At 72.6% G+C, this 56241-nt stretch carries 53 protein-coding genes and 1 riboswitch (2 of these 54 running past the window's edge); of the genes, 20 read left to right on the forward strand and 33 right to left on the reverse strand.

Annotated features, from left to right (window positions below; genetic code table 11):
* From murD to rsmH, 7 genes are all read right to left on the reverse strand, one after another.
* Window positions 1-657: the start of a UDP-N-acetylmuramoyl-L-alanine--D-glutamate ligase gene (murD, locus tag ACFVQG_RS16580; RefSeq protein WP_383382641.1), read on the reverse strand. Its footprint begins 762 nt before the window's first position; the window shows 657 of its 1419 coding nt (coding positions 1-657); its start codon is at window positions 655-657; its stop codon lies off the left edge, out of view.
* Entirely contained in the window at window positions 639-1709 is a 1071-nt protein-coding gene (gene mraY / locus ACFVQG_RS16585; RefSeq protein WP_383383827.1) for a phospho-N-acetylmuramoyl-pentapeptide-transferase, read from the reverse strand. Before mraY ends, murD begins: the two co-directional genes overlap by 19 nt.
* Window positions 1709-3124, reverse strand: a complete 1416-nt coding sequence (gene murF / locus ACFVQG_RS16590) for a UDP-N-acetylmuramoyl-tripeptide--D-alanyl-D-alanine ligase (RefSeq protein WP_383382647.1) — start codon at window positions 3122-3124, stop codon at window positions 1709-1711. The genes mraY and murF overlap by 1 nt, the downstream gene beginning before the upstream one ends.
* 4 nt (window positions 3125-3128) lie before the next feature.
* Window positions 3129-4649, reverse strand: a complete 1521-nt coding sequence (locus tag ACFVQG_RS16595) for a UDP-N-acetylmuramoyl-L-alanyl-D-glutamate--2,6-diaminopimelate ligase (protein ID WP_383382650.1) — start codon at window positions 4647-4649, stop codon at window positions 3129-3131.
* Window positions 4650-4809: 160 nt separating this feature from the next.
* On the reverse strand, window positions 4810-6765 hold the full coding sequence (locus ACFVQG_RS16600; protein ID WP_383382653.1) for a peptidoglycan D,D-transpeptidase FtsI family protein: 1956 nt from the start codon (window positions 6763-6765) through the stop codon (window positions 4810-4812).
* A gap of 5 nt (window positions 6766-6770) precedes the next feature.
* Window positions 6771-7373, reverse strand: coding sequence for a hypothetical protein (locus ACFVQG_RS16605; RefSeq protein WP_383382655.1), 603 nt, complete (start codon window positions 7371-7373; stop codon window positions 6771-6773).
* A 21-nt stretch (window positions 7374-7394) separates the two neighbouring features.
* Window positions 7395-8351 (reverse strand): 16S rRNA (cytosine(1402)-N(4))-methyltransferase RsmH, encoded by a 957-nt coding sequence (rsmH, locus tag ACFVQG_RS16610; protein WP_383382658.1) that lies wholly within the window; start codon window positions 8349-8351, stop codon window positions 7395-7397.
* 406 nt (window positions 8352-8757) lie between these two features.
* Between rsmH and ACFVQG_RS16615 the strand changes: the two genes are divergently transcribed.
* The 4 genes from ACFVQG_RS16615 to ACFVQG_RS16630 all read left to right on the forward strand — a co-directional run bounded on the left by ACFVQG_RS16615 (window position 8758) and on the right by ACFVQG_RS16630 (window position 14522).
* A complete protein-coding gene (locus ACFVQG_RS16615; RefSeq protein ID WP_383382661.1) occupies window positions 8758-9369 on the forward strand; it encodes a beta-class carbonic anhydrase in 612 nt (203 codons plus the stop codon).
* A 265-nt stretch (window positions 9370-9634) separates the two neighbouring features.
* Window positions 9635-10666, forward strand: a complete 1032-nt coding sequence (locus ACFVQG_RS16620; protein WP_383382666.1) for an AAA family ATPase — start codon at window positions 9635-9637, stop codon at window positions 10664-10666.
* Window positions 10666-12042 carry a DUF58 domain-containing protein gene (locus tag ACFVQG_RS16625; RefSeq protein WP_383382669.1) on the forward strand — a complete coding sequence of 459 codons (1377 nt, stop codon included), beginning with the start codon at window positions 10666-10668 and terminating at the stop codon, window positions 12040-12042. The genes ACFVQG_RS16620 and ACFVQG_RS16625 overlap by 1 nt, the downstream gene beginning before the upstream one ends.
* Window positions 12039-14522, forward strand: a complete 2484-nt coding sequence (locus tag ACFVQG_RS16630; RefSeq protein WP_383382672.1) for a DUF3488 and DUF4129 domain-containing transglutaminase family protein — start codon at window positions 12039-12041, stop codon at window positions 14520-14522. Before ACFVQG_RS16625 ends, ACFVQG_RS16630 begins: the two co-directional genes overlap by 4 nt.
* Window positions 14523-14708: 186 nt before the next feature.
* On the opposite strand, the gene ACFVQG_RS16635 is transcribed toward ACFVQG_RS16630, so the two are convergent.
* The 3 genes from ACFVQG_RS16635 to ACFVQG_RS16645 form a co-directional block, all read right to left on the reverse strand.
* On the reverse strand, window positions 14709-15113 hold the full coding sequence (locus ACFVQG_RS16635; protein ID WP_383382675.1) for a DUF3040 domain-containing protein: 405 nt from the start codon (window positions 15111-15113) through the stop codon (window positions 14709-14711).
* A 277-nt stretch (window positions 15114-15390) separates the two neighbouring features.
* Window positions 15391-16161, reverse strand: a complete 771-nt coding sequence (locus ACFVQG_RS16640) for a methyltransferase (RefSeq protein ID WP_383382676.1) — start codon at window positions 16159-16161, stop codon at window positions 15391-15393.
* 193 nt (window positions 16162-16354) lie between these two features.
* Window positions 16355-16921 carry an SAV_6107 family HEPN domain-containing protein gene (locus ACFVQG_RS16645; protein ID WP_383382679.1) on the reverse strand — a complete coding sequence of 189 codons (567 nt, stop codon included), beginning with the start codon at window positions 16919-16921 and terminating at the stop codon, window positions 16355-16357.
* Between the two features lie 170 nt (window positions 16922-17091).
* On the opposite strand from ACFVQG_RS16645, the gene ACFVQG_RS16650 reads away from it, so the two are divergent.
* The 4 genes from ACFVQG_RS16650 (at window position 17092) to ACFVQG_RS16665 (ending at window position 22634) form a co-directional block, all read left to right on the forward strand.
* A complete protein-coding gene (locus tag ACFVQG_RS16650) occupies window positions 17092-17973 on the forward strand; it encodes an ATP-binding cassette domain-containing protein (RefSeq protein WP_383382682.1) in 882 nt (293 codons plus the stop codon).
* Window positions 17945-20029 carry a YhgE/Pip family protein gene (locus tag ACFVQG_RS16655; RefSeq protein WP_383382685.1) on the forward strand — a complete coding sequence of 695 codons (2085 nt, stop codon included), beginning with the start codon at window positions 17945-17947 and terminating at the stop codon, window positions 20027-20029. Before ACFVQG_RS16650 ends, ACFVQG_RS16655 begins: the two co-directional genes overlap by 29 nt.
* A 59-nt stretch (window positions 20030-20088) precedes the next feature.
* Window positions 20089-20718: a TetR/AcrR family transcriptional regulator gene (locus tag ACFVQG_RS16660; protein ID WP_383382688.1), complete on the forward strand. Its 630-nt coding sequence runs from the start codon at window positions 20089-20091 to the stop codon at window positions 20716-20718.
* 413 nt (window positions 20719-21131) lie between these two features.
* The gene (locus tag ACFVQG_RS16665) at window positions 21132-22634 is read left to right on the forward strand and encodes a phytoene desaturase family protein (protein WP_383382691.1); all 1503 of its coding nucleotides are present in this window, start codon (window positions 21132-21134) and stop codon (window positions 22632-22634) included.
* A gap of 31 nt (window positions 22635-22665) precedes the next feature.
* On the opposite strand, the gene ACFVQG_RS16670 is transcribed toward ACFVQG_RS16665, so the two are convergent.
* The 6 genes from ACFVQG_RS16670 to ACFVQG_RS16695 all read right to left on the reverse strand — a co-directional run bounded on the left by ACFVQG_RS16670 (window position 22666) and on the right by ACFVQG_RS16695 (window position 27913).
* Window positions 22666-23616, reverse strand: coding sequence for a hypothetical protein (locus ACFVQG_RS16670; RefSeq protein ID WP_383382694.1), 951 nt, complete (start codon window positions 23614-23616; stop codon window positions 22666-22668).
* Window positions 23617-23672: 56 nt separating this feature from the next.
* Window positions 23673-24596 (reverse strand): methylenetetrahydrofolate reductase [NAD(P)H], encoded by a 924-nt coding sequence (gene metF / locus ACFVQG_RS16675; protein WP_383382697.1) that lies wholly within the window; start codon window positions 24594-24596, stop codon window positions 23673-23675.
* Between the two features lie 111 nt (window positions 24597-24707).
* Window positions 24708-25358 carry a thiamine phosphate synthase gene (thiE, locus tag ACFVQG_RS16680; RefSeq protein ID WP_383382700.1) on the reverse strand — a complete coding sequence of 217 codons (651 nt, stop codon included), beginning with the start codon at window positions 25356-25358 and terminating at the stop codon, window positions 24708-24710.
* A gap of 73 nt (window positions 25359-25431) precedes the next feature.
* On the reverse strand, window positions 25432-25797 hold the full coding sequence (locus ACFVQG_RS16685) for an Rv2175c family DNA-binding protein (RefSeq protein ID WP_210918985.1): 366 nt from the start codon (window positions 25795-25797) through the stop codon (window positions 25432-25434).
* 503 nt (window positions 25798-26300) lie between these two features.
* The gene (locus ACFVQG_RS16690; protein ID WP_383382703.1) at window positions 26301-27530 is read right to left on the reverse strand and encodes an NAD(P)/FAD-dependent oxidoreductase; all 1230 of its coding nucleotides are present in this window, start codon (window positions 27528-27530) and stop codon (window positions 26301-26303) included.
* 32 nt (window positions 27531-27562) lie between these two features.
* Window positions 27563-27913 carry a hypothetical protein gene (locus ACFVQG_RS16695; protein WP_383382706.1) on the reverse strand — a complete coding sequence of 117 codons (351 nt, stop codon included), beginning with the start codon at window positions 27911-27913 and terminating at the stop codon, window positions 27563-27565.
* Between the two features lie 54 nt (window positions 27914-27967).
* Window positions 27968-28079: riboswitch (TPP riboswitch) on the forward strand.
* On the opposite strand from ACFVQG_RS16695, the gene thiO reads away from it, so the two are divergent.
* The 5 genes from thiO (at window position 28077) to ACFVQG_RS16720 (ending at window position 33257) form a co-directional block, all read left to right on the forward strand.
* The gene (thiO, locus tag ACFVQG_RS16700; protein ID WP_383382709.1) at window positions 28077-29240 is read left to right on the forward strand and encodes a glycine oxidase ThiO; all 1164 of its coding nucleotides are present in this window, start codon (window positions 28077-28079) and stop codon (window positions 29238-29240) included. It overlaps the preceding riboswitch by 3 nt.
* A complete protein-coding gene (thiS, locus tag ACFVQG_RS16705) occupies window positions 29237-29437 on the forward strand; it encodes a sulfur carrier protein ThiS (protein ID WP_383382711.1) in 201 nt (66 codons plus the stop codon). Before thiO ends, thiS begins: the two co-directional genes overlap by 4 nt.
* 2 nt (window positions 29438-29439) lie before the next feature.
* Window positions 29440-30234, forward strand: coding sequence for a thiazole synthase (locus ACFVQG_RS16710; protein ID WP_383382714.1), 795 nt, complete (start codon window positions 29440-29442; stop codon window positions 30232-30234).
* Window positions 30235-30435: 201 nt separating this feature from the next.
* Entirely contained in the window at window positions 30436-32373 is a 1938-nt protein-coding gene (gene pknB / locus ACFVQG_RS16715) for a Stk1 family PASTA domain-containing Ser/Thr kinase (RefSeq protein WP_383382717.1), read from the forward strand.
* A 17-nt stretch (window positions 32374-32390) separates the two neighbouring features.
* Complete coding sequence (locus tag ACFVQG_RS16720) at window positions 32391-33257, forward strand: deoxyribonuclease IV (RefSeq protein WP_383382721.1); 867 nt, start codon at window positions 32391-32393, stop codon at window positions 33255-33257.
* Between the two features lie 3 nt (window positions 33258-33260).
* Here ACFVQG_RS16720 and ACFVQG_RS16725 read toward each other — a convergent pair whose 3' ends face one another.
* Window positions 33261-33893 carry a sulfite oxidase-like oxidoreductase gene (locus tag ACFVQG_RS16725; protein ID WP_383382724.1) on the reverse strand — a complete coding sequence of 211 codons (633 nt, stop codon included), beginning with the start codon at window positions 33891-33893 and terminating at the stop codon, window positions 33261-33263.
* 179 nt (window positions 33894-34072) lie between these two features.
* On the opposite strand from ACFVQG_RS16725, the gene bfr reads away from it, so the two are divergent.
* Window positions 34073-34591, forward strand: a complete 519-nt coding sequence (gene bfr / locus ACFVQG_RS16730) for a bacterioferritin (RefSeq protein WP_383382727.1) — start codon at window positions 34073-34075, stop codon at window positions 34589-34591.
* A 20-nt stretch (window positions 34592-34611) separates the two neighbouring features.
* Here bfr and ACFVQG_RS16735 read toward each other — a convergent pair whose 3' ends face one another.
* Complete coding sequence (locus ACFVQG_RS16735) at window positions 34612-34866, reverse strand: bacterioferritin-associated ferredoxin (protein WP_383382732.1); 255 nt, start codon at window positions 34864-34866, stop codon at window positions 34612-34614.
* Window positions 34867-35021: 155 nt separating this feature from the next.
* Entirely contained in the window at window positions 35022-36374 is a 1353-nt protein-coding gene (locus tag ACFVQG_RS16740; RefSeq protein ID WP_376733147.1) for a class II 3-deoxy-7-phosphoheptulonate synthase, read from the reverse strand.
* Between the two features lie 96 nt (window positions 36375-36470).
* Between ACFVQG_RS16740 and ACFVQG_RS16745 the strand changes: the two genes are divergently transcribed.
* Together ACFVQG_RS16745 and ACFVQG_RS16750 are read left to right on the forward strand one after the other, a co-directional pair.
* Entirely contained in the window at window positions 36471-36527 is a 57-nt protein-coding gene (locus ACFVQG_RS16745; protein WP_383383830.1) for a trp operon leader peptide, read from the forward strand.
* Between the two features lie 100 nt (window positions 36528-36627).
* Window positions 36628-38508, forward strand: a complete 1881-nt coding sequence (locus ACFVQG_RS16750; protein WP_383382735.1) for an anthranilate synthase family protein — start codon at window positions 36628-36630, stop codon at window positions 38506-38508.
* On the opposite strand, the gene ACFVQG_RS16755 is transcribed toward ACFVQG_RS16750, so the two are convergent.
* The 5 genes from ACFVQG_RS16755 to ACFVQG_RS16775 all read right to left on the reverse strand — a co-directional run bounded on the left by ACFVQG_RS16755 (window position 38460) and on the right by ACFVQG_RS16775 (window position 43366).
* Window positions 38460-39455: a 2-hydroxyacid dehydrogenase gene (locus ACFVQG_RS16755; protein WP_383382738.1), complete on the reverse strand. Its 996-nt coding sequence runs from the start codon at window positions 39453-39455 to the stop codon at window positions 38460-38462. The two genes, ACFVQG_RS16750 and ACFVQG_RS16755, sit on opposite strands and share 49 nt — an antisense overlap.
* Before the next feature lie 56 nt (window positions 39456-39511).
* On the reverse strand, window positions 39512-40546 hold the full coding sequence (locus ACFVQG_RS16760; protein WP_383382739.1) for a 6-phosphofructokinase: 1035 nt from the start codon (window positions 40544-40546) through the stop codon (window positions 39512-39514).
* An 81-nt stretch (window positions 40547-40627) separates the two neighbouring features.
* Entirely contained in the window at window positions 40628-41305 is a 678-nt protein-coding gene (locus tag ACFVQG_RS16765; protein WP_383382742.1) for a response regulator, read from the reverse strand.
* On the reverse strand, window positions 41302-42510 hold the full coding sequence (gene macS / locus ACFVQG_RS16770) for a MacS family sensor histidine kinase (protein WP_383382745.1): 1209 nt from the start codon (window positions 42508-42510) through the stop codon (window positions 41302-41304). The genes ACFVQG_RS16765 and macS overlap by 4 nt, the downstream gene beginning before the upstream one ends.
* A gap of 76 nt (window positions 42511-42586) precedes the next feature.
* A complete protein-coding gene (locus ACFVQG_RS16775) occupies window positions 42587-43366 on the reverse strand; it encodes a lysophospholipid acyltransferase family protein (RefSeq protein WP_383382748.1) in 780 nt (259 codons plus the stop codon).
* Window positions 43367-43525: 159 nt separating this feature from the next.
* On the opposite strand from ACFVQG_RS16775, the gene ACFVQG_RS16780 reads away from it, so the two are divergent.
* A complete protein-coding gene (locus tag ACFVQG_RS16780) occupies window positions 43526-44305 on the forward strand; it encodes an alpha/beta hydrolase (protein WP_383383833.1) in 780 nt (259 codons plus the stop codon).
* Entirely contained in the window at window positions 44298-44900 is a 603-nt protein-coding gene (locus tag ACFVQG_RS16785) for a hypothetical protein (protein ID WP_383382751.1), read from the forward strand. The genes ACFVQG_RS16780 and ACFVQG_RS16785 overlap by 8 nt, the downstream gene beginning before the upstream one ends.
* A 41-nt stretch (window positions 44901-44941) precedes the next feature.
* Here the strand turns inward: ACFVQG_RS16785 and ACFVQG_RS16790 are convergent, their stop codons facing one another.
* The 6 genes from ACFVQG_RS16790 to ACFVQG_RS16815 form a co-directional block, all read right to left on the reverse strand.
* On the reverse strand, window positions 44942-45721 hold the full coding sequence (locus ACFVQG_RS16790; protein ID WP_383382754.1) for an endonuclease/exonuclease/phosphatase family protein: 780 nt from the start codon (window positions 45719-45721) through the stop codon (window positions 44942-44944).
* A 114-nt stretch (window positions 45722-45835) separates the two neighbouring features.
* Window positions 45836-46789, reverse strand: coding sequence for an ROK family glucokinase (locus ACFVQG_RS16795; RefSeq protein WP_383382757.1), 954 nt, complete (start codon window positions 46787-46789; stop codon window positions 45836-45838).
* A gap of 55 nt (window positions 46790-46844) precedes the next feature.
* Window positions 46845-47369, reverse strand: coding sequence for a DUF5304 domain-containing protein (locus ACFVQG_RS16800; RefSeq protein WP_383382760.1), 525 nt, complete (start codon window positions 47367-47369; stop codon window positions 46845-46847).
* Between the two features lie 57 nt (window positions 47370-47426).
* Window positions 47427-48605 (reverse strand): ArsA family ATPase, encoded by a 1179-nt coding sequence (locus ACFVQG_RS16805; protein WP_383382763.1) that lies wholly within the window; start codon window positions 48603-48605, stop codon window positions 47427-47429.
* Between the two features lie 109 nt (window positions 48606-48714).
* On the reverse strand, window positions 48715-49155 hold the full coding sequence (locus ACFVQG_RS16810; RefSeq protein WP_383382767.1) for an SRPBCC family protein: 441 nt from the start codon (window positions 49153-49155) through the stop codon (window positions 48715-48717).
* 80 nt (window positions 49156-49235) lie between these two features.
* Window positions 49236-50033, reverse strand: coding sequence for a metallophosphoesterase (locus tag ACFVQG_RS16815; protein ID WP_383382770.1), 798 nt, complete (start codon window positions 50031-50033; stop codon window positions 49236-49238).
* Window positions 50034-50329: 296 nt separating this feature from the next.
* On the opposite strand from ACFVQG_RS16815, the gene ACFVQG_RS16820 reads away from it, so the two are divergent.
* The gene (locus ACFVQG_RS16820) at window positions 50330-52126 is read left to right on the forward strand and encodes an AMP-dependent synthetase/ligase (protein WP_383382773.1); all 1797 of its coding nucleotides are present in this window, start codon (window positions 50330-50332) and stop codon (window positions 52124-52126) included.
* 15 nt (window positions 52127-52141) lie between these two features.
* On the opposite strand, the gene ACFVQG_RS16825 is transcribed toward ACFVQG_RS16820, so the two are convergent.
* Entirely contained in the window at window positions 52142-53284 is a 1143-nt protein-coding gene (locus ACFVQG_RS16825) for a glycosyltransferase family 4 protein (RefSeq protein ID WP_383382776.1), read from the reverse strand.
* Between the two features lie 69 nt (window positions 53285-53353).
* Between ACFVQG_RS16825 and ACFVQG_RS16830 the strand changes: the two genes are divergently transcribed.
* The gene (locus tag ACFVQG_RS16830; RefSeq protein ID WP_383382779.1) at window positions 53354-54598 is read left to right on the forward strand and encodes a glycosyltransferase 87 family protein; all 1245 of its coding nucleotides are present in this window, start codon (window positions 53354-53356) and stop codon (window positions 54596-54598) included.
* On the opposite strand, the gene ACFVQG_RS16835 is transcribed toward ACFVQG_RS16830, so the two are convergent.
* Both ACFVQG_RS16835 and ACFVQG_RS16840 read right to left on the reverse strand, forming a co-directional pair.
* Window positions 54555-55754, reverse strand: a complete 1200-nt coding sequence (locus tag ACFVQG_RS16835; protein ID WP_383382782.1) for a hypothetical protein — start codon at window positions 55752-55754, stop codon at window positions 54555-54557. The genes ACFVQG_RS16830 and ACFVQG_RS16835 overlap by 44 nt on opposite strands.
* A 39-nt stretch (window positions 55755-55793) precedes the next feature.
* On the reverse strand, window positions 55794-56241 hold the end of the coding sequence (locus ACFVQG_RS16840) for an NlpC/P60 family protein (RefSeq protein ID WP_383382785.1). 566 nt of this gene lie beyond the right edge of the window; 448 of the gene's 1014 nt are visible here — the last part of the coding sequence; its start codon lies off the right edge, out of view — the gene reads right to left on this strand; it ends in the stop codon at window positions 55794-55796.

Genomic DNA, 56241 nt, shown 5'->3' on the forward strand with positions numbered 1-56241 from the left:
GCGATTGCCCTCGTAGACACGGCCCTTGTCGCGCGCGTACGCCTCCATCGAGCCGTGCCAGTCGAGGTGGTCGGGGGCGAGGTTGAGGACGGCGGCGGAGTGGGCGCGCGGGGAGGGCGCCCAGTGGAGCTGGTAGCTGGACAGCTCCACGGCCAGGACGTCGTACTCCTCGTCGCCGAGGACGACGTCGAGGAGGGAGACGCCGATGTTGCCGACGGCGGCGGTGCGCAGGCCCGCCGCCCGCAGGATCGACGCCAGCATCTGGACGGTGGTGGTCTTGCCGTTGGTGCCGGTGACCGCCAGCCAGGGGGCCGCGTCCGGGCCGCGCAGCCGCCAGGCCAGCTCCACGTCGCCCCAGACCGGGACGCCCGCCTTCGCCGCCGCCGTGAAGAGGGGCTTGTCGGGCTTCCAGCCGGGGGCGGTGACGATCAGTTCGGTGCCGTCCGGCAGGGTGGCGCCGTCGCCGAGGCGGACGGTGATGCCGAGCGCCTCCAGTTCGGCGGCCTGGGCCCGGGCCCGTTCGTCGGCGCCGTCGTTGACGACCGTCACGAGCGCGCCGCGGGCGTGCAGCACCTTGGCCGCCGGGACGCCGGAGACGCCCAGTCCGGCGACGGTGACGCGCTTGCCCTGCCAGTTGGTCACTTGTCCGCTGCCCATCCCGCGTAGAAGAGGCCCAGTCCGACGATCACACAGATGCCCTGGATGATCCAGAAGCGGACCACCACCAGGACTTCGGACCAGCCCTTGAGTTCGAAGTGGTGCTGGAGTGGCGCCATCCGGAAGACCCGCTTACCGGTCATCCGGAACGAGCCGACCTGGATGACCACCGACATGGTGATCAGCACGAAGAGGCCGCCGAGGATGGCCAGCAGCAGCTCCGTACGGGAGCAGATGGCCAGGCCCGCGAGGACGCCGCCGAGGGCGAGCGAACCGGTGTCGCCCATGAAGATCTTGGCCGGTGAGGTGTTCCACCACAGGAAGCCCAGACAGGCACCCATCAGCGCGGAGGAGACCACCGCCAGGTCGAGCGGGTCGCGCACCTCGTAGCAGGCGCCGGGGTTGGTCAGCGTCAGGGCGTTGGCGCAGGACTCCTGGAACTGCCAGACACCGATGAAGGTGTAGGCGCCGAAGACGAGGACGGAGGCGCCGGTGGCCAGGCCGTCCAGGCCGTCGGTGAGGTTCACGCCGTTCGACATCGCCAGGATCATGAACAGGGCCCAGATCACGAACAGCACCGGGCCGATCGTCCAGCCGAAGTCCGTGATGAACGACAGCTTGGTGGAGGCCGGGGTGTTGCCGCGGTTGTCGGCGAACTGGAGCGAGAGCACCGCGAAGGCGATGCCGACGATCAGCTGGCCCGCCATCTTCGCCTTGGCCCGCAGACCCAGCGAACGCCGCTTGACGATCTTGATGTAGTCGTCCAGGAAGCCGACCAGGCCCATGCCCGCCATCAGACCGAGGACCAGCAGACCGGAGAAGGTCGGCGAGTAGCCGGTGATCAGCTTGCTCAGGAAGTACGCCGCGATCGTCGCGAAGATGAAGGCGATACCGCCCATGGTCGGCGTACCGCGCTTGCTGTGGTGCTCGCGCGGGCCGTCGTCGCGGATGTACTGGCCGTAGCCCTTGCGGGCCAGCAGCTTGATCAGCAGCGGGGTGCCGATCAGCGTCAGGAACAGACCAATGACTCCCGCGAACAGGATCTGCTTCATCATCGGGCGGCAACCTCACCCTCGGCACCGGTCTCGAGCAGCGCCTGGGCAACGCCTTCGAGACCGACCGAACGGGACGCCTTCACGAGCACGACGTCCCCCGGGCGCAACTCGCTGCGCAACAGGTCGACCGCCGCCTGTGCGTCGGACACGTGCACCGACTCCTCACCCCACGAACCCTCGTTATATGCGCCCAGTTGCAGCCAGGCGGCTTCCCTGCCCCCGACCGCGACGAGCTTGCTGACGTTGAGCCGGACGGCGAGCCGTCCGACCGCGTCGTGCTCGGCGAGCGCCTCGTCCCCCAGCTCGGCCATCTTGCCGAGCACCGCCCACGTACGGCGCCCCTTGCCCATGGCCGCGAGCGCGCGCAGGGCGGCTCGCATGGACTCGGGGTTCGCGTTGTAGGCGTCGTTGACGACCGTCACGCCGTCCGGGCGCTCGGTGACCTCCATCCGCCAGCGGGAGAGGGAGCCCGCCTCGGAGAGCGCGGTGGCGATCTCTTCCGCGGACATGCCCAGCTCATGGGCGACGGCGGCCGCGGCGAGCGCGTTCGACACGTGGTGCTCACCGTACAGGCGCATGGTCACGTCACTGCACCCGGAGGGTGTGTGAAGGCTGAAGGAAGGCTGTCCGGTGTCCGTGAGTCGTACGTTCTCGGCTCGTACGTCCGCTTCGTCGGCCTCGCCGAAGAGGACCACCTTCGCCTTCGTACGGGCGGCCATGGCGCGTACGAGGGGATCGTCGGCGTTGAGGATCGCGGTGCCGCCGTCATCCGCCGCGGGCAGCGCCTCCACGAGTTCGCCCTTGGCCTCGGCGATCTGCTCCCGGCCGCCGAACTCGCCGATGTGCGCGGTGCCGACGTTCAGCACCAGGCCGATCCGCGGGGGCGTGAGGCCGGTGAGGTAGCGGATGTGGCCGATGCCGCGGGCGCCCATCTCCAGCACGAGGAAGCGGGTCTCCTCGGTGGCGCTGAGCGCGGTCAGCGGCAGCCCGATCTCGTTGTTGAACGACCCCGGTGTGAACACCGTCGGCGCCTTGCGCCGCAGCACCTGGGCGATCAGGTCCTTGGTGCTGGTCTTGCCCGCGGAGCCGGTGAGGCCGATGAGGGTCGCGCCGAGTCTTCGGACGACCTCCCGCGCGAGCGCGCCGAGGGCGGTCTGGACGTCGTCCACGACGATCGCGGGCACGCCGACGGGACGTGTCCCAAGGACCGCCACCGCCCCCGCGTCCACCACCTGCCGTGCGAAGTCGTGGCCGTCGACGCGTTCACCGGCGAAGGCGGCGAAGAGGCTGCCGGGCTCCACCTCGCGGGAGTCCCGGACGACCGGTCCGGTCACCCGGACCGACGGATCCGGTATGTCGTGCGTCTGCCCGCCGACGACTGCTGCGATCTCGGCGAGGGAGAGGGCGATCACAAGTTCATCCCTGGGTCTGCTGGATTGCTTCCCGAAGCACCTGGCGGTCGTCGAACGGACGCACCACCCCGGCGATGTCCTGGCCCTGCTCATGACCCTTGCCGGCGACCAGCACGGTGTCCCCGGGCCGTGCGCGGGCGACCGCCGCGGCGATCGCGGCGGCCCGGTCCTCGAACAGGAGCACCTCGCCGCGCTCGTGCACGGGCACGCCCGCCGCGCCCTGGAGCATGGTGGCGAGAATCGCGAGCGGGTCCTCGGAACGGGGGTTGTCGGAGGTCAGTACGGCCGTGTCGGCGAGCCGGGCCACGGCGGCCCCCATCGGGGCCCGCTTGGTCGTGTCGCGGTCGCCGCCGCAGCCGAGCACCACGTGCACCCGGCCCTCGGTCACCTTGCGCAAAGCGCGCAGCACCGATTCGACGGCGTCGGTCTTGTGGGCGTAGTCGACGACCGCGAGGTACGGCTGTCCGGCGTCCACGCGCTCCAGCCGTCCCGGCACGCCCGGCACCGCGGCGATGCCGTCGGCGGCGCCCTGCGGATCGATCCCGGCCGCGGCGAGGGCGACCAGGGCGGCGAGGGAGTTGGCCACGTTGAACGGGCCCGGCAGCGGCGACTTCGCGCGCACGCGCTGGCCGCCGGGGCCGACCGCGGTGAACGTCGAGTCCAGCGGGCCGACGTGCACGTCCTCGGCACGCCAGTCGGCGTCCGGGTGGCCCTCGGCGGAGAAGGTGACGACCGGGACGGTGGCCTCCTTGGCGAGCCTGCGGCCGTACTCGTCGTCGACGTTGACCACGCCGAGTCTGCTGCGTTTCGGCGTGAACAGCTGTGCCTTGGCCCGGAAGTAGTCCTCCATGTCGGAGTGGAACTCCATGTGCTCCGGGCTGAGGTTGGTGAACACGCCGATGTCGAAGACGCAGCCGTCGACCCGGCCGAGCACCAGGGCGTGGCTGGACACCTCCATCGCGACCGCCTCGACACCGCGTTCGCGCATGACGGCGAACAGGGCCTGGAGGTCGGTGGCTTCGGGGGTGGTGCGCTCGGACTTGATGCGCTCCTCGCCGATGCGCATCTCGACGGTGCCGATGAGTCCGGTGCTGTGCGCCGTGCGCAGGCCGCCCTCCATGAGGTAGGCCGTGGTGGTCTTGCCCGAGGTGCCGGTGATGCCGATCTGGAGCAGGTCGTTCCCGGGGTGGCCGTAGAGGGTGGCGGCCAGTTCGCCCATCCGCGCGCGCGGGTCGTCGACGACCAGCACCGGCAGTCCCGTGGCGGCGGCGCGTTCGGCGCCCGACGGGTCGGTGAGCACGGCGGCGGCGCCGAGGCCCGCGGCCTGGGTGACGAAGTCGGCGCCGTGCGCACGGGCGCCGGGCAGGGCGGCGTACAGGTCACCGGGGCGGACGGCGCGGGAGTCGTGGGTGATGCCGGTGACCCCTGGGCCGTTCGGTGGGGCGGTGACACCCAGCTGTCCGGCGAGTTCCGCGAGGGGTGTGGCGGAGACCGTGGCCGGTCGCGGCGGGCCCGGATAGGTCACGGGACCGCCCTTCTGGGTGGTTTGGGACTGATCAGCGTGTGGCACGGCGGTGAGCGTACCGGGCGCACCCGCCTGGGAGCTAAAAAGGGGGCGGGGCGTGCCCTGGTTCCCGGGATCGGGGGTGATCGTGGTCACGGGTGGTTCCTGGTGGCTCGGACGATCATGGCTGGAAAGTGACGGGCAGCTTCGCGGGCGGGGCCCCGGTGGGCGGGACCTGGAGGGACTTCAGGGCGAACTCCATGACCTGCTTGTAGATGGGCCCGCAGATCTGTCCGCCGAAGTAGCTGCCCTCGGTGGCGTTCTGGATGGCGCAGTAGACGGTGACCCGGGGGTTGTCCGCGGGCGCGAACCCGGCGAAGGACGAGGTGTAACCGCGGTAGTTGCCGGTGGCCGGATCCACGCGGTTGGCCGTGCCGGTCTTGCCCGCGACGCGGTAGCCCGGGATGCGTGCCTTGGTGCCGGTGCCCTCCTCGTCGTCCACGACCGACTCCAGCATCCTGGCGAGCGTCTTCGCCGTCTCCTCGCTGACGACCCGGTTCTTCTCCGGTTCCGGGGCGGGCGTGAAGCGTCCGTCGGGGCCCTTGGTGCCGCGCACGAGTGAGGGTTCGACGCGGACGCCGCCGTTGGCGATGGTGGAGTAGACGGAGGCCGCCTGCATCGCGTTGATGGACACGCCCTGGCCGAACGGGATCGTGTACTGCTGCGAGGTGGACCACTGGTCCGGCGGCGCGAGGATGCCCTTGGTCTCGCCGGGGAAGTCCAGGCCGGTGTAGCTGCCGAGGCCGAACTCGCGCAGGTAGGAGTAGAGGACCCTGTTGGCCTCGGCCTGGGTCTTGCCGAGCTGGCCGACGGCCAGGATGGTGCCGATGTTGCTGGACTTGGCCAGCACCCCGTTCAGCGTCAGGTACCAGGTCGGATGGTCGATGTCGTCCCGGAACAGCCGGTCGCCGCGGTGCAGGCGGTTGGGTACGACGACATGCGTGCCGGGCGTGGCGGCCTTCTCCTCCAGCACCGCGGCCATCGACATGAGCTTGGCGGTGGAGCCGGGCTCGTAGGCGTCCTGGAGGGCCGCGTTGCCCATCGCGGTGGCGTCGGCCTGGGAGAGGTCGTTGGGGTCGAAGCCGGGCGAGTTGGCCATGGCGAGGATCTCGCCGGTGCGGGTGTCCTGGACGATGACGTAGCCACGGTCCGCCTTGGACTTCTTCACCTGCTCGGCGATGGCGTTCTGCGCGGCCCACTGGATGTCGCGGTCGATGGTCAGCTCGACGTCGGAGCCGGGTACGGCGGGCGTCTCCCGGGAGCCCACGGTGGGCACCTGGTGGCCGCCGGACTGGGCGTAGCGGATCTCGCCGGGCTTCCCGGCCAGCACCTTGTTCAGCTGCTGCTCGATGCCGCCGCCGCCCTTGCCCTCGGCGTTGACCCAGCCCAGTATCCCGGCGGCGAGTTCGCCGTTGGGGTACACGCGCTTGCTGCTGGGGTCGGAGAACACGCCCGCGAGGACGTTGACGGTGGAGTCGTCGTACTCGGCCTTCTTGGTGAGCGCGGTCTTCAGGTCCTTGATCTGCTTCCAGACCTCGGGGGTCTGACGGCGGGCGAGCAGGACGTAGCGGGTGTTCTTCGTGCGCAGCTTCTCGGCGAGCGCGGCCTGGTCCTGGCCGAGGATCGGCGCGAGGAGGGCCGCCGCCTGCTCGGGACCGTCGCCGATCTTCAGCTGTTCGCGCGTGAACATCGTCGGGTCGGCCGTGATGTCCTCGGCGTCGTCGCTGGTGGCCAGGGCGACCCCGGTGCGGTCGGTGATCTGGCCGCGCTCGGCGGCCAGGGTGTGGACGACGTACCGGTTCCGCTCGGCCTTGGCCGCGTAGGCGCTGGCGTCGACGGCCTGGACCTGGAGCAGCCGCACGGTGAACACCAGGAGTACGAGGGTCAGCCCGAAGCCGACCATGCGCAGCCGGGGCCGGGGGCTGCCGAGCCGCAGCGGGCGCGGGGCGGCGGGGCCGCGGGGCGGGGCGGGGCGCCGGGCTGGCCGGGCGCCGGGTCCGGGGCGCTGACGGCCACCGGGACGAACGGGCCGGGCGGGTCCGGGCACCCGGCGACGCGGCGGTTCCCTGTCGGACACTTCCGTCACCTGCCGGGGGTTGTGGTGGGGAGGGGGAGGGGCGTGCTCGTGTCGGTGGGCGCGGGTGCGGCCGGGGGGCCCGCCGGGATCTCCGGGGTGCTCGTGGTCTGCGGGGTGCTCGTGGTCTGCGGGGTGCTCGTCGGCTCCGGGACGGCGGTGGGGCCCGTGGGCATCGCCTCCGGTGCCAGGACCAGCGGGGTGTAGCGGGAGGTCGCGCGGGCCGGGGCCGGGACGCCCTCGACGGTGCCGTCGGGGTTGAGGAACGCGGGGTCGCCGCCGGGCACCATGCCCAGTTCGCGGGCCCGGCGCTGGAGGGCGGCGGGGGCGGCGTAGGCGTCGATGTCGCGGCGCAGCGACTGCTCCTCGTCGGTGAGTTCCTTCGTCTCCTTCTGGAGGTCGTCCAGTCTGAACGATCCCTCGCTGAGCGCGGAGTTCAGCACCAGTAGTCCGATCAGCCCGCCTCCGAGGAGCAGGACGACGAGGAGGACGAACGGCGTCTTCGCCGCCTGTGTCCCGCCCCGGCCGCGGCCGGACCCGTGCCCCGGTCCGGTCGGAAAGAGCCGGGCGAGCCGGGCGGCCCTCCCCTTCAGTTCGGGTTTCCTACCCACGCGCCCTCCCCCGTGTCCGGCTCACTCGACGTCCTCCCTGATGCGCTGGGCCGCGCGCAGTCGTGCCGGGGCCGCCCGGCGGTTGGCGGCGACCTCTTCCTCGGTGGGAAGTTCGGCACCGCGCGTGAGCAGCTTGAGCCGGGGCTGGTAGCGCTCGGGGACGACGGGCAGGCCGGGGGGCGCGGTGGTGGCGGCCCCGGCCGCGAAGACCTGCTTGACCAGCCGGTCCTCCAGGGAGTGGTACGACAGCACGGCGATCCGGCCGCCCACGTCGAGGGCCTTCACGGCGGCCGGGACGGCCCGTTCGAGCACGGACAGTTCGCCGTTGACCTCGATCCGCAGGGCCTGGAAGGTGCGCTTGGCCGGGTTGCCGCCGGTGCGCTTGGCGGCCTGCGGGAGCGCGTCCCGGATCAGTTCGACGAGCCGCGCGCTGTTGCTGAACGGCTCCTTGTCCCGCTCGCGCACGATGGCGGCGACGATCCGCTTGGCCTGCTTCTCCTCGCCGTACGCCCGCAGGATGCGGACCAGTTCGCCCGGCGGGTAGGTGTTGAGGACCTCGGCGGCGCTGACGCCGGTCGTCTGGTCCATGCGCATGTCGAGCGGGGCGTCCTGGGCGTAGGCGAAGCCGCGGTCGGCCTCGTCGAGCTGCATGGAGGAGACCCCGAGGTCGAACAGGACGCCCGCCACGCGCGGGATGCCCAGGCGCTGGAGCACCTCGGGCAGTTCGTCGTACACGGCGTGCACCAGGGTGGCCCGCTCGCCGTAGGGCGCGAGCCGCTCGCCGGAGAGCCGCAGCGCCTCCTTGTCGCGGTCCAGGGCGACCAGGCGGGCCTCGGGGAAGCGGGCGAGCAGCGCCTCGCTGTGTCCGCCGAGTCCGAGGGTGCAGTCGACGGCGACCGCGCCGGGGCGCTCCAGGGCGGGGGCCAACACGTCCAGGCACCGCTGGAGCATCACCGGGACGTGTCGACTCTGTCCCACCCGTCGCCCACCACCGCCCGTGTTCGCATGCGCTTCGCGCACCATTTGATTCTGGGGCCTCTCAGGTCCGGCCCGCCCGCACGCACCGCCGGGTCCCCGCCCGCTCGTGAAGGGGAGGCCTGCCGGCGCCGGAAGCGTCAGCCGACCGGAGCGGGTGGAGGCCGAGCCGTACGTACGCGGCGCGCACGCGGGGAGATCTCCGGAACACCGCCGGGGTCTCGGGGGATCAGTCCAGCGGGGAGAACCTCGCCTCCCGCTTCGCGTCACTTTAGTCCACCCTGTCTCGCGGTCAATCAACCGGCCTGCGCGTCGCGGCCACCGGCGTGCGCGCGGTGCGGAACCTGGCCGGATCACTCGGACGGGCGTATCCACGCCACTCCTGTGGGTTACCTCACAACAAGCCTCGTTGATGTTCTTTGTCCGCTCTCACAAGGGGCCGGGGCGGCGTGTGACCAGTAACGTCGTCACCATGACGACTTCTGCATCGGTTACCACCGGCTCCGAGAGCGCCGTCCGCGCCGGCGGCACCGTCACCGACCGCCTCGTCGAGGCGAACGAGCAGTATGCCGCCGACTTCACCGACCCCGGGATGGACGCCCGTCCCGTCCTGCGCGTGGCCGTCGTGGCCTGCATGGACGCCCGCCTCGACCTGCACGCCGCGCTCGGCCTCGAGCTGGGTGACTGCCACACCATCCGCAACGCGGGCGGTGTCGTCACCGACGACGTGATCCGCTCCCTCACCATCAGCCAGCGCAAGCTGGGCACCCGCAGCATCGTCCTGATCCACCACACCGGGTGCGGTCTGGAGACCATCACCGAGGACTTCCGCGAGGAGCTGGAGCACGAGGTCGGCCAGCGCCCCGCGTGGGCCGTGGAGGCCTTCCGGGACGTCGACCAGGACGTACGGCAGTCGATGCAGCGGGTGCGGACCTCGCCGTTCCTGCTGCACTCCGACGACGTGCGCGGCTTCGTCTTCGACGTGAAGACGGGGCTGCTGCGTGAGGTCGACCCGGCATGACGCATACTGCGTGACCTGCTGCCACCCCGCTCGTTCTCCGCGAAATCCGGACCGGAATCCGGGCTCCACACGGCACAAAAGGCCGTAAGGCCCGACATATCGCTGCCAGTTGTCCACAGGCGAGTGACACGAAACGGTAACGGCAGCAAGAATGCGGTTGTGGCGTCACGCGGAACTTTTCCCGCGTGGTGTCCGTGTTCCAGGGGTGGGCCGGTTACGCAACGCAGAGCGTCGGCCCGGGAAAGAACGGGCCGAGGAGGGCCGGGTGACGACCTATGACGATCGAGCGAGCCTCACTGATCTGACCGCCACTGTGGATCGGGTCCGCAGTTCGGTGGAAGGAGTGATCGAGGGCAAGCCCGAGGTCGTACGGCTTTCGCTGACCGTGCTGCTCGCCGAGGGACACCTCCTCATCGAGGATGTCCCCGGCGTCGGCAAGACGATGCTGGCCAAGGCGCTGGCGAGATCCATCGACTGTTCGGTGCGCCGTATTCAGTTCACGCCCGACCTGCTGCCCTCCGACATCACCGGGGTGTCGATCTGGGACCAGCAGCGTCAGGACTTCGAGTTCAAGCCGGGAGCGATCTTCGCGCAGATCGTGATCGGCGACGAGATCAACCGCGCCTCACCGAAGACCCAGTCCGCGCTGCTGGAGTCGATGGAGGAGCGCCAGGTCACCATCGACGGGCAGACGTACGAGCTGCCCAGCCCGTTCATGGTGGTGGCCACCCAGAACCCGGTCGAGATGGAGGGCACCTACCCGCTGCCCGAGGCGCAGCGCGACCGTTTCATGGCCCGGGTTTCCATCGGTTACCCCAGCGCCGAGGCCGAGCTGCAGATGCTCGACGTGCACGGCGGCGTGAACCCCCTGGACGACCTCCAGCCGGTGGCGCACGCGCACGAGATGGTCAAGCTGATCGAGGCCGTGCGCGGCGTGCACGTCGCCGACACGGTCCGGCGGTACGCCGTCGACCTGGTCGCCGCCACCCGTACCCACCCGGACCTGAGACTCGGCGCCTCGCCGCGCGCGACGCTGCATCTGCTGCGCGCGGCGAAGGCGTCCGCCGCCCTCAGCGGCCGGGAGTACGCGCTGCCGGACGACGTGCAGGCCCTCGCCGTGGCGGTCCTCGCGCACCGGCTGCTGCCCACCGCGCAGGCCCAGCTCAACCGCCGCACCTCGGAGCAGGTGGTGCAGGAGATCCTCCAGCGCACCCCGGTCCCCGCGGGCCCCCAGCAGAACTCCTTCGGGCTGGGCCAGGGCGGCCCGTACGGCCAGCAGCCGCCCCGGAGGCTGTGATGACCACCGCCGGGACGACGGCCCAGCCGGAGCCCGACCGGGGCGACAAGGGCGGGGTGCGCACCGCCCTGGCCGGTCTGACCACCCGTGGCCGCTCGTTCCTGGCCGCCGGTGTGGCCGCCGCGGTCTGCGCCTACGTCCTCGGGCAGAGCGACCTGCTGCGGGTGGGACTGCTCCTGGCGGTGCTGCCGCTGGTGTGCGCCCTGGTGCTGTACCGCACCCGGTACCGGGTGGCGGGCAGCCGCCGCCTCTCCCCCGCGCGGGTGTCCGCCGGGGCCGAGGCCCGCGTCCATCTGCGGATGGACAACGTCTCCCGGCTGCCCACCGGTCTGCTGATGCTCCAGGACCGGGTGCCCTACGTCCTCGGCCCGCGCCCCCGGTTCGTACTCGACCGGGTGGAGGCGGGCGGGCGCCGTGAGGTGTCCTACCGCGTCCGCTCCGATCTGCGCGGCCGCTACCCGCTGGGCCCGCTCCAGCTGCGGCTGACCGACCCGTTCGGGATGTGCGAGCTGACCCGGTCCTTCTCCACGTACGACACCCTGACCGTGATCCCGCGCGTGGAGCCGCTGCCGCCGGTGCGGCTGACCGGCGAGGCGACGGGGTACGGCGACGGACGGCAGCGCTCGCTCGCCCTGGCGGGTGAGGACGACATCATCCCGCGCGGGTACCGCTACGGCGACGACCTGCGCCGCGTGCACTGGCGCTCCACCGCCCGCTACGGCGAGCTGATGGTGCGCCGCGAGGAGCAGCCGCAGCGCTCCCGCTGCACGGTGCTGCTCGACACCCGCGGCCTCGCCTTCCAGGGCGCGGGCCCGGACTCGGCCTTCGAGTGGGCCGTGTCGGGCACCGCGTCCGTGCTGGTCCACATGCTCGAACGCGGCTTCTCCGTACGGCTGTTGACGGACACCGGCAGCTCGGTGCCCGGTGAGGGCGCCGACGGGTTCGCGGGCGCCAGCCAGGAGTCGGCGGACGCGGCCGGGCTGATGATGGACACCCTCGCGGTGATCGACCACTCGGACGGCACCAGCCTGTCCCGCGCCTACGACGTGCTGCGCGGTGGCAACGAGGGCCTGTTGGTGGCCTTCTTCGGCGACCTGGACGAGGAACAGGCCGCGGTGGCCGCCCGGATGCGGCAACGCAGCGGCGGCGCCCTCGCCTTCGTGCTGGACAGCGAGAGCTGGGTGCGGGAACCCACCGAGGCACCCCAGGCGTTCCACCGGAGCGAGGAGCGGCTGCGGCTGCTGCGCGAGGCGGGCTGGACGGCCGTCAGCGTGCCGCGCGGCGCCGCGCTGGGCGACCTGTGGCGCCAGATGGACCGGGAGCGCACGGGCCTGGCCGCGGCGGGCGGGCCGAGCGGTGGGGAGGGACGGTCATGAGCGGACCGGCACGGATGGCACTGGGCGGGATGGCGGCCACCCTGATGGCGGCCTGCGCCCTGCTGCCGCTGGTCGACACGGCCACCTGGTTCCTCCAGGCGGCCATCCTGCTGGCCATCCAGACGGGCGTGGGCGCGGCGGGCCGCCGGGTGCCGCTGCCCCGGCCGCTGACCGTGCTGGTCCAGGCGCTGGTCACCCTGATGCTGCTGACCCTGGTCTTCGCCCGTGAGTACGCGCTCGCCGGGCTCGTCCCCGGCCCCGAGGTCTTCCGCTTCCTCTCCGACCTGCTGCAACAGGGCACGGACGACGTCAGCCGGTACGCGATCCCCGCGCCGCTGTCCGACGGCATCGAGCTGATGCTCATCGGCGGTGTCCTCGTGATCGGCCTGGCGGTGGACGTCCTGGCGGCCACCTTCCGCAACGCCGCCCCGGCGGGGCTGCCGCTGCTCGCGCTGTACTCCGTGGCCGCGGGGCTGTCCGAGGGCAGCGGTGAGTGGGTGTGGTTCCTGATCGCCGCGATCGGCTATCTGATGCTGCTGCTGGCCGAGGGGCGGGAGCGGCTGTCGCAGTGGGGCCGGGTCTTCGGCGGTCCGGCGCGGGCACCGGGCCTGGAGCCCGGCGGCGCGGTGGCGCCGGTGCGGTCCGGGCGGCGGATCGGCGCGGTGGCGCTGGGCATCGCCCTGGTGGTCCCGCTGGCCCTGCCCGCGATGAACGGCGGTCTGCTGGACGGCGCGGGCCGCGGCGTGGGCGCGGGGGGCGGCGGCGGGGGCACGATCTCCGCGGTCAACCCGCTGGTCTCGCTGCGCGACAGCCTGAACGTGGACGAGGACCGCCAGGTCCTCTCCGTGCGCACCAGCACCGGTGACATCTCCGACCTGTATCTGCGGATCGTCTCCCTGGACGACTTCGACGGCACCACCTGGAAGCCCGCCAAGCGGCAGATCACCGCCGTGCCCGACGACTTCCCGACCCCGGTCGGCCTCGGCTCGACCGTCCGGACCTCCGACGTCCGCACCCGCATCACCACCGCCGACTGGTACGCGCAGGACTGGCTGCCGATGCCGTACCCGCCCAGCGACGTGCAGGTGGACGGCAACTGGCGGTACGAACCGGTCGGCATGACCCTCGTCGGCGACCACGGCCAGAACACCCGCGGTCTGACCTACGAGGTGCGCAGCGTCGACGTGCAGCCGACCGCCCAGCAGCTGGCCGACGCGCCGGAGCCGCCGGGGGCGCTGCAGCGCGAGTACACCCAGATACCCGACTCGCTCCCCGACGTCGTGGCGGGCACCGCCCGCCAGGTCACCGACGGCGCGCGCAACCCCTACGAGCAGGCGGTGGCCCTGCAGGACTACTTCGCCGTGAACGGCGGCTTCCAGTACGACACCGAGGTCGAGGTCGGCAACGGCTCCCGGGCGATCGCCCGCTTCCTGGAGGACAAGCGGGGCTTCTGCGTCCACTACTCCTTCTCGATGGCGGCGATGGCCCGCACCCTCGGCATACCCGCCCGGGTCGCGGTGGGCTTCGCCCCCGGCACCCCGCAGGGCGACGGAACGGTGTCGGTGGGGCTGCGCGACGCGCACGCCTGGCCGGAGCTGTACTTCGAGGGCGTGGGCTGGACCCGTTTCGAGCCGACGCCCACACGGGGCACGACGCCCTCGTACACCGTGCCCAACGCCCCCGGCAACAGCGTTCCGGACGTCCCGGACGTGGCCCGGCCGTCGGACGCGGCGCCGTCCGCGGAGCCGTCGGAGAGCACCAGCTGTGTCCCGCAGGACGAGCGCCGGGAGGTGTGCGGCGGCGCGCTGCCGCTGGACCCGGGCACGCCGGAGGACTCGGGGGCGCCGTGGTACCGCACCGCGGGCTGGGTGCTGCTGGGCGCGGCGCTGGTCGCCGTACCGCTGCTGCCGATGCTGTGGCGGATCAGACGGCGCACGGTCCGGCTGGCCTCGGCCCGGCACGCCCCGGCCACGGCGAGCGCGGTGGCCGGCGGGGGGACCGCTGGGATCGACGGGGAGAGCCTGCCCGGGGTGGTGCTGGACGAGCCGCCCGCCGAGGTGGCCACCGGGCATGTCCTGGCGGTCTGGCGGGAGCTGACGGACACCGCCTGGGACTACGGCATCACACCGGACGACGCGCTGACCCCACGCAAGGCGGCGGCGCGGATCGTTCGGCTCGGGGAGCTGGACGAGGTGACGGCCCAGTCGGTGCACCGGGTCGCCGGTGCTGTCGAGCAGGTGCTGTTCGCCCCACGGCCCCGTGCGGTGAGCGGTCTGGCCGACGATGTGCGCGGTATGCGTACGGCGCTGCGGTCCCGGGCGAGCTGGCCCACGCGGGTACGGGCGGTGCTGGCGCCGCGCTCGGCCGTTCGGGCGCTGTGGGACCTCTCCGACCGCTGGACGGCCCTCAGGGCCCGCTGGGCCGAACGCTTGACGGCGCTGCTGCGGCGGCCCCGCCCGTCCGGACAGCGCGGCGTCTGACACCGACGGGGACGGCCGCACACCACGACGCGAAGGGCGTCCGCTCGATGAGCGGACGCCCTTCGCGTTCTCGCGTCCTTGGGTGCGACATCCGGGGGTACGCGCACGCTTGAGGGGGTTACCGCCTCACGGTGGTAACCCCCTCAAGCGTGCATGATCAAAAGCCGCTGGAGCCGCCGGGAGTGGTCAGTGACCGCCCTGCTCGTCACGGCGCCGCTGCCAGCGCTGCTCGATGCGATCCATCATGGAGCGTCGCTGGCGTCCCTGATGTCGGGACGCTCGGCCGCCGCCGCCACCGCCGCTGGGCTGCTCGCCCGGCTTGGGTGCCTTGCGCCAGCCGGTCACCGCGAGTACCGCGCAGCCGAGCATGACCAGGAAGCCCACCACGCTGAGCCAGACCTGCTTGGCGACCATTCCGGCCATGAGGAGCGCGATACCTACGAGGAAGCCCGCGACCGCCTGGTAGACCCGTCGCCGGGTGTACGTACGCAGCCCGCTTCCCTCAAGCGCTGTCGCGAACTTGGGATCTTCGGCGTACAGCGCTCGCTCCATCTGCTCGAGCATGCGCTGCTCGTGCTCTGAGAGCGGCACGGAGTCCTCCTCATCGTGCAGTCGCCGGGGCGACCCGGGGGGTCCCTTCAGGATAGGCAGGGAATCGCCCCCGTGAAACCCGCCCCTCTACGCCAATTGGCCAACCGGAATCCGCCATGGTCGGTCCGGCTCGCTGAGGATTGGATTCCCCGGCAGCCGACCCGTCATGCCGGGTGGTCTCCCTCGATCATACGGCGACTGGCCGCCGATCGGGGGGCTTGTGGCGTACTCCATGTGCAGCCAAGTCCCTGATCAGCGGCGCGCCACGGGAGGCGGGTCAGCCCTCGGCCGCCCCCTGGGTCTCACCGAGCACATGAAGCTGGGTGGCCACCGCGTGGAACGCCGGAAGCTCGGCGGCGGCGGCCTCCAGCTTCAGCAGGGCGTCGAGGGCGCCGGGCTCGGTGTCCACCAGCACCCCGGGGACGAGGTCGGCGAAGACCCGCACGCCGTGCACGGCGCCGACCCTGAGGCCCGCGCCCTCGACCAGTGCGGTGAGCTGCTCGGCGGTGAAGCGGCGCGGCATGGGGTCGCCCTCGCCCCAGCGGCCGTCGGGGTCGCCGAGGGCCTGCCGGGCCTCCGTGAAGTGCCCGGCAAGGGCGCGGGCGAGCACGGCGCCGCCGAGCCCGGCCGCGAGCACGCTGAGGACGCCTTCGGGGCGCAGGGCGGCGACCGCGTTGCGGACGCCCTCGGCCGGGTCGTCCACGTACTCCAGGACGCCGTGGCAGAGCACCGCGTCATGGCCGCCGCGCTCGACGACGTCGAACAGACCATGGGCGTCGCCCTGCACACCGCGGACCCGGTCGGCGACCCCGGCCTCGGCGGCGCGGCGCTCCAGCGCGAACAGGGCGTTCGGGCTGGGGTCGACGACGGTGACGCGGTGGCCGAGGCGGGCGACGGGCACCGCGAACTTGCCGCTGCCGCCGCCGGTGTCGAGGACGTCGAGCGACTCCCGGCCCGTGGCTTTCACCCGCCGGTCCAGGGCGTCCTGGAGGACCTCCCACACCACGGCGGTACGGAGGGAGGTTCGGGGTCGCATCGGGTCCGACACGGCAGTGACTCCTCGGCGCGGCACCGCCCTTTTCCACGGCGGAGCGAACGGTCTGCCCCGCCTCGTCCGGGAGCCGGACAGGTAGGGCTTCAGGCGCTCCCCACCCTATTGCCTCGGGCCCGCCGCCCGGGCACTCCGGTACCGGGCGCCCGAGGTCGGCGCCCGTGCCCGGTCCTGGGCGGCCCTCGGCCGGTCATCCGGCGTCCGGCATGTCCTGGGCCGGGCGGCGGGGGCCGTCCGTCTCCTCCGCGTCCTGACGGGGCTGCGGGAGGACCGGCTGGAGCACCAGCATGCGCTCGACGATGCGGACGAACATCGCCACGTCGCGTATCAGGTCGTCGGCGTCCCGGCGGCTGGCCGCGCCCTGGATGCCCGCCTCGGCCCGGGCACGGCGCCGGGCTCCGGACGCGAACAGCGCGCTCCACTCGGTCAGCTCGGGCGCGATCTCGGGGAGCACTTCCCAGGCGCTCCGGATCCTGGTCCGGCGCCGGGACGTGGGCTCCGGGCGCCCCCGTGCGGCGAGCACGGCGGCGGCGGTGCGCAGGGCGGCGAGGTGGGCCGTCGCGTACCGCTCGTTCGGGGTTTCGAGGACGGCGGCCTCGTCGAGTCCGGCGCGGGCCTGGGCGAGCAGGTCGAGCGCGGCGGGCGGGGCCGTGGCCCGGCGGAGCACGGGGTGCACATCGCTCGCCGGGCCGGTCAGTGAGGGGGCAGGGCCGGTGGCGCGGCGCCGACGGGCGGCGGCTGCGGACGAGTTGGCCATGACGAACCTCCTGTCGTCTGGGTAACGGCATGGGTGCCGTATGTGCCCATCGTGAGGTATGGCACTGACAATCCGTTCTGACCTGCGCTTTTGCCTCGATCGAAGGTTCGGGCTAGCTTTTGCACTGACCAGTCAGTTCAAAAAATGCCGCCGACACCAGAGGGGGAAGCGTGGGGGAATCGGTGCGGGGACTCGCCGTCACCGCTGAGGACTTCGGGGTGAAGGGCCCCCGCGGGTGGGCCTTCCGAGGGGTCTCCTTCACCGCGGAGCCCGGCTCGCTCATCGCCGTCGAGGGACCGTCGGGGACAGGCCGCACCTGTCTGCTGCTCGCGCTCACGGGGCGGATGAAGGCGGCCGAGGGGACGGCCGTCGTCGGCGACGCCCGGCTGCCGAAGCAACTGGCGGCCCTGCGCCGGGTCAGCGCCCTCGCCCATGTCTCCGGCGTCACGGACCTCGACCCGGCGCTCACCGTCGGGGAGCACCTGCGCGAACGGGCGCTGCTGCAGAGCCGGTTCGGTGACTCGCTGCGCGGGCTGCTGCGGCCCCGTGCCGAGCGCGCGAACGAGGCGCGGCTGCGGATCGACGCCGCCCTGGACGCGGTGGGCTTCGACCGGACGGCCCTGCCCAAGGGTTCGCGGACCGCCGTACGCGATCTGGAGCGGCTGGAGGCGCTGCGGCTGTCGATCGCGCTGGCGCTCATCGGGCGCCCCCGGCTGCTGGGGGTCGACGACACCGACCTGAAGCTCTCCGACGCCGAGCGGCGCGAGGTCTGGGCGCTGCTCGGGGCGCTCGCCGAGGCCGGGACGACGGTGGTGGCGGTGTGCAGCGAGGCCCCCGAGGGTGCCGTCGTCGTGTCCACGGCACCGGCCGCGCGCCACGACGGCACCGGCACCGGCACCGGCACCGGCACCGGCACCGGCACCGGCACCGAGCACGACGACACCGACACCGACACCGACACCGACACCGAGCACGACGACACCGACACCGACACCGAGCACGACGAAGTGAAGGAGGCCGACGATGCGCTCGCCGCTGCTCGCCGCGCTTGAGCTGCGGCGCTTCGGCCGGGGGAAGCTGCCGCGGGCCGCCCTGGTAGCGCTGTTGCTGCTGCCGCTGCTGTACGGCGCGCTGTACCTGTGGTCCTTCTGGGACCCGTACGGCAGGCTGGACCGGCTGCCCGTGGCGCTGGTGAACGACGACAGCGGCGCGACCGTCGACGGGCGGCGGGTCGAGGCGGGCGACGACATCGTCCGGGGCCTGAAGGACAGCGAGGTCTTCGACTGGCGTGAGGTGAGCGCGGCGGAGGCCCGCGCGGGGGTGGAGGACGGCCGGTACTACCTGTCGCTGACCATGCCGGAGGACTTCAGCGCGCGGATCGCGTCCAGTTCGGGGGGCTCCCCGCGGACGAGCGCGCTCCAGGTGCGTACGAACGACGCGAACAACTACATCGTCGGGCAGATCTCACGGACGGTGTTCAGCGAGGTGCGCACGGCGGCCTCCACCAAGGCGTCGCGGTCGTTCCTGGACAAGATCTTCATCTCGTTCTCGGACATCCACGGCGAGACGGTGAAGGCCGCGGACGGGGCCGACAAGCTCAAGGGCGGCATCGGCCGGGCGGAGCAGGGCTCCAAGGACCTCGCCGCCGGACTGAAGGACGCCAAGGACGGCAGCGGCTCGCTGGTGAAGGGCCTGAAGAAGCTCCACAAGGGCGCGGACGGCCTGGAGGACGGCTCCCGGAAGGTCGCGGAGGGCACCCAGAAGCTCGCCGACAAGGTCAACGGCGTCGCGGGGAAGGTGGGCCCCTTCCTCAAGGACAACGAGCGGACCATCGGGGACACCGCCCAGCTCGTCGCCGACTCGGCCGGGACGATCCGGGAGAACCTCGACACGCTGGTGAAGACGGCGCCGACCGCGGCGAAGGACGCCCGCGCGGCGTCGGACACGCTGGACGGCGTCTACGGGGCGCGCTGCGAGGACGCCGTGCTGCCCGACGCGGCCTGCGGCGATCTGGAGAAGGCCAGGGACGCGGCGGCGGACGCGGCGACGATCGCGGAGGACGTGAACACGCTGATCGCCGACCAGGACGGCGACCTGGACACCCTCGACGACCACCTCGCCACCCTGGAGAAGCAGGCCCAGGCGCTCGCCGACCGCGCGCCGCACCTGTCGGAGGACCTCGCCGACGCCGTCTCCCGGATCAACGCGCTGAACGACGGCGCCGGGAAGGTCGCCACCGGCGCCGAGGACCTGCGCTCCGGCCTCGGCACCGCCAAGACCGGCGCGGTCGACCTGGACGAGGGCGTGCGCGATCTGAAGACGGGCGCGGACGACCTCAGCGGCGGTATGTACAAGCTCGTCGACGGGTCGGTGGAACTCGCCGGGGGCCTGCACGACGGCGCCGAGAAGATCCCCGACTACGACGAGCGGGAGCGCGACGCGCGCACCGAGGTGATGGCGGACCCGGTCCAGCTCGCCGCCAGGTCCCTGCACGAGGCGCCCAACTACGGCACCGGTTTCGCCCCGTACTTCATCCCGCTGTCGCTGTGGGTGGGCGCCATGGTGGCGTACATGCTGATCGCGCCGCTGAACCGGCGGGCGCTGGCGGCCGGGGCGTCGGCCTGGCGGATCGCCCTCGCGGGCTGGCTGCCGGTGCTGGCGATCGGGGTGCTCCAGACGATGGGCCTGATGGCGGTGCTGCACTGGGCCGTCGGCCTGGAGATGGCCCGCGCGGGCGGCACGGTGGCCTTCCTGTTCCTGGTGACGGCCTGCTTCGCGGCGATCGTGCAGTGGCTGAACGCGCGCTTCGGGGCGGCGGGCCGGATCCTCGTACTGGCGCTGCTGATGCTCCAGCTGACCTCCGCGGGCGGCACCTACCCGGTGCAGACCAGCCCGGGCTTCTTCAACGCGATCCACCCCTGGCTGCCGATGAGCTACGTCGTGGAGGCCCTGCGCAGGCTGATCACGGGCGGCGGCCTGGAACCCGTCTGGCAGGCGTGCGCCGTGCTGGCCGCCTTCACCGTGGCCGCCCTCGCGCTCACCGCCCTGTCGGCCCGGGGCCGCCAGGTGTGGACGCTGGACCGGCTGCACCCGGAGCTGAGCCTGTGACCACGCCTCCCAAGCGGCCGGTACGGTCCCGGGCCGCGGCTCCTGTGAGAATCAGGGCCATGGAAAGCAGCAGCGCCACGCCGGGGGCGGGCACCCGTCGCGAGGCCACCCGGCAGAAGCTCTACGAGGCCGCCGTCACGCTCATCGCCGAGCAGGGCTTCTCCGCGACGACGGTGGACGAGATCGCCGAGCGGGCCGGGGTCGCCAAGGGCACCGTCTACTACAACTTCGCCAGCAAGTCCGTCCTCTTCGAGGAGTTGCTGCGGCACGGCGTGGGACTGCTGACCGCCTCCCTGAAGGAGGCCGCCGACCAGACCGCGCGGAGCGGCGGCACCCGGGTCGACGCCCTGGACGCGATGATCCGCGCGGGCCTCGGCTTCATCGCCCAGTACCCCGCCTTCACCCAGCTGTACGTCGCCGAGCTGTGGCGCACCAACCGCGCCTGGCAGTCCACGCTGATGGTGGTGCGCGGGCAGGTCGTCGCCGTCGTCGAGGAGGTGCTGGTCGGCGGGGTGGCGGGCGGCGAGTTCAGCGAGGAGATCGACATCCCGCTGACCGCCGCGGCACTGGTCGGGATGGTCCTGGTGGCCGCCCTGGACTGGCAGGCCTTCCAGCCGGAGCGCTCCCTGGACGACGTCCACGCGGCCCTGTCCCGGCTGCTCCAGGGCCGGGTGAGCGGCCACCGGTAGGCCCCCGCCCGGCGGTCTCGGCATACGAAAGCGCCGGTCCAGGATGTGGCCGCGTCCCCCGCGGGCCACGCCCGGACCGGCGCTCCCTCTTGCTCCCCCGTCGGGCCCTCGGTTCCCCCGTTCCCCCGTTGGGCCCCTTCGGTCGTCCCCCGAACTCCCCCGTGCCTCGCTTCCGTCGACCCGGGCCGACGGAAGGAGCGGTCCAGGGCTGGTGCCGTTCCGCCGCCCCGTGTCGGCGGTACCGGCGCCCTGCCCCTTTCCGTGCCTCCACTCTCTCGTTCTCGCAGGTCGCCGCCCATCCGCGCGCCTACTCATCTCTCGCCCTGAGTACCTGTACTCAGCCCTGGGCACTCCGTCCCGCGGCAGCCGGGCTCGTGGCGGGATTGTCAGTGGCGGCCGATAAAGTCGCAGGCATGGCACGGATTGCGGTGATCGGCGCCGGGATGGGCGCACTGGCGGCCGCTGCCCGGCTGGCCGTCGCGGGCCACCGGGTGGCGGTGTACGAGCGTACGGAGACCTACGGCGGAGCGGTGCGCCGACGGGAGCGCGACGGCTTCTCCTTCGACACCGGCCCCGGGCTGCTGCCGCTGCCCGCGGTCTACCGCGACCTGTTCCTGAAGACCGGCAAGGAGCCGCTGGAGGCCCGCGTCGAGCTGGTCCAGGTCGACCCGGCGGCGCGGCACGTCTTCGCCGACGGCACCGGGGTCGCCCTGCCCAACGCCTCGCGCGCGGGCGTCGTCGCCGCCCTGGACGAGGCACTGGGCGCCGGGACGGGCGAGCGCTGGGGCGACTTCCTGGTGCGGGCCCGGGAGGCCTGGGACCGGTCGCGCAGGCCCCTCCTGGAGGAGACGCTGTGGCCGAACTGGCAGGTGCTGGCGGACCGTGAGCCCTATCCGGCGGTGCCGCACAAGCGGCTGCTGCGCACCCGCAGGGCGAGCACCGTCGCGGAGGTGGCCGCCTGGGAGCTGCGCGACCCCCGGTTGGTCGCCCTGCTGGAGAGCCATGCCCTGGCGTACGGCCTGGACCCGCGCACGGCCCCGGCGAGCGCGGCCCTGCTGCCCTACCTGGAGCACGCCTTCGGCACCTGGTACGTCCGCGGCGGCCTGCGGGAGCTGGCCCGCGCGGTGTACGAGCGCTGTGTGGCGCGGCGGGTGGAGTTCGTCTTCGGCGCCGAGGTGGCTCGGGTGCTGGAGAAGGACGGCCGGGCGGCGGGCGTGGAGCTGGCCGACGGCACGGTGGCCGAGGCGGACTTCGTGGTCGCCGGTGTCGCCCCGGAGGTGCTGGACCGGTTTGTCTCGGGCAAGGCGGTACGGGGCGGTGGTGCGGGCGAGGTCCCGCCGCAGCGCGGGCTGCCCAGCCGTCTCACGGTGCTGCTGGCGCTGCGCGGCGGCCGTCCGGAGGGCACGGCCCACCGGACGGTGGTGCATGCGCGCGACCGGAACGCCGAGTTGGACACCCTGTTCGATACGCCGTCGGGGACGGTCGCCGACCCCACGGTGACGGTCCTGCGGCCCGACGACCCGGCGCTGGTGCCGGATGCCGGGCACGAGGCGGTGACGCTGACGTCGGTGGTCCCGGCCGAGGCGGATCAGAGCCAGGACGCCCGCGCCGACGCGATGATCAGCGCCGCGGAGCGTGTCATACCCGGCCTGCGGGACCGCGTCCTCTGGCAGGAGGTGCGCACCCCGGCCGACGTCGCGGAGGCGACCGGCGCGGTGGGCGGTGCGGTTCCGGCACCGGCGCTGGCCGCGGGCGGGGGCCGGTTGCTGCACCCGTCCAACACCACCGGTCTGCCGGGCCTGTTCACCGTCGGCGGCTGGTCGCATCCCGGCGGCGGGCTTCCGCACGCGGGCATGTCGGGCGCGCTGGTCGCCGGACTGATCGTGGAGGGGCCGGAGTTCCGCGGCTCGCGGTGACGCCGCGGAGAGGCGAAAGGGTCCTGCTGGGTCAGAAGCGGTACTGGTCGTCGTAGCCGTTGCCGGTGCCGCCCTGGGGCTGGCCGTCGCCCTGGTACGGATAGGCCTGCTCGGGCGGGACTTCGCCGCCGTAGGGGTCGTCGGTGCTGCGCTGCTGCGGGACCCAGACGCCGCCGGGCGGGGTCTCGCCGCCGTAGCCCCCGGTGGCGTACTGGTCCTGGGTGTAGCCCTGCTGGCCGTACGTCGGGTCGCCGCCGTAGCCGGTGGTGTCGTAGGAGCCGCCGCCGTAGGTCTGGGTGCCGATGTACGGGTCCGAGTAGGCGGCGTACTGCTGCTGGCCGGTGGTGTCGTAGCCGTAGGCCTGCTGGCCGTAACCGGAGTAGTCGTAGCCGTAGGTCTGGTCGGTGGCCTGGGCGGCCGTGGCGTACTGGTCCTGCGGCTGGCCCGGGGCGGCGGCGGGAGCGTCGCCGTATATGCCGTAGGAGCCGGTGTCGTCCGGCATCGGCTGCGGCTCGTAGACGGCGGTGGTCTCGGCGGCCGTGGGGTCGGCGGGGCGGGCCGGGGTGAACATGTCGTCGCGGTCGTAGCCGTCGTACGACGTCTGGTCGCGGCGGTCGTAGGAGCCGTCGTCGTAGCCGTCGCCGGACGCCTCCAGGTCCGTGACCTCCAGGGTCGGGTCCTGGTGCGCCGCCTCGCCGCGGCGGCCCTTGCCGCCACCGAAGCCGGGGCGGGCGGTGACCGCCCAACCGGCCGCGAAGCCGCGCCGGAAGGACAGGGTGACGTAGGTCTGGCCGACCGCGAACGCCATCGCGCCCACCCCGATGACCACGACGGACGTCATCAGCACGCCGACGACGACACAGAGGAAGCCCACGAACGCCAGCAGCCGCCAGCGGAGCCGCGCCTTGTACTGCAGCAGCACCTCGCCGAGCAGCCACAGCGCCACGATGCCGAACGCGATGTAGAGGACCGTCAAGCCCATGTACGCCCCTCTCCCAGTGGCCGCTACGCAGTGTGTCGTACGCCGGTGCGACCGGTCTAGGCCCGCGATGGGCGGTGCAGGCCCAGGTTTTCGTAGATTTCCAGTGTCGCCGTGGAGTTGTTGAGCGTGATGAAGTGCAGACCCGGCACTCCCTCGGCCAGCAGCCGTGCGCAGAACTCCGTAGCGAAGTCGATTGCAATGGAGCGTACAGCGGCCGGATTGTCTTTGGCTGTGAGGATCCGCTCTTTCAGCTCGGGCGGGAAGGCGGCGTTGGTGAGATAGGGCACTCGCTCCAGTGTCTTCACACTGGCGATCGGCATGATCTCGGGGATGATCGGCGTCTCGCAGCCGGTCGCCGCGACGCGGTCGCGCAGCCGCAGATAGTCCTCCGGGTGGAAGAACATCTGCGTGATCGCGTAGTCCGCGCCCGCGCGGCACTTGTCGACGAAGTGGCTGACGTCGGTGTCCCAGTCCGCGGAGCGTGGGTGCATCGCGGGGAACGCGGCGACGCCCACGCAGAAGTCACCGGAGTTCTTGATCAGTTCGACGAGTTCGGCGGCGTAGGTGAGGCCCTGGGGGTGCGGCACCCAGTCGCCCATCGGGTCGCCGGGCGGGTCGCCACGCAGCGCGAGCATGTTGCGGATCCCGGCGTCGGCGTACTGGCCGATGATGTTGCGCAGGTCGGCCACCGAGTGGTCGACGGCGGTGAGGTGGGCGATCGGGGTGAGGGTGGTGTCCGAGGCGATGCGCTCGGTCTGCTTGACGGTGCCCGCGCGGGTGGAGCCGCCAGCGCCGTAGGTCACGGAGACGAAGTCGGGTGCGACCGCCTCGACCCGGCGGAGCGCGTTCCACAGGTTTCGCTCGCCCTTCGCGGTCTTGGGGGCGTAGAACTCGAACGAATAGGTCGTCCTGCCGGTCGCGAGCATGTCGCGTACGGTCCGGGCGTGGTCCGGTCTGGTGGATGCGGTACCGAGGGCCATACGGGCAGGTTAGCCAGGGGGCGGGGCTCACCCAACCGGAGTCTGAAAATATGCCCGATTTGTCGCGATGTTGTCCGCCCCTTGGACAGGCCGGGGGATCGAACAGCGGATCTACGCCGCGCGCAGCCGCTTCGCGAACTCCGCCGCCGCGGCACCCGGGTCGTCGGCCTCGGTGATGGCCCGTACGACGACGACGCGGCGGGCGCCCGCCGTGAGCACCTCGTCGAGATTGCCGAGGTCGATGCCGCCGATGGCGAACCAGGGGCGGTCGGTGCCGAGCGCGGCCGTGTGCCGGACCAGGTCGAGGCCGGGGGCGTGGCGGCCGGGCTTGGTGGGGGTGGGCCAGCAGGGGCCGGTGCAGAAGTAGTCCACGCCGTCCTGGACGGCCGCGGCGGAGGCCTCGGACTCGGCGTGGGTGGAGCGGCCGATCAGCACCTCGTCGCCGAGGAGGGCGCGGGCCGCCGGGACCGGGAGGTCGCCCTGGCCGAGGTGGAGCACGTCGGCCGTGGCGGCGTGGGCGACGTCCGCGCGGTCGTTGACCGCGAGGAGTCTGCCGTGCCGGGCGCAGGCCTCGGCGAAGACCGCCAGGTGCTCCAGCTCCTCGGCGGCCTCCATGCCCTTGTCGCGCAGTTGCACGATGTCGACGCCGCCCGCCAGGACCGCGTCCAGGAACTCGGGCAGGTCGCCCTGGCGCTTGCGGGCGTCCGTGCACAGGTAGAGCCGGGCGTCGGCGAGCTGTTCGCGGGCGGTGGCGGCGGGCATACGTGTTCCCCCGTGGTCGGTGGTGTACGGGCCGCGGGGCTGCCGTGGCCCGTACACCGGGCTGCTGGTCGGATCAGACGGCGAGCGCCTGGGCGCGGCGCTTCACCTCCGTTCCGCGATTCTCGCTCAGGGCCTGCGCGGGGGTGCCGGGCAGGCTCTCGTCGGGGGTGAACAGCCACTCGAGCATCTCTTCGTCGGTGAAGCCGTCGTCCCGCAGGAGCGTCAGGGTTCCGGACAGGCCCTTGACGACCCGGTCCCCGTCGATGAAGGCGGCGGGGACGTGCAGCGCACGGTTCTCGCCACGCCGTACGGCGATGAGCTGGCCTTCCTTCACCAGCTGCCGCACGCGCGTCACCTCGACATCGAGCATCTCCGCGATGTCGGGCAGCGTGAGCCAGGCGGGGACGAGAGCATCGATCTTTGCGTCAATCTCGGTCACGCGAACAAGCCTGCCATCCCCCACTGACAGTCGGAAGTCAGCCCCGCCCACCTGGGGGGACGCGGGGGCGCACGGGGCCGCTCGCGCGGGCGGGCGGGGCGTGGGGGCGCCCACGTGGCCGGAAGCGGGCGTGGGGGCGCCCACGTGGCCGCAAGCGGAGGTGGGGGCGCCACGTGGCCGGAAGAAGCGGAGGTGGGGGTGGGCGCGGCAGGTCGGGGACGGCCACCAGGACGGGCGGCGCCCGGCGGGGAAGCACGACCCGGGGCGCACCTCGGCCGGTAGGTACCGGTGTGGTCGCCCCGCGCGCCCCGCGCGCACGAGGCACAACGCACGGGGCGGGAGCACAGCGCAGGGCGCGGGAGCACAGGACACGGCGCGGGAGCACAGGACACGAGCGCGAGCGCGCACGGGCCGGGGCCGGGCAGCCCCGGGGCCGGGCAGCCGGGGCCGGGCAGCCGGGGCCGGGCAGCCGGGGCCGGGCAGCCGGGCCCGCGGGCCGGTGGCTACGCGGTCGCCGACTTCAGTGGGCGGGCCGGGTCCGTGAGGAGCGTGGGGTTCATTCGGGCGCCCGACTCGATCAGGCGTCTGCCCTGGGCCAGGTCCCTGGGACGGCCCACGGCCAGGAGGGCGGTCAGGCGGTCGCCGCGGAGCCAGCAGACCGTCCAGGCGGGGCCGGAGGGGTCGCCGCGCCAGACGGTGGTGTCGGCGGCGGGGTGGTGCCCCGCGTACTGGACGAAGCGGCCGAACTGCTCGGACCAGAAGTACGGCACCGGGTCGTAGTCGGCGGGGGCCTCGCCGAGGATGTCCGCGGCGACGGTGCGGGGGCCCTGGAGGGCGTTGTCCCAGTGGTGGACGAGGAGACGCTCGCCGTACCGTCCCGAGGGGAAGGACGCGCAGTCGCCGACCGCGTACACGTCCGGGGCCGAGGTGCGCAGCCCGGCGTCGGCCACCACCTCGCCCCACGTGCCCAGCTCGATGCCGGACCCGGCGAGCCAGGCGGTGGCGGGGCGGGCGCCGATGCCGACGACCACGGCGTCCGCGGGCAGCCGGGTGCCGTCGTCGAGGACCACGACGCCGGGTTCGATGTGCGCCACGCGCGCGTGGGTGCGCAGGACGGCCCCGCTGTCGGCGTACCAGGCCGCCATGGGCACGGCCACCTCGGCGGGCAGCGAGCCCGCGAGCGGGCGGTCCGCGGCCTCCACGACCGTCACGGCGCAGCCCGCCTCGCGCGCCGCGGTGGCGAACTCGGCGCCGATCCAGCCCGCGCCGACGATCACGATGTCACGCTGCCGGGCGAGCACCGGCCGCAGCCGCTCGGCGTCGTCCAGGGTGCGCAGCAGATGCACCCCGGGCACGCCCTCCGTGCCCGGCAGCCGGACCGGTTCCGCGCCGGTGGCGACGACCAGGACGTCGTAGGGGACCGGCCCGGCCCCGGTGTCCAGCTCGTGGTCGGCGGGGCGCACGCCCGCCACCTCGCGGCCCAGCCGCAGCTCGATGCCGAGCGCCTCGAAGTCGACGTCGAAGGCGGAGCCCTCGGCCGTGCCGAGCAGCACGGCCTTGGACAGCGGCGGCCGGTCGTAGGGCTGGTGCGGCTCCGCGCCGATCAGCGTCACGGTGCCGGTGAAGCCCTGTTCGCGCAGGGCGACCGCGGTCTGCACCCCGGCCATGCCCGCGCCCACGACGACCACGCGCCGTGGCGTGGACCCTCCCCGTGCCTGCGTCTGCTCGCTCACCTGATCACCATAGACAACTGACGAAAAGTCAGTCATGGGGCGGGCTCGGTGACCTGCTCCACCACACTGGTGCCGCTGCCCTCCTGCGACTCCCACTCCCAGGCCTCCTCCAACCGCACCCGCCCGTCGGGCAGTTCCACGACCGTCGACACACAGTGCCCCGACGACGTGGTGCCGTCCTGCTTGAGCTGCACGTACCGGAAGTCCAGCCGGTCACCTGCCCGGGTCCCCACCAGATGGCCGCGTACGACGTCGCCGCCCGCGTACTCCGCCCAGATCTCGCCCTCCTTCTCGTGGTACGTGAACCGGGTCCGGGTGCCGACCTGACCTGGGGCCTGGTCGGCGACCGGGGCGAGGACGAGGCCGTCGAGCGAGCGCGGCATGGCGGAGGCTCCCTTACAGAGACGTCGCGGCAACAGCTAGGGTGGTGGCCAACGTAAAGCACTCGCGGGAGCCCGGACGCACCGGGCTGAGAGGGAGGCTGGCGGCCTCCGACCGTACGAACCTGATCCGGGTCATGCCGGCGAAGGGAGGGGCTGGACGCCCATGTCGCGTACGTCAGACGTCCTTGTCATCGGGGGCGGAGTCATCGGCCTCGTCACCGCGTGGCGAGCCGCACAGCGCGGGCTCACCACCGCGGTGGTGGATCCGGAACCGGGCGGCGGAGCCGCACAGGTGGCGGCCGGAATGCTGGCCGCCGTCACGGAACTGCACTACGGCGAGCAGACCCTGCTCGGGCTCAATCTCGCCTCCGCCCGCCGCTATCCCGACTTCGCGGCCGAACTCACCGAACTCACCGGCCACGACGTCGGCTACCGCCGCAGCGGCACCCTCGCCGTCGCGCTGGACACCGACGACCGGGCCCACCTGCGCGAACTGCACGCCCTGCAACGCCAGTCGGGGCTGGAGTCCGAGTGGCTGTCCGGGCGGGACTGCCGCCGTCTGGAGCCGATGCTCGCGCCGGGCGTGCGCGGCGGGCTGCGGGTGGACGGTGACCACCAGATCGACCCCCGGCTCCTCTCGACGGCTCTCGTGGCCGCCTGCGAGCGGGCGGGCGTGGTCTTCCGCCGGGCCTGGGCCGAACGGCTCACCGTCGTACGGGAGCGGGCCACCGGTGTGCTCACGCGGGACGGCGATCAGCTCACCGCCGAGCAGGTCGTGCTGGCCGCGGGGAGCCTCAGCGGACGCCTCGCGGGCGTTCCCGACGCCGTACTGCCGCCCGTGCGGCCCGTGAAGGGGCAGGTGCTGCGGCTGGCCGTGCCGGAGCGGTACGCGCCGTTCCTCAGCCGCACCGTCCGCGCGATGGTCCGCGGCAGCCATGTCTACCTGGTGCCGCGCGAGAACGGCGAACTGGTCGTCGGCGCCACCAGCGAGGAACTCGGCTGGGACACCTCGGTCACCGCGGGCGGCGTGTACGAGCTGCTGCGCGACGCGCACGAGCTGCTGCCCGGGATCACCGAGCTGCCCCTGACGGAGACCCGCGCGGGACTGCGCCCCGGCTCCCCGGACAACGCGCCGCTGCTCGGCCCGACCGCGCTCGACGGGCTGCTGCTGGCCACCGGGCACTTCCGCAACGGCGTGCTCCTCACCCCGGTCACCGGCGACGCCATGGCGCACGTCCTGGCCACCGGCGAGCTGCCCGAGGTGGCCCGGCCCTTCACCCCCCAGCGCTTCACCGGAACCCCGGCCCTCATGGAGCAGCCCGCATGAACATCTCCGTCAACGGAGAGCCCCGGCACATCGCGCCCGGCACGGCTCTCGACGCCCTCGTCAGCACGCTCACCGCGGCGCCCTCCGGAGTGGCCGCCGCCCTCAACGAAACCGTCGTCCCGCGCGCGCAGTGGTCCACCACGCCGCTGGCCGAGGGCGACCGCGTCGAAGTCCTCACCGCCGTCCAAGGAGGCTGACCATGGCCGACGATCCCTTCGTCCTCGGCGGTACGTCCTTCACGTCCCGCCTGATCATGGGCACCGGCGGGGCGCCCAGCCTGGAGGTGCTGGAGCGCGCGCTGGTCGCCTCCGGCACGGAGCTGACGACGGTCGCGATGCGGCGCGTGGACCCCTCGGTGCACGGTTCCGTGCTGTCCGTCCTGGACCGGCTCGGGATCCGGGTGCTGCCCAACACCGCCGGGTGCTACACCGCCGGTGAGGCCGTGCTGACGGCCCGCCTCGCGCGCGAGGCGCTCGGTACGGATCTGGTGAAGCTGGAGGTGATCGCCGACGAGCGGACGCTGCTGCCGGACCCGATCGAGCTGCTCGACGCGGCGGAGACGCTGGTCGACGACGGGTTCACGGTGCTGCCGTACACCAATGACGACCCCGTGCTGGCGCGGAAGCTGGAGGACGCCGGATGTGCGGCGATCATGCCGCTGGGGTCGCCGATCGGGTCGGGGATGGGGATTCGCAACCCGCACAACTTCGAGCTGATCGTGGAGCGGGCGGGGGTGCCGGTGATCCTGGACGCGGGGGCGGGTACGGCGTCGGACGCGGCGTTGGCGATGGAGCTGGGGTGTGCGGGGGTGATGCTGGCCTCCGCGGTGACCCGGGCTCAGGAGCCGGTGCTGATGGCTGACGCGATGCGGCATGCGGTGGAGGCGGGGCGGTTGGCCCGGCGGGCCGGGCGGATTCCCGTGCGGCGGTTCGCGGAGGCGTCGTCTCCTGCGGAGGGCCTGGCGGTGCTGGATCCTGAGCGGCCTGCCTTCTGAACCGGCGTGGGTGCTGGCCGTTTCCCTCCGACCCGCGCACCACCCGTTTCCGGGCGGCTGGCAGGTTCACGTTTGCCGTGGGTGGCTCGGCGCCGTCGGCGGCTTCTCCTTCGTGCGTTGCGTCACAGGTACGAATCAGTCCTGGTGCGATCTCGAAGCAAGCGGCCAGGTCTGTCAGTCGCTCCTCGTACACTCACCTGCGTGGACACGACCCTTCAGGACCCTCTCGTCGGGCAGGTGCTCGACGGTCGTTATCGCATCGACGCGCGGATCGCCGTCGGTGGGATGGCGACCGTCTACCGGGCCGTGGACACCCGGCTGGACCGCGTTCTCGCCGTCAAGGTGATGCACCCGTCGCTCGCGACGGACGGCACGTTCGTCGAGCGGTTCATCCGTGAGGCCAAGTCGGTGGCGCGGCTCGCGCACCCCAACGTCGTCCAGGTGTTCGACCAGGGGACCGACGGGGCGTATGTCTATCTCGCCATGGAGTACGTCGCGGGCTGCACCCTGCGCGATGTGCTGCGCGAGCGCGGGGCGCTCCAGCCGCGGGCCGCGCTGGACATCCTGGAGCCGGTGCTCGCCGCGCTCGGCGCCGCGCACCGGGCGGGGTTCGTGCACCGGGACATGAAGCCGGAGAACGTGCTCATCGGGGACGACGGCCGGGTCAAGGTCGCCGACTTCGGCCTGGTGCGCTCGGTGGACACCGTCACCAGCACCACCGGCGCGGTGCTCGGCACCGTCGCCTACCTCGCCCCCGAGCAGATCGAGCAGGGCGGCGGCGTGGACGCGCGCGTCGACGTGTACGCGTGCGGGGTCGTCCTGTACGAGATGCTCACCGGCGGCAAGCCGCACGACGGGGACTCCGCCGCCGTGGTCCTCTACAAGCACCTCCACGAGGACGTGCCGCCGCCCTCGGCGTCCGTGCCGGGCCTGGCGTACGAGCTGGACGAGCTGGTCGCCTCGGCCACCGCGCGCAACCCCGGTATCCGGCCGCACGACGCCGTGGCGCTGCTCGCGCAGTCCCGTACGGCGCGCGGCGCGCTCAGCGACGAGCAGCTGGACATGGTGCCGCCGCAGGCGCTCGGCACGGACCACGGCCACGACAACGCCGAGGACCGCACCAGCGTGCTCCCGCGCTCGCTCACCGTGCCGCGGACGCTGCCCGTCGACGGGGACGCCCCCGACCCGTACGGCCCCCACCTCACCAGCCGCCTGGACGCGCCGCCGCTGCCGCCGCGCCGCCGGACCGGGCTGCCCCGGCGCGGGGTGCTCACGATCGTCGCGGCCGTCCTGCTGGCCCTCGGCATCGGGGCGGGCGTCTGGTACATCAACTCCGGCCAGTTCACCAAGGTCCCCCCGCTCCTCGCACAGACCGAGCAGGAGGCCCGGGACCGGCTCGGCGACGCCGGTCTCGACGTCGGCAAGGTCGAGCGGGCGTACAGCGACACCGTGCAGCGCGGCACCGTGATCAGCACGGACCCGGCACCGGGCAGCCGGATCCGGGGCAACGGCTCCGTCGCCCTCACCCTCTCGCGCGGCCCGGAGACCGTGCAGGTGCCCGACGTGACGGGATACCGGCTGGACAGGGCGAAGGACGTGATCAAGCAGGAGGGCCTGCAGCCCGGCATGGTCACGCGCACGTTCAGCGACGACGTCCCCAGAGGCTTCGTGATCAGCACCGGCCCGGAGAGCGGCACCGAGCTGCGCTCCGGCTCCGCGGTCACGCTCACCGTCAGCAAGGGCAACCCCGTCGACGTGCCGGACGTCCTCGGCGACGACCTGGAGGACGCCCGGGAGGAACTCCTCCGGGCGGGTCTGAAGGTGCGGATCGCCGAAGAGGAGATCCACTCCGGGTACGACGCCGGACAGGTGGCCCAGCAGTCGCCGGGCGCCGACGGCGAGGCCGCCGAGGGCGACACCGTCACGCTGACCGTCTCCAAGGGCCCGGAGATGGTCGAGGTCCCGGACGTGGTCGGGGACAGCGTCGACGACGCCAAGGAGAAGCTCCAGGACGCCGGTTTCGAGGTCAAGGAGGACCGCGGGCTGTTCGGCCTGTTCGGCGACACCGTCGAGGGCCAGTCCGTCGACGGCGGTGAGACGGCGCCCAAGGGGTCGACGATCACCATCGAGATCGGGTGACAAGAGGTCGTACGCACGTGAGCACTCCCCGCAACCCCGTCGGCAGCCACGTCCCGGTCGCCGGTGGACTGAACACCGTAGGACTCGGCTACGCCCGTGAGCTGGGCGCCGAGACCGTGCAGGTCTTCGTCGCCAACCCGCGCGGGTGGGCCACGCCGACCGGCGATCCCCGGCAGGACGAGGCGTTCCGCGCGGCCTGCGCGGCCCAGTCCCTACCGGCGTACGTGCACGCGCCGTATCTGATCAACTTCGGCTCGCACACCGAGGCGACCGTCGAGCGGTCGGTGGAGTCGCTGCGGCACTCGCTGCGCCGTGGCCGGGAGATCGGCGCGCTCGGCGTGGTCGTGCACACCGGCAGCGCGACCGGCGGCCGGGACCGGGCGGTGGCCCTGAAGCAGGTGCGGGAGCGGATGCTGCCGCTGCTGGAGGAGCTGACCCACGACGACGACCCGTTCCTGCTGCTGGAGTCCACCGCGGGCCAGGGCTCCTCGCTGTGCTCGCGCACCTGGGACCTGGGGCCGTACTTCGAGGCGCTGGACGCGCACCCGAAGCTCGGCGTCTGCCTGGACACCTGCCACATCTTCGCGGCGGGGCACGACCTGACCGGCCCGAGCGGTATGCACCAGACCCTCGACCTGCTGGTGGACACGGTCGGCGAGGGCCGGCTGAAGCTGATCCACGCCAACGACTCCCAGGACGTGGTGGGCGCCCGCAAGGACCGGCACGCGAACATCGGCGCCGGTCACATCGGCGAGGACCCGTTCCGGGCGCTCATGACCCACCCCGCGACCGACGGCGTGCCCCTGGTCATCGAGACCCCGGGCGGCAAGGAGGGCCACGCGGCCGACGTGGAGCGGCTGAAGAAGCTGCGGGAGACCGCGTAGGACCTACAGCTCCGGCCCCTCCCCCGGCTCCTCCTGGTACGAGTACCGCTGCTCCCGCCATGGATCGCCGATGTTGTGGTAGCCGCGCTCCTCCCAGAAGCCCCGGCGGTCGGCGCTCATGTACTCCACCCCGCGGACCCATTTCGGGCCCTTCCAGGCGTACAGATGGGGGACGATCAGGCGCAGCGGGAAGCCGTGCTCGGCGGTGAGCAGTTCGCCGTCCTTGTGGGTGGCGAAGATCGTGCGCTCCGCGGTGAAGTCCGACAGGCGGAGGTTGGAGCTGAATCCGTACTCCGCCCACACCATCACATGGGTGACTTCGGGGGCGGGCGGCGCGAAGTCGAGGATGGTGCGGGCCGGGATCCCGCCCCACTCCGCGCCGAGCATGCTGTACTTCGTCACGCAGTGCAGATCGGCCACCACCGTGGTGTACGGCAGGGCCGTGAACTCCTCGTGGGTCCAGCAGTGCTTCTCGCCGTCGGCGGTGGCGCCGAACACCCTGAACTCCCAGCGCTCGGGCCGGAACTTGGGCACCGGTCCGTAGTGCGTGACCGGCCAGCCGCGCTGCACTCGCTGCCCCGGCGGAAGCTCGTACCGTGCTGCTTCTCCTGCTGCGCGCTCCACCGGCTGACCCATGTCTCCATCCTGACAGAACCTGGACGGTGCACCCGACCAGGGTCGGACCAAAACGGTCAACTAGCGCTAAGTATGCACTAACTTACTAAGTGCGCACTTACTGGACGATCTTCTGTACCGGTGCAATCATGCGGCGGCAACCTCCCCATCTGGCAGTCCCGACGTGGAAGGAGCCCCGCATGCAGGGCGACCCCGAGGTCCTCGAACTGCTCAACGAGCAGCTGACCGCCGAGCTGACCGCGATCAACCAGTACTTCCTGCACTCCAAGCTGCAGGACCACAAGGGGTGGACGAAGCTCGCGAAGTACACCCGCGAGGAGTCGTTCGACGAGATGCGGCACGCGGAGGTGCTCACCGACCGCATCCTGCTCCTGGACGGCCTGCCCAACTACCAGCGGCTGTTCCACGTCCGCGTCGGGCAGACGGTCACCGAGATGTTCGAGGCGGACCGGCAGATCGAGGTCGAGGCCATCGACCGGCTGCGGCGCGGGGTGGAGGTCATGCGCAGCAAGGGCGACGTGACCTCGGCGAACATCTTCGAGGCGATCCTCGCCGACGAGGAGCACCACATCGACTACCTGGAGACGCAGCTCGACCTGATCGAGAAGCTGGGCGAGTCGCTGTACCTGTCGACGCTGATCGAGCAGAGCCAGCCGGACGCCTCGGGACCGGGCACGGGCGGCTTCTCCAGCCACTGACCCGGGTCGGGGCTTGCCGTTCAGGCCGCCTCGGCGGTCACCCGCTCCACGGCGGTCTGGTTCGCCACGTCCGCCAGCGGCGACCTGCCCTGGTCGGCCAGCTCCCGGCGCGGGCAGTTGCCGCGGCCGAGGAGTGCCTGGATACGGCGGACACAGCCGCCGCAGTCGGTGCCCGCCTTGCAGGCGGAGGCGATCTGGCGGGGCGTGCACGCGCCGTTCTCCGCATGCTGCTGGACCTGCTGCTCGGTGATGCCGAAGCAACTACAGACGAACATGCGGGGTTCACCTCCCGACAGGGATCAGGGTCGTGCCGTACCGACCCTTGATCGGTGAGGCTAACCTAACCTTACCCGCCGCTCAGGTGGCGCAAAAGTGGAGTGGGGCGCGGATCGTATGTGATCCGCGCCCCAGTCGATGTCCCTGCCCCTGGTTACTGGTCCCGGTACATCTCCGCGACGAGGAACGCCAGGTCAAGCGACTGGCTGCGGTTCAGCCGCGGGTCGCAGGCCGTCTCGTAGCGCTGGTGGAGGTCGTCGACGAAGATCTCGTCGCCGCCGCCCACGCACTCGGTGACATCGTCGCCGGTCAGCTCGACATGGATGCCGCCCGGGTGGGTGCCGAGCGCCTTGTGGACCTCGAAGAAGCCCTTGACCTCGTCGAGCACGTCGTCGAAGCGGCGGGTCTTGTGCCCGGAGGCCGCCTCGAAGGTGTTGCCGTGCATCGGGTCGGTCACCCAGGCGACGGTGGCGCCGGACGCGGTGACCTTCTCCACCAGCTCGGGGAGCCGGTCGCGGATCTTGTCGGCGCCCATCCGCACGATGAACGTCAGCCGTCCGGGCTCGCGGTCGGGGTCGAGCCGCTCGATGTACTGGAGCGCCTCCTCGGCCGTGGTGGTCGGACCGAGCTTGATGCCGATCGGGTTGCGGATCCGGGAGGCGAACTCGATGTGCGCGTGATCCATCTGCCGGGTGCGCTCACCGATCCACACCATGTGCGCGGAGACGTCGTAGAGCTGGCCGGTGCGCGAGTCGACGCGGGTGAGCGCGGACTCGTAGTCGAGCAGCAGCGCCTCGTGGGAGCTGTAGAACTCGACCGTCTTGAACTCCTCCGGGTCGGCCCCGCAGGCGTGCATGAAGTTCAGCGCGTTGTCGATCTCCCGCGCGAGCTGCTCGTAGCGCTGCCCGGAGGGGGAGGACTTCACGAAGTCCTGGTTCCAGGCGTGCACCTGGCGCAGGTCGGCGTAGCCGCCGGTGGTGAAGGCGCGCACCAGGTTCAGCGTGGACGCCGACGCGTGGTACATCCGCTTCAGCCGCTCGGGGTCCGGCACGCGGGCCGCCTCGGTGAAGTCGAAGCCGTTCACCGAGTCGCCGCGGTACGACGGCAGGGTCACGCCGTCGCGGGTCTCGGTCGACTTGGAGCGCGGCTTGGAGTACTGGCCCGCGATCCGGCCGACCTTCACGACCGGCACGGAGGCGGCGTACGTCAGCACGGCGCCCATCTGGAGCAGGGTCTTCAGCTTGGCGCGGATCTGCTCGGCGCCCACGGCGTCGAACGACTCCGCGCAGTCGCCGCCCTGGAGGAGGAACGCCTCTCCCTTGGCGACGGCCGCCATCCGGGCGCGCAGCTGGTCGCACTCGCCCGCGAAGACGAGCGGCGGATACGACTCGAGGTCCGCGATCACTGCGCGCAGAGCCTCGGTGTCGGGGTACTCGGGCTGCTGCGCCGCGGGCAGGTCTCGCCAGGTGTTGCCAGCGGTGGCGCTGGTCTTAGCGTTCACGGTCACGTCCACCACATTACGGGGTCGTGTCGGGCACTCCGCCCCACGCCCAGCAAATGAGACGCCCCGTACGGTCCGCGGACATGCGGTAGGGTCCGTGTCATGTTCGCGCACCCGACCCAGAACTGGTGGTGGCCCGCTCCTCCGGCGGCCCACTGACTGCGCGTACGCAACACTTCGCGAAGGCCGCCCGAGAGGCGGCCTTCGGTGCTTTCCGGATCCGGGCCGTCTCTCCTTCTCCGTTCGAAGGAGTACGACCATGCACCTGCCCGATCTGCTCACCGATCCCCGCCCCTTCGCCCTGCTCCGCCGCCGCGCCCCGGGGCACGACCAGGACACCGTCGAGCTGCTCGTCGGCCCGGTCTCGGTGCGTGAACGGCTCGCCGACCTGCCCGACGAGGGCCTCGCGCTGGTGCCGTTCCGGCAGATCCGCGAGCGCGGCTTCGACGTCCGCGACGACGGCACCCCGCTGACGGTCCTGGTCCCCGAGGAGACCTACGAGATCCCGCTCGCCCAGGTGCTCGAGCTGCTCCCGGCGCACCGGGTGCGGGTCGAGGGCGGCGGCTTCGACGTGGACGACGAGGAGTACGCGGAGATCGTCGGACGGGTCCTGCGGGAGGAGATCGGGCGCGGCGAGGGCGCGAACTTCGTCATCCGCAGGACGTACGAGGGTGAGATCCCCGGCTTCGGCAGAGCGGACGCCCTGGCGCTGTTCCGGCGGCTGCTGGAGGGTGAGCGGGGCGCTTACTGGACGTTCGTCGTGCACACCGGGGAGCGGACGCTGGTGGGCGCGAGTCCCGAGGTGCATGTGCGGATGGCGGGCGGCACGGTCGTGATGAACCCGATCAGCGGGACGTACCGCTATCCCGCCGAGGGGCCCACCCCGGAGCATCTGCTCGGCTTCCTCGCCGACGGCAAGGAGATCGAGGAGCTGTCGATGGTGGTCGACGAGGAGCTGAAGATGATGTGCACCGTCGGCGACATGGGCGGGGTCGTCGTCGGGCCGCGGCTGAAGGAGATGGCGCACCTCGCGCACACCGAGTACGAGCTGCGCGGCAAGTCCTCGCTGGACGTACGGGAGGTGCTGCGGGAGACCATGTTCGCGGCGACCGTCACCGGGTCGCCGGTGCAGAACGCCTGCCGGGTGATCGAACGCCACGAGGCGGGAGGACGCGGCTACTACGCGGGCGCCCTGGCCCTTCTCGGCCGGGACTCCGGTGGCGCCCAGACCCTGGACTCCCCCATCCTCATCCGCACCGCCGACATCTCCCCCGACGGCCGCCTGCGGGTCCCTGTCGGCGCCACGCTGGTGCGCGGCTCGGATCCGGCGGGCGAGGTGGCGGAGACGCACGCCAAGGCGGCCGGGGTGCTGGCGGCGCTGGGGGTACGCGAGCAGCGCCCCCGCGAGGAGTCCGTACGGCCGGTGCTGGCCGACGACCCCCGGGTGCGGGCCGCGCTGGACGGGCGCCGGGCCTCGCTCGCGCCGTTCTGGCTGCGGATGCAGGAGCGGTCGGACGCCCTCGCGGGGCACGCCCTGGTCGTCGACGGTGAGGACACCTTCACGGCCATGCTGGCGCACGTGCTGCGCTCCGGGGGTCTGGAGGTGACCGTCCGGCGGTACGACGAGCCGGGGCTGCGGGAGGCGGCGCTCGCGCACGAGGGCCCGCTGGTGCTGGGGCCGGGCCCCGGTGACCCGTCCGACACGGCCGATCCGAAGATGCGGTTCCTGCGCGCCCTGACCGCCGAGGTCATCGGGGCGGACCGGCACGGGGTGCTCGGCGTCTGTCTCGGGCACGAGCTGATCGCGGCGGAGCTGGGGCTGGAGATCGTCCGCAAGGAGGTGCCGTACCAGGGGGCGCAGACGACGATCGACCTGTTCGGGCGGGCGGAGACGGTCGGCTTCTACAACAGCTTCGTGGCGCGCTGCGACGACGGGGCGGCCACCGGGCTGGCGGCGCACGGCGTCGAGGTCAGCCGCGGCGCGGGCGGCGAGGTGCACGCGCTGCGCGGGCCGGGCTTCGCGAGCGTGCAGTTCCACCCCGAGTCGGTGCTGACGCTGAACGGCGCCGGGGTCGTACGGGAGCTGGTCGGTCAGCTGCGCGGCACGAGCACGTTCTCCGAGCGGCGGCCCGCGCGGTAGTCGAGGACGTTCTTCAGGGTGGCCTCGACGATCTGGCCGACCGCCTCCTGGGTGTAGTACGCCTGGTGGGAGGTGACCAGGACGTTGGGGAAGGTGACGAGGCGGGCCAGGGTGTCGTCCTCGATGGCCTGGAGGGACTTGTCGAGGAAGAACAGGCCCGCCTCCGCCTCGTACACATCGAGGCCGACGCCCGTGAAGCGGCCCGCGCGCAACTCGGTGACCAGCGCGGCGGTGTCGATGAGGCCGCCGCGGCTGGAGTTGACGAGGATGGCGTCGTCCTTCATCGACTTCAGCGCGGCGGCGTCGATGAGGTGCTGGGTCTCCGGCATCAGCGGCACGTGCAGGGAGATGACGTCGGACTCGGCGAGGAGCTGTTCCTTGGGGACGTAGCGCATGCCCAGCCGCATGCACTCGGGGTTCTCGGCGACGTCCCAGCCGAGCAGCCGCATGCCGAAGCCGTGGGCGATCCGGGCGAACGCCTCGCCGATCTTGCCGGTGCCGAGGACGCCCGCGGTGCGGCCGTACATGTCGCGGCCCATCAGTCCCTCGAGGCGGAAGTCGAAGTCGCGGGTGCGGGTGGAGGCGCGCACGATCCGGCGGTTGACGGCCATGGCGAGGGTCCAGGCGAACTCGGCGACGGCGTACGGCGAGTAGTACGACACCCTGGCGACCGTCATGGCGAGCCGGTCGGCCACCGCCAGGTCGATGTTGTTGAAGCCGGTGGAGCGCTGGGCGACCATCTGGGTGCCGCCGGTCGCGAGGGTCTGGAGGACCTGGTGGCCCAGGTCGCAGTTGACGCTGGTGCAGATGATCTCGTGGCCCGCGGCGATGGGGGCCGTGTCCGCGTTGAGGAAGACGTCCAGGCAGCGGACCTCGTGGTGGCCGCGGAAGGCCCGCTCGATCAGGGGCCGCTCGTCCGCCTGCACACCGAATGCCAGGATCTCCACGGGACCTCCCGAAGTCGTGAGCCGTGCGGCTGCCGGTACTGCCGAATATACGATCTTCAGCCGAAGAACACGCCGACCTCCGCGTACAGCTCCGGGCTGACCGTCCGCGGCGGCGCCTTCGCCTCCGCGAGCGGGACCCGGACGATGTCCAGGCCGCGCAGGGCCACCATCCGGCCGTAGTCGCCGTCGCGCACGCAGTCGATGGCGTGCAGGCCGAAGCGGGTGGCGAGCCAGCGGTCGAAGGCGCTCGGCGTGCCGCCGCGCTGCACATGGCCGAGCACGGTGGTACGGGCCTCCTTGCCGGTGCGCCGCTCGATCTCCCTGGCCAGCCACTCGCCGATGCCGGACAGCGGGACCGGGCCGGAGGGGTCCGACTCGTCGTCGTCCCCGGGCATCGGGTCGCCGCCCACCGGCGCGGCGCCCTCCGCGACGACCACGATGGGGGCGTACGACGCCTTGAAGCGTGAGGTCACCCAGGCGCACACCTGGTCCAGGTCGAAGGGCTGCTCGGGGATGAGGATGACGTTGGCGCCCCCGGCCAGGCCGGAGCGGACGGCGGCCCAGCCGGTGTGACGGCCCATCACCTCCACCACGAGGACCCGCATATGGGACTCGGCGGTGGTGTGCAGCCGGTCGATGGCCTCGGTGGCGATGTTGACGGCCGTGTCGAAGCCGACGGTGTGGTCGGTGGCGGCCAGGTCGTTGTCGATGGTCTTGGGCACGCCCACGCAGGGGATGCCGTGCTCCTCGTGGAGCCGGGCGGCGATGGAGAGGGTGTTGCGGCCGCCGATGGTGATGAGCGCGTCGATCTCGTGCTTGGCGAGGTTCTCCCGGATCCGGCGCACCCCGGTCTCGCCCTGCTGGAGGGGGTCGGTGCGCGAGGAGCCGAGGATGGTGCCCCCGCGGGGCAGGGTGCCGCGCACGGCGGGGATGTCCAGGCGCACCACATCGCCCTCCAGGGGGCCGCGCCAGCCGTCCCGGAAGCCGATCAGCTCATAGCCGTACTCCTGCACGCCCTTGCGGACGATGCCGCGGATGACGGCGTTGAGGCCGGGGCAGTCGCCGCCTCCGGTCAGTACTCCGACCCTCATGGGACGTCCCTTCGCCACGGTTGCCGTACCGGGTGTGCCGTGCTGCCGTGCTGCCGTACGGGCCACGCTACCGGGGGCGGGCTACTCCTCGTCGAGACCGCGCTCTATGGCGTACCGGACCAGCTCGACGCGGTTGTGCAGCTGGAGCTTGCCGAGGGTGTTCTGGACGTGGTTCTGCACGGTGCGGTGGGAGATCACCAGGCGCTCGGCGATCTGCTTGTAGCTCAGGCCCTTGGCGACCAGGCGCAGCACCTCGGTCTCGCGGTCGGTGAGCCGGGGCGCGTCGGGCTCGCCCGCGTCGGGGGCGGGCGCGGGCTCGGCGGCGAGGCGGCGGTACTCGCCGAGGACGAGGCCCGCGAGGCCCGGGGTGAACACCGGGTCCCCCGCGGCGGTCCTGCGTACCGCGTCGAGCAGTTCCTCGGTGGAGGCCGACTTCACCAGATAGCCGGTGGCGCCGGACTTCACCGCCTCCAGCACGTCGGCGTGCTCACCGCTCGCGGACAGCACCAGCACCCGCAGGGCGGGGTTGGCGGCGACCAGTTCCTTGCAGACCTGGACGCCCGGCTTGGCGGGCAGGTTCAGGTCGAGCACCAGGACGTCGGGGGCGGCGGCCTTGGCGCGGCGCACCGCCTGCTCGCCGTCCCCGGCGGTGGCCACCACGTCGAGTCCGGATTCGGCCAGGTCGCGGGCGACGGCGTCGCGCCACATGGGGTGGTCGTCGACCACCATGACCTTGATCGGGCCCCGCTGTTCGCTCATCGTGTCTCTGCCTTCCCCCGTGCGGTCGTGGTCTCCTTCGTCCCCTTCGGCACCTTCAGCTCGACCTCGGTGCCCTGGCCCGGCACCGAGATCAGCTCGGCGGTACCGCCGATGTCGCGCAGCCGCCCCCGGATCGACAGCGCCACCCCGAGCCGCCCCTCACCCTCGGCCTGGGCGAGCCGGCCCTCGGGGATGCCGGGGCCGTCGTCGCGTACGGTCACGATCACCTCGTCCGGCTCGTCCTCGACGAGGATCCAGGCCTGCGCGCCCTCGCCCGCGTGCCTGCGGACGTTGTCCAGGGCCGCCCCCACCGCCGCCGCCAGTTCCTCGGCGGCGGCCACGGGCAGCGGCACCGGGGCGCCGGGCTCGGCGAGGCTGACGCGGGCCCCGGCGTACGGCGTCAGCAGCGTGCGCAGGTCGACGGGGCCGTCCCGGCGCTCCTCGGCCCGCGCGGGCGGGACCGCCGCGTCCGGTGCGCGCAGACCGCCGGAGACCAGCGTGCGCAGCGCCACCTCCTGCTCGCCCGCGAGCCGCCCCAGCTCGGCCGCCTCGCCGCCGATGACCGCGCCGCGGCGCTGCACCATGGCCAGCACCTGGAGGACGCTGTCGTGGATGTCCCGCGCGAGCCGCTCGCGCTCCCGGGTCGCGGCCTCGATCTCCAGGGCGCGGGCGAGGGTGCGCTCGGAGGCGCGGGCGACCTCGACGACGTAGCCGATGGCGATGGAGGCGACCCAGACCAGGATCACGGCGTGGACGGTGTCCCGGGTCGGGGAGCCGCGGTGGATCAGGTTGGCGGCGGCGACCAGCGTGGAGGCGAAGGCCGCCCAGCGCCAGCCGCCCTTGAGGGCGAAGGCGAGCACGCTGCCCGCCGTCCATATGGACGGCAGCGTCGCGTTGCCCGCCTCGATGCGCTCGGTGGAGTCGGCGAACCGGGTCAGCAGGATGCCCACCAGGGCGATGGTCAGGTCCGCGGTGAGGAACCGCTTGGTGCAGCTGGCCGCGTTCGCCACCCGGGGCAGGGTGGCCAGGGTCCAGACGACGAGGACGGTGAAGAAGGCCGTGGCGACCCAGGGACGCGCGAACTCGTCGTGGGCGCGGACGAACAGGCCGACCGCGTACACCATGGTCAGCACCCGGTAGCCCGCCAGCGCACGCCACAGCGGCTGCTCGACCGACATCTTCATGACCCGCTCACGCTCGGTCATGTCCCCCACCCCCTGGCCTGGACGGCCCGCCACCCGCGGTACGGCCCGGACTGACGCCGCCGGGCCCGGACCGACGCTACTGGTTCCGGTCGTCCCGCTCGGCCCGCTTCTCCTTCTCCGCCTGTTCCTTCTCGGCCTGTGCCAGCGCGGCCCGCGCCGCCTTCGCGGCGTCCTTCTCGGCCTTCGCCGCCTCCGCGATCTGCCGCTTGGCCGCCGTGGCGTACATGTCGACGTACTCCTGGCCGGAAAGGTTCATGATCTCGTACATGACCTCGTCGGTCACCGCGCGCAGCACGAAGCGGTCGTGTTCCATGCCCTGGTACCGGCGGAAGTCCAGCGGCTTGCCGATGCGGATGCCCGGGCGCATCAGCTTGGGCACGACCTGGCCGGGCGGCTGGATCTTCTCGGTGTCGATCATGGCGACGGGGAGCACCGGGGCGCCGGTGGCGAGCGCCACGCGCGCGAGGCCGCCCGGCTTGCCGCGGTAGAGGCGGCCGTCGGGCGAGCGGGTGCCCTCGGGGTAGATGCCGAACAGCTCACCGCGCTCCAGCACCTCGATGCCGCTCCTGACCGCGGCCTCGCCCGCGCCGCGCGCCCCGGAGCGGTCCACCGGCAGCTGGCCCACGCCCTTGAAGAAGGCGGCCGTCATCCGGCCCTTCAGGCCGGGCGTGGTGAAGTACTCGGCCTTGGCGATGAAGGTGACCTTGCGGTCCAGGACCGCGGGCAGGAAGAAGGAGTCCGAGAAGGACAGATGGTTGGAGGCGAGGATCGCGGGGCCCTCGGCGGGGACGTTCTCCAGGCCCTCCACCCAGGGCCGGAAGACGAGCTTCAGCGGACCCCCGATGGATACCTTCATCGCGCCGTACAACAACCGAGTGCCTCCTGTGTCTGTGGAACAGACCTTAACCCGGAGCCCGCCCAATGGGGCCTGCGGCCCTGGTCGGTGTCAGTGCGGTCGCGTACGGTGAAGCAGACCCGGATCGTTCACGCCCCTCTCATGAACAGGAGACCGAAGGTGCCGGTCCTCCCTGGAGCCGAGCCGTACCGCCATGAAGGCGGAGAGGTCGGCGTACTGCTCTGCCACGGCTTCACCGGTTCCCCGCAGTCGCTGCGCCCCTGGGCGGAGTACCTCGCCGGGCACGGCCTGACCGTCTCCCTGCCCCTGCTGCCCGGCCACGGCACGCGCTGGGAGGACATGCAGCTCACCGGCTGGCAGGACTGGTACGCGGAGGTGGACCGCGAGCTGCGCGCCCTCACCGCGCAGTGCGCCCAGGTGTTCGTCTGCGGCCTGTCCATGGGCGGCGCCCTCGCGCTGCGGCTGGCGGCCAGGCACGGGGACGCCATCAGCGGCGTCGTGGTCGTCAACCCGGCGAACAAGGTGCACGGCCTGTCCGCGTACGCCCTCCCCGTGGCCCGGCACCTGGTCCGCACCACCCGGGGCATCGCCAGCGACATCGCCAAGCCGGGCAGCGTGGAGACCGGCTACGACCGGGTCCCGCTGCACGCCGCGCACTCCCTGCGGAACTTCTTCCGCCGGGTCGACGGTGAGCTGCCGCAGGTCACCCAGCCGTTGCTGCTGCTGCACAGCGCGCAGGACCATGTGGTGCCGCCCGCCGACTCGGCGCGGATCCTCAGCCGGGTCTCGTCGACGGACGTCAAGGAGATCCTGCTGGAACAGAGCTACCACGTCGCGACGTTGGACCACGACGCGGACCGGATCTTCGACGAGAGCATCGCGTTCATCGGCCGGCTCGCTCCCCGTGTCGGCAAGGAAGGGACGACCGCAGGTGGCTGAGCACGAGTCCGACCGCGAGGGCCGCGATCCGGACGAGGCGGGTGTCCCGTTCGACGAGGAGGCCGCGTGGGCCGCGATCGTCGCCGCGTACGGCGACGAGCCGCCGGACCCGCCCGGCTCGAAGCCGTTCAAGTCGGTGGAGGACCTGGCCCTGCTGGAGGCGGAGCCGAACGGCGCCGACTCGGCGGACCCGGAGCCGGGTGACACCAAGACCGACGACAGCAAGGCCGACCCGGCCACCTCCCTGGGCGGCTCGGTGGTCTTCGCCCCCGGGGTGGGCGCCGGTTCCGGTCCCCGTGACTACTCGGTGCCCGAGCCGTCCGAGGAGGACTTCGACCGGGACGACGAGGGCCACTTCGTGCCGCCCGAGCCGCCGCCGCTGCCCGCCGCCGACGCCACCTCCAAGTTCGCCTGGCTCGCGGTGCTCGGCGGTCCGCTGCTGCTTCTGCTGGCGGTGCTGCTCGGCCGGGAGATGACCTGGTGGCTGACGACCGTCGGCATCGGCGGCTTCCTGGGCGGCTTCGCCACGCTGGTGATGCGGATGCGGACGGATGACGACGAGGACGACGATCCGGGGCGGGGGGCGGTCGTCTAGACCGCCCGGCCGCCAGGGCCTGGCTGACGACTCCCGCCTGCTCAGCGACGACGGGAATCGTCAGCCAAGCCCTGGTCCGCCGCGGGTACCTTGAGGGCGGCCAGGACCGGGAGGTGGTCCGTGGCCGCCCTCAGGTCTGCCTCCGTCACACCGGGGTGGCCGAGGGGCACTCCGCAGCCGAGGATCTCGATGGCCTTGGTGGCGAAGATCGCGTCGATGCGCTGGTGCGGGCCGGTGGCCGAGAAGGTGTGCTCCGCGCCCCAGGGGGCTACGGCCCAGCAGTCCCGCAGGTCCTCGGAGAGCCGCCGGAAGGTGCGGCCGCCGGGGCGTTCGTTGAGGTCGCCGCCCGCGACGACGTGCTCCGTGCCCAGCGCGGCGACCCGGTCGAGGAGCATGCCGCCCTGTTCGTAGCGCTCGTCCCGCTGGAGCGAGAGATGGCAGCTGACGACGCCGAGGCGGGCGCCGCCGAAGCGGACGACGGCGGTCGCGAGGCCGCGGCGGTGCTCACCGGGGGTGAGCGGCAGCAGGACGTCCTCGGTGCGCTCGACGGTGGCGCGCAGGGAGCACAGCAGGGCGGGACCGGCGGCCGTGCCGCCGCCCGCGAGGATCACCAGACCGGACTCGGAGGCGAGGCGGGCGAGCTTCTTGCGCCAGCGGAAGAAGCGGGGGGCCTCCTGGACGAGAACCAGGTCGGGGGCGCAGGCGGTGATCACTCGGGCGAGGGCGGCGGTGTCGTCGCGCATCGAGCGGATGTTGTAGCTGAGGACGCGGAGGACGGCGGAGCCGTCGGGCTCCGTGACAGACATGGGGAGCGGCGCCATGGTGATCCAATGTACGCCCAAGGGCCCGGGGCGCGGGGTTCATTGGCGACTGACGGTTCGTCGTGGCTCGTCGCGCAGTTCCCCGCGCCCCTGAGGGCGGACACGTGCCCCGGCTTACATGATCGGGTCGGGCTCCCTGGCCAGGTCGGCGGCGCCGACGAGGCCCGCCTTGTTGCCCAGCTGGGCGGCGATCACGTCGGCCACCGGACGCCAGTTGCCGCCGACCAGCCAGCGCTTGTAGGACTTGCGGATGGGGTCCAGGACCAGGTCGCCCTCGTCCGAGAGGCCGCCGCCGACGATGAACGCGGAGGGGTCGAAGAGGGAGGCGAGGTCGGCGAGCCCGGCTCCGGCCCAGCGGGCCAGCTCGCGGTAGGAGTCGACGGCGACCGGGTCGCCCTGGCGGGCGGCCATGGAGATGTGCTTGCCCTCGATGCCGTCGGGGGTGCCGTCGCCCAGCGCGAGCAGGGTCTCGGCGCGCTCCGGGGTGGCGTTGGCGCGCTGCTTGGCGTACCGCACGAGGGCGCGGCCGGAGGCGTACTGCTCCCAGCAGCCCTGCGAGCCGCAGCCGCACAGCAGCCCGTCCGGGACCATGCGGATGTGGCCGAACTCGGCGGCCACGCCGAAGTGCCCGCGGCGCAGCTTGTTGCCGATGATGATGCCGCCGCCGAGTCCGGTGCCGAGCGTGATGCAGATGACGTTGCGGTGGCCCTTGCCCGCGCCGAACTTGTACTCGCCCCAGGCCGCGGCGTTGGCGTCGTTCTCGACGACGACGGGGAGGCCCACGCGGGCCTCGACCTTCTCCTTGAGCGGCTCGTTGCGCCAGTCGATGTTCGGGGCGAAGTAGACCTCGGAGCGCTGCCGGTTGACGTATCCGGCGGCACCGATGCCCACGCCGACGATCTCGTGCCCGGCGCGCGCGCCCTCCACCGCGGAGGCGATGGCGTCCACGATGCCCTCGGGCGTGCCCGGGGTCGGCACCTTGTGGGTCGAGAGGATGTTGCCTTCCTCATCGACCACGCCGGCCGCGATCTTCGTGCCGCCGATGTCGACGCCGATGGTGAGTCCCATGAATCCCTCAGTTTCGGTCGAGCCCCGCTACGGCCAACCGTACCCGAGTGGCAGGTCAGTCCAAGTCGATGCGCTGCCCTGGGCCGGTGCCCTCGCCGGGATCGCGGGGATCGCTGGGGTCCTGGTCCAGGTCGCCGCCCAGGTCCTCGCGGAAGTCCCTGGCGCCGGACGTCCAGCGGCTCTCCTGGGCCTGGACCGCGGAGCGGTAGGCGGCGAGGAGTTCCTGTCCGGCGGCGGCGAGATGGTCGAAGACGTCCGGGTTGCGTTCGATGACCGGTTCGACGGCGGCCTTGGCCTGCTGGACGACCTGCTGCACCACCTGCTGGGCGGCGGGTCCGGCGACCGCTCCGAACAGCGGGGACTGCAGGCTGGACAGCCTGTCCGTGACCGAGTCGACGAGCTTGCGCAGCTCGTCGGCGGCCGAGCCGGGGGGCCGCCCTTGCTCGGCGCGGCGGCGGGCCTTCTCCGCCTCCAGGTCCTCGGCGCAGGCGGTCGCCCAGGCGTCGGCGTCGGTGGCGCGACGGACCTCGTCGGCCGCCTCCTCGGGAGCTGCGTCGGAGGTGGGGCGCTCTTCGCTCATGGCGGGCTCCTGACTACGGTTCGTCCTTACGACGTTACCCGAACGGGCCTCGCGGATTCACCGTGCCGTCGGCCAGAGCCCGGGGTCCGGCGCGAACCGGACGCACAGCTCGCCGTCGCGCAGTCCGGCGCCCGAGACGGTGCACCGGCGCAGGGCGGAGGGCAGGGGCACGATCCGGTGGAACTGCCCGGCGGTGATGACGAGTTCGTCGCCGCGCCGGATGAGGTCGAGGTCGTCGCGTGCGGCGCCGGGCAGGGGGATGTGCCAGACGAGGACGCCGTCGTCGGCGAGGTGGTCGGTGACGGGCCACTCGACCGTGGGGCGGCTTTCCCGGGGGTTGACGGTGGGCACGGCGAGGGTGGTGAGGTCGTCGCCGCCGCGGGGGTCGCGGCCGAGGTGGTCGACGGTGCGGACGTCGTACGACTCCCGCCACTCCTCCACCGCCTTGCGCTGCTGCGCGATCACCCCGGCGAGCCGGGTGTCCGCGGTCGGCTCCGGGAAGACGCGGTTGGCGACCAGCAGGTCCGTGCGCAGGCCGCGCAGGGCGAGGCCGAGGGTGGCGGTGCGGACGGCGTCCTGACCGGCCGGGGAGGGTTCGGCGACGAGTCGTACGACGGTGTCGCGGTCGGCGAGGACGGCTTCGGCGGCGGCCAGCTCGACGTCCCAGCGGGCCGCGGCCTCGTACAGCCACTCGGCGGGCATGGGGACGCCCGCGAGCCGTCCCAGCATTGGGCGCAGGGCGCGGGCCGCCTGCCGTTCCCGCGGGAGCAGGCGGCGGAGGTAGCGGCGGAGCTGCTCGGGGAGGGCGAGCAGGGCGAGGGCGTGCGGGGTGGGGGGCAGGTCCACCACGAGCAGGTCGTGCGCGTCGTCGGCGAGCGCGGCGTCGCGCAGGGCGCGCAGGAGGGCCAGTTCGGTGGCGCCGGGGAGGGGGGTGGCCTCCTCGGGGTCGAGGCCGGTGGCGCCCAGCAGGTCCAGGGCGGTGGTGGCGCGGTCCTGGAGGGCGGCGAGGTCGGCACGGAATCCGGTCGCCGGGTCGGGGCGCCAGGCGGTCAGGTGCGGCGCGGCCTGCCGTGGCACCGGGCCCGTGGGCGTGCCCAGCGCCGTGCCGAGGGTGTCGGTGGGGTCGGTGCCGAGGACGAGTGTGCGGGTGCCCTGCCTGGCGGCGGCCAGGGCGGTGGCGGCGGCGACGGTGGTACGGCCTGCTCCGCCTGGGCCGGTGATCAGGATGGTGCGCATGGGGGTGAACGGTAACGGACGCCTTTTCGGGTACCCGGCGTCGCTGCTGGCCGGGGGTGGGCGCGGGGCCCGGCGTCACGGGGTGCCGCTGTGCAGACCCGCGGAGCCTTCAGCTCGTCGCCTCGACCCGCTTCTTCAGGCCCGCCAACGCCCGGTCGATGATGACCTTCTCCGCCTTGCGCTTGATCATGCCGAGCATGGGGATCTTGACGTCGACGGTCAGCTGGTAGGTGACCTCCGTCGACGACGGGCCCAGCGGCTTCAGCAGGTAGGAGCCGTCCAGGGAGCGCAGCATCTGGGACTTGACCAGCGTCCAGGAGACCTCGTTGCCCCCGGCCCAGGTGTACTCCAGCGTCTGGTCGTCCTTGATCGCACCCGCGTCCATGACGAGCCGCACCTGCTCCGCCCGCCCCTGCGCGTCCGTGGCGAGGACCTCCGCCTCCTTCACCTCTCCCGTCCAGTCCGGGTACCGGGCGAAGTCGGCGATGACGCTCATGACGTCGGCCGCAGGGGCCTCGATCGTGATGCTAGAGCTGGTGTGTTCCGCCATCGCCGTGGCTCCTCCAGTTACGGTCCGGTGCGGGAGGGTGCCAGGCTACCGCGCGGCACGGAGACCGACGTCACCCCGGCTCACCACTCCAGCGCCCACGGCCGCCCCGTTCCCGCGAAGTGCCCCACGTTCACGCACTCGGTCGCCCCGATCCGCATCCGCCGTACCAACGGCTGGTGCACGTGTCCGAAGAGCGCGTAGCGCGGGCGGGTGCGCCGGATCGCGGACAGCAGCGCCCGGCTCCCGCGTTCGAAACGGCGCGCCACGGTGTCGTAGACCAGCTCCGGCACCTCCGGCGGTATGTGCGTGCACAGCACGTCGACCTCACCGACCGCCGCTATCTTCGCCTCGTACTCCTCGTCGCTTATCTCGTACGGCGTGCGCATGGGCGTGCGCAGCCCGCCGCCGACGAAGCCGAAGACCCGGCCGCCGATCTCCACCCGCTCCCCGTCGAGCACGGTGGTGCCGGGCCCGGCGTACTCCCGCCACAGCGGCGGCATATCGACATTGCCGTAGGTGGCGTACGTAGGAGTGGGGAACACCGCGAACAGTTCGGCGTACTGCTTGCGCACCGCCCGCTCGATCACCGCCGCCCGGTCCGCGCCGATCCCCGCCCACAGCCGGGCCCCGAACTCGCGCGCCTCCTCGAAGCGGCGCTCGGTGCGCAGCGCCACGATGCGGTGCGCGTTCTCCACGCCGAACAGGTCGGGGAAGATACCGCGCGAGTGGTCGGCGTAGTCGAGGAAGAGGACGAGGTCGCCCAGGCAGATGAGAGCGTCCGCGCCGTCACCCGCCCTCGCCAGATCACGCGCGTTGCCGTGCACGTCGCTCACCACATGGACCCGCGTGACCCCGTCACCGGCTCGTGTAAGTGCCATGGCGATCAAGCGTAAGCGCGTGCGGCAAACGTGAACAGTGGCGGCCGGACCTGCGACGACTCGCCAGCCGGGAAACCCGTGGACTACTGTGCGCGCAGCAACACCAACCTGTGTGACGCAGCGAACATCTCGCCGGGACCCCCTGTCGAACAGCCATACCGGCGGGTAACGTCCGGGCAGTCCAGTCGTGCTCTGGTTTTCAACATCCGAAGCCCCGAGCACCTGCCCGAGCCTTGGACCGCACCGTCGCAGCAACACAACGTCGTGGCGCCGGCGCCCTATGAGGAGCAGCAGTCTTGCGCGAGTTCAGCCTTCCGGCTTTGTACGAGGTCCCCGCGGACGGCAACCTGACCGACATCGTCCGCAGAAACGCCGCGCAGCACCCGGACGTCGCCGTGATCGCCCGCAAGGTCGGCGGCGTCTGGCAGGACGTGACCGCCGTCGAGTTCCTCGCCGAGGTCCGCGCCGCGGCCAAGGGCCTCATCGCCTCCGGTGTGCAGCCGGGCGACCGGGTCGCCCTGATGTCCCGCACCCGCTACGAGTGGACGCTGCTCGACTTCGCGATCTGGAGCGCGGGCGCGATCACCGTGCCGGTGTACGAGACCAGCTCGCCGGAGCAGGTGCAGTGGATCCTCAGCGACTCCGGCGCCACCGCCTGCGTCGTCGAGCAGGACCACCACACGGCCGCCGTGGAGTCGGTGCGCGACCGGCTGCCCGAGCTGAAGCACCTGTGGCAGATCGACGGCGGCGGGATCGAGGAGCTGGTCCGGGCCGGGCAGGAGGTCAGTGACGAGACCGTCGAGGAGCGCGGCTCGCAGGCGAAGGCCGACGACCCGGCGACGATCGTCTACACCTCCGGCACCACGGGCCGCCCCAAGGGCTGTGTGCTCACCCACCGCAACTTCTTCGCGGACTGCGGCAATGTCGTGGAGCGGCTGCGCCCGCTGTTCCGCACCGGCGAGTGCAGTGTGCTGCTGTTCCTGCCGCTGGCCCATGTCTTCGGCCGGATGGTGCAGATCGCCCCGATGATCGCGCCGATCAAGCTGGGCTGCCTGCCGGACATCAAGAACCTCACCGACGAACTGGCCGCGTTCCGGCCGACGCTGATCCTGGGCGTGCCGCGGGTCTTCGAGAAGGTCTACAACTCGGCGCGGGCGAAGGCGCAGGCGGACGGCAAGGGCAAGATCTTCGACAAGGCGGCGGACACCGCGATCCTGTACAGCCGTGCGCTGGACACCCCGTCCGGCCCGTCCCTCGGGCTGAAGCTCAAGCACAAGGTGTTCGACAAGCTCGTCTACAGCAAGCTGCGCGCGGTGCTCGGCGGCCGGGGCGAGTACGCCATCTCCGGCGGTGCCCCGCTCGGCGAGCGGCTCGGCCACTTCTTCCGCGGCATCGGCTTCACGGTCCTGGAGGGCTACGGCCTCACCGAGACGACCGCGCCGACCGCGTTCAACCCGTGGGACCGGCAGAAGATCGGCACGGTCGGCCAGCCGCTGCCCGGTTCGGTGGTGCGGATCGCCGACGACGGCGAGGTGCTGCTGCACGGCGAGCACATCTTCAAGGAGTACTGGAACAACCCGCAGGCCACCGCGGAGGCGCTGGCGGACGGCTGGTTCCACTCCGGTGACATCGGCACCCTCGACGAGGACGGCTATCTGCGGATCACCGGCCGCAAGAAGGAGATCCTGGTGACGGCGGGCGGCAAGAACGTCGCCCCGGCCGTGATCGAGGACCGCATCCGGGCACACGCGCTGGTCGCCGAGTGCATGGTGGTGGGCGACGGGCGGCCGTTCGTGGGCGCGCTGATCACCATCGACGAGGAGTTCCTGGGCCGTTGGGCGGCCGAGCACGGCAAACCGGCGGGTTCCACCGCGGCGTCCCTGCGCGACGACGCGGACCTGCTGGCGGCGGTGCAGTCGGCGGTCGACGACGGCAACGCGGCGGTGTCCAAGGCGGAGTCGGTGCGCAAGTTCCGCGTGCTGGGCTCGCAGTTCACGGAGGACTCCGGCCATCTCACGCCGTCGTTGAAGCTCAAGCGGAACGTGGTGGCGAAGGACTTCGCGTCCGAGATCGAGGCGATCTACGCGAAGTAGCGGCCCGGGGCACGGTCAGAGCAGCTTCTCCAGCCGCTCCGCGAGCAGTTCCCACCGCCACCTCTCCTCGACCCACCGCCGCCCCCGCTCCCCCATCCGACGGCGCAGCCCGTCGTCGCCGAGGAGGGTGGTGATCCGGTCGGCGGTGTCCTCCACCGAGCCGCCGCGCACCACCCAGCCGGTCTCCCCGTCCAGGACGGCGTCGGGGGCGCCGCCGGAGTCCCCGGCGACCACGGGCAGCCCGGTCGCGGAGGCCTCCAGGTAGACGATGCCGAGGCCCTCGACGTCGAGTCCGCCGCGCCGGGTCCGGCACGGCATGGCGAAGACGTCCCCGGCGCCGAAGTGCGCGGGCAGCTCGCTCCAGGGCACGGCCCCGGTGAAGCGCACCGACGCGGCGACTCCGGTCTCCGCGGCGAGACGGCGCAGCTGCCTGTCGTAGGGGCCGCCGCCGACGATCAGCAGGACGGCGTCGGGCTGGACGGTGAGTATCCGCGGCATGGCGAGGATCAGGGTGTCCTGGCCCTTGCGCGGCACCAGCCGGGAGACGCACACCACCACCGGCCGGTCGGTGAGCCCGAGCCGGGCGCGGACCTCGGCGCCGCCGGAGCCGGGGTGGAAGGTCTTCTCGTCGACGCCGGGCGGCAGTTGGGCCATCCGCCCGGCCGCCCCGTCGCTCAGCGCGGCGGCGATCCGGGAGCGGGTGTACTCGCCGAGGTAGGTGAGGGTGTCGGTGGAGTCGCCGATGCGGCGCAACAGGCGCCGGGCGGCGGGCAGTTGCGCCCATCCGGCCTCGTGCCCGTGGGTGGTGGCCACCAGCCGCTCGGCCCCGGCCCGGCGCAGCGCGGGCGCCATCAGCCCGAGCGGTGCCGCCGCCCCGAACCACACCGCCGTGCACCCGTGTTCCCGCAGCAGGCCCACGGCCCGCCGGGTGGCGGCGGGCGTCGGCAGCAGCATCGTCGTACGGTCGCGTACGACGGTGAAGGGCTGCTCCGCGTCGAAGGCGGCGGTGGCCTCGACGCCCTCGCGGGTGCGCTTCCAGGTGGAGGCGTAGACCACGAGCCGCTCGGGATCGAGGCGCAGCGCCATGTTGTGCAGGAATGCCTGGATGCCGCCGGGGCGGGGCGGGAAGTCGTTGGTGACGATGAGGGTCTTGCGCATCGAGGCCGACCCTACCCAACGTAGACTCACAGCTCGGCACGGCCGCGCGGGACGGAAGCAGGGGCTCAGGTGGAGAAGACGGATGTGCGGCCGCGTGGGCTGCTGGCGCTGCCCGCGGTCTGGGTGCCGACCCGGCTGTTGCTGCTCCTCTTCGTCTTCAAGGTGTTCGTCTTCCCCGGTCCTGACGTCACCGGCGATGTCTCGGTGATCTACCACGGCTGGTACGAGACGCTGCGCGGCGGAACGTTCCCTCTGGACGACGTCACCTGGCAGTACCCGCCCGCCGCCGCGCTGGCGATCCTCTCCCCCGCGCTGCTGCCCTTCCTCGGCTACGCGGAGGCCTTCTACGTCCTGGTCGTCCTCGCCGACCTCGCGGTGCTCGCCCTGCTGACCTACTCCGGCACCCGGCCGGGCCGCACCCCGCGCGGCGCCTGGGTGTGGGTGGTGGGCGTGCCGCTGCTCGGGCCGACGGTGTACGCGCGCTACGACGTGATGGTGACCGCGGTGGCGGTGGCCGCGCTGCTCGCGGGCGTCCGGCGGCCCCGGGTGCTGGGCGCGCTGGCGGCGTTCGGGGCGATGCTGAAGGTGTGGCCCGCGATGCTGCTGGTGGGTGTGGTGCGGCGGCGGGCGTGGGCCGCGGCGGCGGTGACGGCGGGGGTGATCGCGGCGCTGTTCACGCTGACCATGCCGGGCGCGTTCGCGTTCCTGACCTTCCAGCGCGACCGGGGCACCGAGGTGGAGTCGCTGGGCGCGCTGGTCTTCCATGTGGCCCGGCACTTCGGCTGGGAGGGCCGGGTCCTGCTGAACTACGGCTCGGTGGAGTTCCTCGGGCCGCACGTGCAGACCGTCAGCACGGTCGCGCTGACGCTGACCGGGATGGCCTTCGGCTGGCTGCTGGTGTGGCGGATGCTGGCGGTGCGGTTCCTGCCGCACACGGCGGCGGACGCGGCCTTCGTGGCGGTGCTGCTGTTCACGGTCACCAGCCGGGTGATCAGCCCCCAGTACCTGGTGTGGCTGGTCGGTCTGGCCGCGGTCTGCCTGGGCTTCCGGGCGAGCAGGATGCACCGCCCGGCCGTCCTGGTGCTGACCGCGTGCCTGGTGACGACGCTGGAGTTCCCGCTGTGGTTCGCCCATGTCGTGGCCAGCGACGCGCTCGGCGTCACCCTGCTGTTCGTCCGCAACGGCCTGCTGGTCCTGGCCACCGTCCTCGCGGCCCGCGAGCTGTGGCGCGCGACGACCCGGCCGGAGGCCGTGGAACCGGTGGCCCCGGTCAGCCGAACTGAACCCGCAGATACGCCCGCCACCGCTCGGTGAACTCCTCGGGCGTGATGCCCAGCACCTCGCGCAGCGCGCCCTCCACCGCCCCCGCCCGCCGCGGGTGCGCGCCCACGGCCCGGTAGAACTCCCCGAGCCGGTCCTCGCCCCAGTTCTCGGCGATCAGCCTGCAGGCCAGCCAGCCGCCCTCGTAGGCCTGCGCGAGGGCGGCGGCGTCGCCGGTGAAGGCGAAGTCCTCGTCGGTGGGCAGCCGACGCGGGCCCCGGCCCTCGGCGACCGTGCGGGCCAGCTCCGGCGCGGCCTCGGCGGGGGTGCGGCCGGTGCCGCGGTACCCGGCCCAGTCCGCGTACCCCTCGGACAGCCACAGCGGGGTGGCGGCGTGGGTGTGGGCGCGGGTGGCGACATGGGTGGTCTCGTGGGTGAGGACGACCTGTCGGCCGACGGCGCCGAGGACGCCGTACGCGTCCGGGTTGACGATGATCCGGTCCGCGGTGGCCCGGGCACCGACCTCGCCGGTGGTCACCGCGGCGATGCCCCGGTAGGCGGAGGCGGGCGAGCCGAGCAGGGCCGCCATGTCGTCGAGCGACTCCGGTACGACGACCACGACGCGTCGGCTCCACCGGGTCCCCCAGGCCTCGGTCACCGCCGGAACCGCCCGGTCCGCCAGCTCGGCGTAGCCGCGCAGCTCCTCGGGGGACTGTCCGATGCCCAGCACCAGGCTGCGTTCACCGCGGACGGTCCGCACCGGGCCCTGGTCCCAGGGCTGCTGGGCGGACTGGTGCGCGGGCCGGTCGGAGACCACGTCCCACGCTCCGTCCGCGTCCCGGGCCAGCTTCAGCACCCGGCCCGTGACGACCGGCGCGGGGTCGTAGCCGTCGAGGCGGTAGCGCAGCCGGGCGTCCGCGGTGGCGGTGTCGCCGGTCAGCCGCAGCCCGGTCAGCTCGTAGGACCAGGCGGCCAGCGGCACCGACCGCAGGTTCCCGAACCCGACCGTGCTGCCCGTGCTCCGGTACGCCGCCAGGTCCCGGTCGAGCACGGCGGCGGCCCTGCGGTCCAGCAGCCGCCGCACCTCCCCCTCGGCCCGGTCGGACGCCGACCCCCCGCCGCACCCCACCAGGGACACGAGCAGCGCACAGACCGCCACCACCGCGGATATCAGCACCCCGAACCCGGGCGCCCGCCCTCGACCAGCCATCTGTCCGATCGTACGGGGGTACGAGCGGCCCGCCAGCCCCTAGATCCTGGTGACCGTCGCGCCCGGGATCATCCCGACCGGGTCGTAGCGCACCGGCGCACCGGGGTAGGGGGCGTGGATCACCTGGCCGTTGCCCATGTACATCGCGACATGGCTGGCGTCGGAGCGGTAGGTCACCAGATCGCCGGGGCGGGCCTGGGAGAGCGGTACCTGCTGTCCGGCGTACCGCTGGCCCTGGGAGGTGCGCGGCAGGGCGACCCCGGCCTGGGCGTAGGACCAGTGCATCAGGCCCGAGCAGTCGAAGCCGCCGGGCCCGGCCGCGCCCCAGACGTACGGCTTGCCGAGCGCGGAGCGGGCGGCGGCGACCGCGGCGGCGGCGCGGCCCGAGGCCGGGACGGCGTTCCCGAGGTCGGGCAGGTCGGTGCGGCCGGAGCGGGAGGTGCGGTCGTAGGCGTCGCGGTCCTCGTCCGGGAGGGAGTTGAGGAGC

Origin of the sequence: Streptomyces sp. NPDC057877 (assembly GCF_042796855.1) — a bacterium.
Taxonomy (GTDB): domain Bacteria; phylum Actinomycetota; class Actinomycetes; order Streptomycetales; family Streptomycetaceae; genus Streptomyces.

Excerpts from the sequence above, each read along its gene's own strand:
- mraY (WP_383383827.1), bottom strand. The coding sequence starts at position 1,709 with ATGAAGCAGATCCTGTTCGCGGGAGTCATTGGTCTGTTCCTGACGCTG.
- ACFVQG_RS16625 (WP_383382669.1), top strand. The coding sequence starts at position 10,666 with ATGACCACCGCCGGGACGACGGCCCAGCCGGAGCCCGACCGGGGCGAC.
- ACFVQG_RS16630 (WP_383382672.1), top strand. The coding sequence starts at position 12,039 with ATGAGCGGACCGGCACGGATGGCACTGGGCGGGATGGCGGCCACCCTG.
- ACFVQG_RS16645 (WP_383382679.1), bottom strand. The coding sequence starts at position 16,921 with ATGGCCAACTCGTCCGCAGCCGCCGCCCGTCGGCGCCGCGCCACCGGC.
- ACFVQG_RS16655 (WP_383382685.1), top strand. The coding sequence starts at position 17,945 with ATGCGCTCGCCGCTGCTCGCCGCGCTTGAGCTGCGGCGCTTCGGCCGG.
- ACFVQG_RS16660 (WP_383382688.1), top strand. The coding sequence starts at position 20,089 with ATGGAAAGCAGCAGCGCCACGCCGGGGGCGGGCACCCGTCGCGAGGCC.
- ACFVQG_RS16665 (WP_383382691.1), top strand. The coding sequence starts at position 21,132 with ATGGCACGGATTGCGGTGATCGGCGCCGGGATGGGCGCACTGGCGGCC.
- ACFVQG_RS16670 (WP_383382694.1), bottom strand. The coding sequence starts at position 23,616 with ATGGGCTTGACGGTCCTCTACATCGCGTTCGGCATCGTGGCGCTGTGG.
- metF (WP_383382697.1), bottom strand. The coding sequence starts at position 24,596 with ATGGCCCTCGGTACCGCATCCACCAGACCGGACCACGCCCGGACCGTA.
- thiE (WP_383382700.1), bottom strand. The coding sequence starts at position 25,358 with ATGCCCGCCGCCACCGCCCGCGAACAGCTCGCCGACGCCCGGCTCTAC.
- ACFVQG_RS16695 (WP_383382706.1), bottom strand. The coding sequence starts at position 27,913 with ATGCCGCGCTCGCTCGACGGCCTCGTCCTCGCCCCGGTCGCCGACCAG.
- thiO (WP_383382709.1), top strand. The coding sequence starts at position 28,077 with ATGTCGCGTACGTCAGACGTCCTTGTCATCGGGGGCGGAGTCATCGGC.
- thiS (WP_383382711.1), top strand. The coding sequence starts at position 29,237 with ATGAACATCTCCGTCAACGGAGAGCCCCGGCACATCGCGCCCGGCACG.
- ACFVQG_RS16710 (WP_383382714.1), top strand. The coding sequence starts at position 29,440 with ATGGCCGACGATCCCTTCGTCCTCGGCGGTACGTCCTTCACGTCCCGC.
- ACFVQG_RS16725 (WP_383382724.1), bottom strand. The coding sequence starts at position 33,893 with ATGGGTCAGCCGGTGGAGCGCGCAGCAGGAGAAGCAGCACGGTACGAG.
- bfr (WP_383382727.1), top strand. The coding sequence starts at position 34,073 with ATGCAGGGCGACCCCGAGGTCCTCGAACTGCTCAACGAGCAGCTGACC.
- ACFVQG_RS16735 (WP_383382732.1), bottom strand. The coding sequence starts at position 34,866 with ATGTTCGTCTGTAGTTGCTTCGGCATCACCGAGCAGCAGGTCCAGCAG.
- ACFVQG_RS16750 (WP_383382735.1), top strand. The coding sequence starts at position 36,628 with ATGCACCTGCCCGATCTGCTCACCGATCCCCGCCCCTTCGCCCTGCTC.
- ACFVQG_RS16760 (WP_383382739.1), bottom strand. The coding sequence starts at position 40,546 with ATGAGGGTCGGAGTACTGACCGGAGGCGGCGACTGCCCCGGCCTCAAC.
- ACFVQG_RS16765 (WP_383382742.1), bottom strand. The coding sequence starts at position 41,305 with ATGAGCGAACAGCGGGGCCCGATCAAGGTCATGGTGGTCGACGACCAC.
- macS (WP_383382745.1), bottom strand. The coding sequence starts at position 42,510 with ATGACCGAGCGTGAGCGGGTCATGAAGATGTCGGTCGAGCAGCCGCTG.
- ACFVQG_RS16775 (WP_383382748.1), bottom strand. The coding sequence starts at position 43,366 with ATGAAGGTATCCATCGGGGGTCCGCTGAAGCTCGTCTTCCGGCCCTGG.
- ACFVQG_RS16790 (WP_383382754.1), bottom strand. The coding sequence starts at position 45,721 with ATGGCGCCGCTCCCCATGTCTGTCACGGAGCCCGACGGCTCCGCCGTC.
- ACFVQG_RS16795 (WP_383382757.1), bottom strand. The coding sequence starts at position 46,789 with ATGGGACTCACCATCGGCGTCGACATCGGCGGCACGAAGATCGCGGCC.
- ACFVQG_RS16800 (WP_383382760.1), bottom strand. The coding sequence starts at position 47,369 with ATGAGCGAAGAGCGCCCCACCTCCGACGCAGCTCCCGAGGAGGCGGCC.
- ACFVQG_RS16805 (WP_383382763.1), bottom strand. The coding sequence starts at position 48,605 with ATGCGCACCATCCTGATCACCGGCCCAGGCGGAGCAGGCCGTACCACC.
- ACFVQG_RS16810 (WP_383382767.1), bottom strand. The coding sequence starts at position 49,155 with ATGGCGGAACACACCAGCTCTAGCATCACGATCGAGGCCCCTGCGGCC.
- ACFVQG_RS16815 (WP_383382770.1), bottom strand. The coding sequence starts at position 50,033 with ATGGCACTTACACGAGCCGGTGACGGGGTCACGCGGGTCCATGTGGTG.
- ACFVQG_RS16825 (WP_383382776.1), bottom strand. The coding sequence starts at position 53,284 with ATGCGCAAGACCCTCATCGTCACCAACGACTTCCCGCCCCGCCCCGGC.
- ACFVQG_RS16835 (WP_383382782.1), bottom strand. The coding sequence starts at position 55,754 with ATGGCTGGTCGAGGGCGGGCGCCCGGGTTCGGGGTGCTGATATCCGCG.